The sequence below is a fragment of the Hyalangium versicolor genome (genome assembly GCF_020103695.1).
Classification (GTDB): domain Bacteria; phylum Myxococcota; class Myxococcia; order Myxococcales; family Myxococcaceae; genus Hyalangium; species Hyalangium versicolor.
The window spans coordinates 688387-746057 of sequence record NZ_JAHXBF010000002.1 but is presented as its reverse complement, the minus strand read 5'-3'; the positions used below and the strand labels follow the sequence as shown (position 1 = coordinate 746057).

Below are 57671 nucleotides of genomic sequence, written 5' to 3'. Positions count from 1 at the left end.
CCTGCCATTGGCCAGACCCACGTCCACCCGCGCCGTGAAGCCCTCGGCGATCACGTCACAGGCGGCCTCCAGGTCGGCGGGGATACCCAGGGAGCGTGCGAAGTCATTGCCCGTCCCCAGGGGCAGCACGCCCAGCGTCACGTCCCGGCCGAGCAGGTGGGACACGGCGTTGCTCACCGTGCCGTCTCCTCCGCCCACGAGGATGCGCCGCACGCCGTGCTCCACGGCCTCGATCAGCAGCCGGGGCATCCAGTCGGGGCTCGAGAGCGCATGGCTGCCCAGCAGCGGAACGCCGCGCGCGGCGAGCGCCTCCCGGGCCGCCTCGAAGGCCTCCCGGCCCGAGCGGGACTTCGTATTGACCACCAGCACCGCGGGCCCGTCCTCGAGGGAGCGGCGCTTCGGCGGCGCGATGAGTGCTGTTTCCAGTGGATCCTCCTTGCGAAATGCTTCAGCGAGACTCTTCGTCCTCGGGCGCCGCGGGCATCCCCGCCTCGCCCCAGGGCCAGTTGCGCGGAGACGCCTCGAAGCGAGCGAGCAGCTCCGCCGGATCCTTCATCAACACCCGGCAGCCCGCGGCGCGCAGGTCATCCTCCGGGAAGCCTCCACACAGCACGCCCACCGTGGGAATGCTCAGCTTGCCTGCGGCCAGCGCGTCATATGGCGTGTCTCCCACGACGACGGTGGTGGCCACGTCTGGATTGCCCAGCCGCTTCAGGGCGGCCTCGAAGATGTCCGGGTGGGGCTTGCTCTTGTCCACCTCGTCCTTGCTGGTGGCCTCCTCGAACAGGCCGTGGATGCGGCACAGCTTCACGTAGTGCTCGAGCTCCTCCTTCTTGGCGCTGGAGGCCAGGGCCACGTGCCGCCCCTCCTTCTTCAGGCGCTGGAAGAGCTCGCGCACCTTCGGGAAGGGGCGGATCTTCGGCAGGAAGTCCTTGAGGAAGAGCTGGGTGCGGTACTCCTCCAGCTCCTTGCCGAACTGCGCCAGCTCCTCGTCATTGAAGAAGACGGGGATGAGCTGATCAGCGCCCTTTCCAATCTGGCTCCGCACGTGCGCGAAGGGCACGTCCCGGCCGAACTCCAGGAAGGCTCGGCGCCAGGCCTCGGCATGCTCGTCCACCGAGTCGACCAGCGTGCCATCCACGTCGAAGATGACGTTCTGCACCATTCCCCGTACCTCCGCTCCGGAAGGTGGGAACGGTGCGGCCGGGGGGCAAGGCGCAGCGCTACTTCCCGGCGGCGTTCGTCAGTGTCTTCGTCTGCACGGTGTAACCCTCGGGAGCCACGAGGGTGAAGGTGTCATTGGGCAGCGTCGGGTTGAGCTCCACGGTGGAGAGTGTCGTCTCGCCAAACCTGGCGCCGTTGTTCCAGCGCGTGAGCTTCTGGGGGACGCAGAGCTCGATCGCCTTCTCGCAGTGCTCCTCCTCGACGCGAACCTCGACGATGGTGCCATCCCCCAGGCGCGTCTGCTTGCCCAGGAAGTCCAGCGAGGGCCAGCGCAGCGTGTACGCCAGCTCCACGCTCCCGGCGCCGGGCTCGTTCACCTTCGCGGTGAGCTCCACGGCCTCGGGGGCGCGCGCGTTCGAGCTCTTCTTCACGTGCAGGTCCGACGGCAGCAGGGGGGGACGGAAGCCTTCGGGGGTGAAGGGCGAGAACGTCTCCGTGAGGAAGCCCGCGCGCTGCTCCGGCGTCAGCTCGTTCTGGAAGGTGGTGAGGCGCTTCTCCGTGTCGCTGAGCTCGAAGAGGCGCTCGCCGTCCCACGAGAAGGTGCGGGAGATGGGAGCGCCCAGCGAGCCGCGCATCTTCTGCGGTGCGCGATAGGCGAAGGTGATGGCCACCGGCTCCGAGCCCTCCTCGCGAATGCTGCCCTCGAGCCGGTAGCTGGTCAGCCGCGCGTCGCGCTCGGACAGGCGCCGCTTCACCTCGGCCAGCAGCGCGGTCTCCTCGGACTGCTTGCTGCAGCCCACGAGGGTGAGGAGGGCGAGGGACAGGACACAGGCGCGCATGGGGAGGCCGGAGACAGCAGGGGTGGAAACGAAAGAAGGCCCCGCTGTTGCCAGGGGGCCTTCCAAGAGACAGCAACTTCGCGGGGCTTACTTGACGGCGACGCCGAACGCGGAGGAGCTGGTCACGCCGATGATGCCGCCGAACAGGGCGTAGATGCCGTGACGGGGGGTGGTGCCAGCGCCCTTCAGGTCCACCTTGGAGGCGCCCATGGCCTTGGCCTCGGCAACCAGGAGCTTGTTCACCACGGTGTCGAGGTCGCTCTGGACCAGGTCGACGATGTGGAAGATGGCGGTCAGGCCCAGGGCGTTGGCCTGGACCACGGCGACGGCCTCGCCACCGTTGGCGGAAATCTCGGCGCCAGAAACGACGGCGCTCTCGACGCTGGTGCAAGCCACGAGGCTCATCGCGGCAACGGCGGACAGAATGGCCTTCTTCATTTGTATTTCCCTCCCAGAGAGTTGGCTTGTGAGGAAGTGGAGAGAGGGATCAACCAATCGAGCCCCCCCTTGAGTCATCGCCCCTCAAGCGCGCGCGGTTCGTAGCAGGTTCAGGCTCAGAGTCAAGATCAGTTCAGGGCAGAATCCCCCTTTTCCCGGCTCCGGTCCTTGCGTTGCAAAGGAAGGGGGGCCTTGGTAGCCAGATCAACAGCACCTCATGGAGACTGTTACCGCCCGTCCCGCTTCGCGGCTCTGGTTGCACCTGCTGTTGTTCGCGCTGACGGTGCTCACCACCTATAGCGCGTACTCCTGGTCCTTCGGGGGCAGCGAGGATCTACAGCAGCTGCGGGTGGAGTCGCTCGCCTTCAGCCTCACATTGATGGCCATTCTCGGCTCGCACGAGATGGGGCACTACGTGCTCGCGCGCATCCATGGAGTGGATACGACATTGCCGTACTTCATCCCGTTGCCCTACGTGGGAGTGGGGACGCTGGGGGCGGTGATCCGGATCCGCGGGCGGATCCCGAACCGGAACGCGCTGGTGGATATTGGCGCGGCGGGGCCGTTGGCGGGGCTGGTGGTGGCGCTGCCCATCCTCTTCTGGGGGCTGAGCCATTCGCGGGTGGTGGACGCACCGGCGGTGCAGTCGGCTTTTCCGGGAGAGAACTCACTCTGGGTGCTGCTGCGCGAGTTGTTCACGTGGGTCATGGCGAAGCTGACCCACGCCACGCCCGCGCCGGAGCAGGGCTTCACCGGGCAGATGCAGCTCATCTTTGGAGACAGCCTGCTGATGCAGGGGCTCACGAGGCTGACGGTGGGGCCTCTGCCCGAGGGCAAGGACGTGCTGGTGCACCCGGTGGTGATCGCCGGGTGGTTCGGTCTGCTCGTCACGCTGCTGAACCTGCTGCCGGTGGGACAGCTGGACGGTGGGCACCTGGCCTTCGCGATGTTCGGGCCGCGCGCGCGGTGGGTGGGCAAGAGCGTGGCGTTGGTGCTGTTGATGCTGACGCTGTTCGCCACGGCCTCGTGGGGCGTGTGGCTGGTGGTGACGAGCAAGGTGGTGGGCTTCGGGCATCCCGAGGTGGTAGAGCCGGAGGTGCCGCTGAGCCGCGGGCGCAAGTGGATCTGCGCCCTGTGCCTGGTGGCGTTGATTGGCTGTGCCATGCCTGTTCCTCTCCGTCAGGTGCTCTCATGAGGTACCTCTGCGATGCATGCGAGCGGCTCGCGCCCCCGGCGGCGTTCCGGGTGGAGCTGGGCGTGCTGGTGATGACGTGCGCGCGCTGCGGCCAGGAGAGCCGCGCCCGGCCCGAGGAGGCGCTGGCGGCGGCCGTGGCGCAGACGAGCGCGGAGCAGGCCTCGCCTCCGGTGCCCGCGCCTCGCACCACCGCGGCGCCGGCGCTGAAGGTGGTGGCGCTGCGGCCCTCCGAGGGGCAGGTGAGGGAGGCGGCGGAGCTGGCGCGCTCGGGAGATCCCTTCGCGGTGCCCGCCGGTTTCTGTCCCAAGTGCATCGCGGCTCGGCGGGAGGACGCGGCGGCCTGCGCCTCGTGCGGCCTGGTGTACGCCAACTTCGATCCGGTCGAGCAGCAGGTGACAGAGCCCCTCCGGGCCGCGTGGCTCTCCGTGCTGGAGCGGTGGGACGATCGCGACGCGCACGATCGGCTGCTGTCGCTCGCGGTGGGGCGCGGCGAGCTGGCCATGGCGGGGCGCCTGTACCGCATCCGCTTGGCGCAGGCGCCGGAGGATCTCTATGCGCAGCGCGGGCGGGATGAGGTGGTGCGGTTGGCCTCGGCCTCGCCTGTGTCGCTCCGGCAGTCCGCGACGCCGGCCACCTCTTCCCGGGGGCAGCTGCTGGTCGCGCTGATTCTGTTGATCGTCCTGATGGTGATGGGGTTCCTCATCTTCCGCCAGTTCCGGATGTCCTTCGGAGGGTCGTGAGGTGCGGGACGCGCACGCCATCAACCTCTCGTGGCTGCTGAAGCTGCGCTGGGGCGCGGTGGTGGGGCAGGTGGTGCTGATCCTCCTGGCGGACCTGGGAGTGGGGATGCCGCTGCCGCTGGTGCCGCTGTTCGCCACGGTGGGCGTGGGCGCGGCCAGCAACGTGGCGCTGGGGCTGTGGGCCCGGCGGCCTCGCGAGATTCGCGAGTGGATGCTGTGGGCGGTGATGGCGCTGGACGTGGGGGTGCTCACGGTGCTGTTGGACCTGAGCGGTGGCCCCTTCAACCCGTTCAGCACGCTGTACCTGGTGCACATCGCGTTGGCGGCGGTGGTGCTGCACGCGCGGTGGACATGGGCGTTGGTGACGCTGGCGCTCGGGTGCTTCGGGGCCCTGTTCTTCCGGCACCTGTGGGTGCCGGGCGGCGCTACCGGAGGCGTTCATCATCACCACATCAATGATGTGCCGCTGCACCTGGAGGGCATGTGGTTGGCCTTCGGTGTGGCCTCGGGCTTCATCGTCTACTTCGTGCAGCGCGTGACTCGGGCTCTGGCTGAGCGCGAGGCGGAGCTGGTGGCGGCCCGAGCGGTGACGGCGCGCAACGAGAAGCTGGCGGCCCTTGCCACGCTGGCTGCTGGCGCAGCGCACGAGTTGTCCACGCCCTTGTCCACCATCGCCGTGGTGGCGCGAGAGCTGGAGCGGCGGGCGGAGTTGTCCCCTGCGGGGCGGGAGGATGCGCAGCTGATCCGCCAGCAGGTGGCGCGTTGCCACGACATCCTCGCCCAGATGGCCGCGGATGCGGGCGCAAGCCGGGGTGAGGCCTTTGTCGCGGTGACGCCGGTGGTTTTGCTGGAGAGCGCGCTGGATGGTTTGCGAGGCCGTGAGCGCGTGCAGGTGGAGACGGGCGGGCTGCAGGGGAAGGAAGAGGTGACGCTGCCGGCGCGGGCGCTGACGCATGCGATCCGAGGAGTGGTGAAGAACGCGCTCCAGGCCTCGCCTTCGGGGGGCCAGGTGCGGCTGGCGCTCGTGCGCGAGGAGCAGGGCTGGCGGCTGTCCGTGGAGGACGCGGGCGAGGGCATGCCGGCGGAGGTGCTGGCGCGCGCGGGTGAGCCCTTCTTCACCACCAAGCCTCCGGGCGAGGGCATGGGGCTGGGCCTCTTCCTGGCGCGTGCGGTGCTGGATCAGCTGGGCGGGAGATTGGAGCTGCGCTCGGTGCCGGGGAAGGGCACGCGCGTGGAGATGGCGTGGCCGGTGGAGCGCCTGCGACAATTTGCCCCGTTGTCCTCGGAGGCCGAGGGGGCGACTGTCCAGCCCTCGGGTGCGTGAGCCCGGAGACACCATGTTGCCTTCGAGAGCCTCCGACGCCCCCTTTCTGCTGCTCGTGGATGATGATGAGGTGTTCCGCGAGCGGCTGGCACGCGCCTTCCGCGAGCGCGGCTACGAGGTGGTGACCGCGGGCTCGGTGGATGAGGCGCTGGAGATTGCACGGCAGGAGTCTCCGGAGCTGGCGGTGGTGGATCTGCGGATGCCGGGGCGCAGCGGGCTGGAGCTGGTGCGCGAGCTGCACGCGATGGATGCCTCGACGCGCATCCTGGTCCTCACGGGCTACGGCAGCATCGCCACGGCGGTGGAGGCGGTGCGGTTGGGGGCGCTCAACTACGTCCCGAAGCCGGCGGATGTGGATGATCTGCTCGTGGCGCTGGCGCGGGGTCTCGGAGACCCCAGTCCCCAGGTGGCCGAGGACGTACAGGCTCCCTCGCTGGCTCGGGCGGAGTGGGAGCACATCCAGCGGGTCCTGGCTGATTGCGGTGGCAACATCTCCGAGGCGGCCCGGCGTCTGGGGCTGCACCGGCGCTCGCTCCAGCGCAAGCTGCAGAAGTACCCGCCCGCGCAGTAGGCTTCTCCTCCATGTCACGTCGGATGAGAACCTTGCTGCTGTTGGATGCTGTCTTCTCGTTGGCGGCGTGTGGGGGTGGTTCGAGCCCGGACACGGATCCGAACCCCGAACCCGAGTCGCTGAAGCCCACCTTCTTCGTGGCCTCGGAGGGCACCCTGGTCTCTTTCGACGTGGAGACGGGAACGCAGCGCGAGGGCGTGGTGCAGGATGTCTCGAGCCCCTCGGATCTCCAGGTGCTGGAGGACGGCACGGTGATGCTCCACCTCACCAGCCGTGACGAGGTGCTTGCCGTGGATGGGCATACGCTGAAGGAGCGTGCCCGCTTTTCTTCCTCGTCCATGGGCGGCGAGCGGCCGACGCACTCGTATGTGAGCCCGACGCGCGACGGGAAGCGCTACTGGCTCACGCTGAACGATGGACGTGGCGGCAAGGCGGATTCCTCCACCGCGCTGTTCGTGGATGTCACGCCAGGCAGCCCCACGTATCTCCAGCGAGTGGGCGAGGTGCGCCTGGGCGTCGGTCACCACATGGCCAGCTTCAGCAGCACGCGTGAGCGCGTCGTCATCAGCAACATCGCCGACTGCAATGACGTGGTGAGCGTGTTCGACTACTCGGACGTGAAGAACATCCAGAAGGTGCGGACCTTCTCCGCGGGGGAGTTGGGCTTTGCCTGTGACCTGAGCACTCCGGTCCTGCCGCATGGCTGTGCCACGTCGAAGCTCTCGGGCCGGGCGTACTGCAACCTCACGGGGCCTGGTGTCATCCTCTCGATCAATGTGGATGCGCCGTCTCCTTCCTTCAATCTGCTCTACACGGGCGGCAAGGGAGGAGGCCACACCGTGGCGCAGCGCGATGGCAGCTTCATCTATTCCCTGCAGGAGACTCCGCGCGAAGGCAGCTCCAACCCCGCTGGCGCCTCCTGCCAGATCGGGCAGCTCGCGCTGGTGGATGCCGCTGCGGACAGCCTTGTCGGCCAGTTGCCGCTGTTCTACAGCGGGCCTGCGTGCGACTCGAAGCTCGAGGGCACGGACGAGGCGAGGGCCCAGGGCTCGCACCTCGTGCTCAGCCGTGATGGGAAGACGCTGTTCATCACTCCCTCGGCTGCCACCGACGATGTCAGCTCGCACGTGCGCAAGGAGCTGGTCGTGGATGTCTCGCGCCCGTACGTGCTGGTCCAGCGCGAGTCCATTCCGGTGGGGCTGAGCACTGGCATCCACGGGGATGCGCTCTCGCCGGATGGGCGCTCTCTCTTCGTGGCGAACAACGTGGACAGCACGGTCAGCGAGATCGACACGGCCTCGCTCACGGTGAAGCGCACGCTGACCTTCCCGGTGAACGCGCGGACGATGAGCCTCTTCGGCACCGACACCGGGCCGAGTGAGCAGGTGGGCCCCATCCCCTGATGCGTCAGCGACCTGGTTGGGTGGGAGAGGGGGGCGCCTCGGGTGCTATGGCTGGAGCTTCCGGGTTTGGGGGTTGAGTAGGAGCTGTTGAAGGAACCGGGGTTGGAAGGCGGAAGGTGGGATTGGGGCGTGTGCGTATCTCGCGCGAGATGATGCGCATCGTCCGGATGTCGATGGCGTATGTGATGATGTCGAGGAGTTGGTCGTCCGGCTGGCAGACACCCGTGTTCACGTCAAAGCGCACCAGCATGACCCCATCGGGGATGGGCGCAGTGGTCACATCGTAGGACTCACGGTGGGTCAAGCACGGAGACACCTGGATGGGAGACTGCGTAGGCTCTGCTTCCCAGGAGAGAAAATCCTCCATGGCGAGTTGGATTGAGGCGGCGGCGTTCCCGTTGATGCGCACACTCCCTTCCTCGGGAATGTCCATCGCGGGAAATTCCACTCGGGCCGCTTCCTCGGGGGAGGCATGGGGGACGAGCCGTCGCGGAGCCGTACAGGCGGAGGCTGCAACGCAAAGGAGGCTAAGAACGAGGTGTCTCATGTCGGCCGCCGTTCTCCGTCTCATTGTAGTGAGCGCACGGCCAGGATGCGCCATTGAGCTTTATCGATGGCATATGTCGCGCCAATGTCGAGCAACGGGCCTGGTCCTCGGGTGCATGCGCCGGAGCTCAGCGAGATGTCGACCCAGATGATGTCCGCAGAACCTGGTGCGGCCTTCACGTCATAGGATTGACGCTGCTGAAGGCAGACGTCTTGTGGCGAAGTGTCGCGCTCGGGTTTCGTGTCACGCGGCAGGAAGTCATCCATCGCGAGTTGAATCGCGACGGCCATGGCACCGGGCACGGTCTGATTTCCGGTATCCGGAAGCTCGTACGGGAACTTGAACCACGCCGCCTCCTCGGGTGGGACATATAAGGATGAGTTCGTGTGCGTACAAGCCGTGAGGACGAGCCCTATGAACATTGGCAGAGTGCTACGCATGGTTCCTCCAACTCGGGTTGCGTGACGTCACGGGCCGGTGATGGGGGTCATATGGCCAGAGAGCTTGTCCTCGGGGTTGACGAGGCCAATGAGGACCCAGGTCTTGCCACGGCGTTCGTAGACTTCACCCGGACGCGAGCTGCCCGGATTGGGAATGAATTTCTGGATGGTGCATCGGCCGTCGAACTGGATGCGGATCGGCCATATTTGACGGAGCCCTTCCCGGTCTTTGTCCGACATGCGTGATGTCCGCCAAGGGTGGCCGTGATAATCGAGTTGAGTGATCGCATGCCCTCGTTGATCCATGACGTACCGGGGGGTAATGCACGTCTTGTCTGAAGCGGGCTCCTTCCGGTCCTTCTTGCGCAGGGGTGAGGGCTTGCTGGCGTAATAAGTCCCTTCTCCGAGGGTGTAGATGGCCCCACAGTACTCTCGGCCGTAGTCCCCGAATGTGGCGAGAGGGAGCTCCATGACTGCGGGACAAAGCTGGTCGATGACTTCGTCCATGTCGCGAGAAGGCTGGATGGCGGTCCATGGCCCACGAACCCAGACGAATCCGTTTTGATTGAAGCCGTAGTCCTGTTCATTGCCAGGAGCGGAGGCGCCTCTGGGGAGCTGGGGGGCGCTGGCGCAGCCTGCAAGGCCCCACCCCACCAGCAAGAAGATCACGCCATGCCGCATAAGGACTGCCCGGAGCTCCTGGGTGCGTTCGGGCGTCGATTTTTACAGGCCCGCAAGGGCCTTGCGCCAACCGAATCGTTCTCGGGTCTGAGCAAGGGAGGTTCGTACCCACACGAGCAGGGCGCCTGCACACCGACCTCGGCGCAGAGTCTCCCCCTTGGGAGAACCTCGGCGCGAGCAGCCGAGCAAGGAGCTCCAAAAGTACCGATCTTTCCGGCTCGTCTGGCTGTTATCTTGTCCGACTGCCTCGTTGGACCGAGGCTCTCCTCCGATGGCCCTTACGCTCGTTCGCTCGTTCAACGTCGATACCCTGCTGGGCCCGGGTGGTGCGCTCCAATCCGCGTTGCCCGCGTACGAGCACCGCCCGGAGCAGCTCCAGATGGCGCGCTCCGTGGAACGCGCCTTCACCGAGCGCAGCTATCTGCTGGCCGAAGCCGGCACGGGCACGGGCAAGACGCTCGCCTACCTGGTTCCCGCCCTGCTGTCCGGGCGCCGGGTGGTCGTCTCCACAGCCACGAAGACGCTGCAGGACCAGATCTTCTACAAGGACCTGCCGCTGCTGAAGGACCGGATGGGCCTGGAGTTCGAGGCCGCCTATCTCAAGGGGCGCGGCAACTACCTGTGCCTGCAGCGCTTCAACGCCTTCACGAAGGATCCGACCTTCGGCTCGCGCGAAGAGGTGCGCTACTGGCCCATGATCCAGACGTGGGCGGGTCGCACGGAGACCGGCGACCGTGCCGAGCTGGAGATTCCAGAGAACTTCAGCGCCTGGCCCCGGCTGTCGGCCACGGCGGACACGTGCGTGGGCACGAAGTGCCCGCTGTACGAACAGTGCTTTGTGACGCGGATGCGGCGCGAGGCGGAGTCTGCCGACCTGCTGGTGGTGAACCACCACCTCTTCTTCGCGGATCTGGCGCTCAAGGGCGCGGGCCGGCGCAGCGAAGGCGTGCTGCCCCTGTACGAGGCCGTCATCTTCGACGAGGCGCACGCGCTCGAGGACGCGGCGAGCGGACAGTTCGGCACGAGCATCTCCAACCATCGGCTGGAGGAGCTGGCGCGGGATGCGGTGGCGGCGCTGCCGGAGACGGACTCGCGCTTCACCACGCTGCGAGCCCTGTCAGCGCGGGTGCGCACGCACGCGGAGGTGCTCTTCACCCAGGCGCCGCGAGTGCTCGGTCTGGCCGGGGCCGAGGGCGGTGTGCCGCTGAAGCCGGACCGGATGGCGACGCTGGCCGGGCCGCTGGAACTCGTGCGCCAGGCGCTGGCGGCACTGTCCTCGTTCACCTCGAGCGAGCGCGAGCCGGAGATGCTGGCCCTGGCACGCCGGGGCTCGGAGATGGCGGAGGAGCTGACCTTCTTGGAGAAGGCGGACTCCACGGACCACGTGTACTGGGCGGAGTCCCGGGGGCGAGGCGTGTTCCTGCGCGCCAGTCCCATTGACGTAGCCAAGGAGATGCGCGGGCGGCTCTACGGCGGCGTGGACACGGTGGTGTTCACCTCGGCGACGCTGGCGGCCGAGGGGCGGTTCGACTTTTTCGCGCGGCGCATGGGGCTGTACGACGACGAAGGCGTCCCGGTGGCGGAGGTGCGGACGATCGCCGTGCCGAGCCCGTTCGACTTCACGCAGCAAGCAGCGCTCTACTTGCCCACGCACCTGCCGGATCCTGCGGCACCCGGCTTCATCGAGGCGGTGGCCGAGGAGATCCTCCAACTGTGCGAGGTCTCCGGAGGGCGGGCCTTCGTGCTCTTCACCAGCCTGCGCAACCTGGAGCGGGCCTACGAGCTGACGAAGTCGCGGCTGCCTTACCAGGTGCTGAAGCAGGGTGAGCGTCCCAAGCAGCAGCTCCTGGAGGCGTTCCGGGAGATGCCCAGCGTGCTCTTCGCCGCGCACAGCTTCTGGGAGGGCGTGGACGTGCCCGGCGATGCGCTGAGCCTGCTCATCATCGATCGGCTGCCGTTCGCCTCGCCCGGGGATCCGCTGGTCGCGGCGCGCATCAAGCAGATCGAAGCGCGCGGCGAGGAGGCCTTCGAGCAGTACCAGCTCCCTCAGGCGACGCTGGCACTGCGCCAGGGCTTCGGGCGGCTCATCCGCACGCAGAAGGACCGGGGCGCGGTGGCGATGCTCGATCGCCGCATCGTCACGAAGCCCTACGGGCGGGCCTTCCTGGAGAGCCTCCCGCGGGCCCAGCGCGTGGAAGGTCTCGACGACCTCCGGCGCTGGTTCCACGCGGACTCGAACTGAGCGCGCCCCGGCCTACGTGCTCTTGCTGGGCGCTAGATGCGGACGTCCTCGGGCAGCTCGAAGTCCGGCTTGAGCCGCTGGAGGGTCCGGGCAAACGCCTCGCGATCCACGGCCTTCTCCAGTGCGTCCGTGGGCGTAATGGCACCTGCCGCCACCAGCCGCTCCAGGTGCTGATCCATCGTCTGCATGCCCAGCGCCTCCGCTGCCTCCAGCTGACTCGTGAGCTGGGACACCTGATCCTCACGGATCAGCGCCGCGACGGTTCCCCCACCGAGGAGCACCTCCAGCGCCAGCACGCGCCCCTTGCCGTCCATCGAGCGCAGGAGTTGCTGCGAGAGGATGCCCGCCAGGTTGTCCGCCAGAAGTTCGCGGATCTCCGCCTGCTCCGGTTCCGGAAACGTGTGGAGGATGCGCTCGAGGGTGGCCTGTGCGCCCAGCGCATAGAGAGAACCCAGCACCAGCACGCCAGAGCTCGCCAGCCGCAGGGCCTGCCGCAGCTCCTCGGGAGTGCTCAGCTCGCCAACGAGGACCACGTTCGCGTCCTCACGCTCCGCCGACTTCAGGGCCGCCGCGAAGCTGGGCGCGTGCGGCCCCACCTCCCGGTGCGTCACCTGGGCCCGCAGCGATTCGTGCACGAACTCCACGGGATCCTCGATCGTGAGGATGTTCACGGGCCGCGTCTGGTTGATGTGGTGGACCATCGCCGCCAACGTCGTTGTCTTGCCGCTGCCCGCGGGGCCCGTGACGAGCACCAGCCCACGGCGTCGCTCGGCCAGCCGCCGCATCACCTCCGGCGCGTTCAGCTCCTCCAGCGACTGCACCTTGCTGGGAATGGCTCGGAATACCGCCGCCAGCCCCGTCACCTTATAGAAGTAGTTGGCGCGGAACCGGGCCTTCGCTCCGTAGGTGTAGGAGAAGTCCAGGTCCAACTCCTCGGTGATCTGCAGCTTCTGCTCGGGCGCGATCAGCTCGAAGAGCATCCCCTCCACCTCGGCATCGGTGAGCGGCCCCTCTCTCAGCGGAGTGAGCTTGCCGCGGATCCGAGCCAGCGGCGGGTACCCGATGCTCAGGTGCAGGTCGCTCCCCTTTTCGGCCAGGAGCGCGTCGAAGAGTGCGGAGATGCGCGTGGCGGTCATCGTCGGGCCCTCATGCGCTCTTGCGGCCCATCAGCGAGCCGACCGGGTTGCCCCGCTTCCTTCCGTTCGAGCCCGGCTCGGGCGGCAACTCGGGGGCGGTTCCGTCCACCAGCGCCTCCAGCCCCTCCGGGTTCTCGGCCAGGCCCTTGGCGATCTCCAGCATCGTCTTCCCGGAGCGCACCAGATCCGCTAGGGACTCGTCGAGCCGGATGGCACCCAGCCCTCGGCCCCGCTGCTGGAGCGCGGGGAGCTGCGGCAGCTCGTTCTCTCGCAGCAACTGGCCCAGCTTCGCCGAGCCCGGCAGTACCTCCGTCGCCGCCACCATCCCCATGCCATTCGTCGTCGGCAGCAGCCGCTGGCTCACGATCAGCCGAAGGTGCGCGGCCAGCGTCAACCGCACCCGCGTCTGCTCCACGGTTGGGAACATCGCGATGAGCCGCTCCAGCGTCTTCACCGCGTTCGGCGTGTTCATCGTCGCGAGCACCAGACACCCCGTCTCGCTCGCGTTCAGCGCCAGGCGCACCGTGTCCGTGTCGCGCAGCTCGCCCACGACGATGACGTCCGCGTCCTCACGCAGTGCACCCTCGAGGGCGCTCGCATAGGAGCGGGTGTTCGTCCCCACCTCGCGCTGGCTCATCAGGGCCCGCTTGCGTGGGTGCAGGTGCTCCACCGGGTCCTCCACCGTGAGGATGTGACGCTTCGTCTCGCGGTTGAGGATGTCCACCAGCGCCGCCAGCGTGCTCGACTTCCCGTGGCCAGCCGGGCCCGTGATGAAGATCAGCCCGTGTGAGTGGCGCGTCGCCAGGGCCAGATCCAGCGGCAGCCCGAGTGCCTCCAGCGAGGGCAGGTCCTTGGACAGCAGGCGGAACGAGGCCTTGAGCCCCGTGCGCTGGCGGCAGACGTTGACGCGGAAGCGCCCGTACGCCTCGCTCTGGAGCGCGAAGTCGCAGCTGCCTTCCTGATCCAGCGCCGAACGCAGCCGGGCCGGCACCTGGGACAGCACCATCTGCTCCACGCGCTTCGGAGGCAGGGGCTCGCCGTCCGGTTTCAGTTCCCCCGCGACACGGAACATCGCGGGCCGCCCCGAGACGATGTGCAGATCGCTCGCGCCAACGCGCCGCGCCTCTTCCATCAGCGCGGGCAGATCCCTCCAGAAGTCCGGACGCGTGCGGGGTGGCAGGGCGGGGCGGTACGCCACCGGAGGCGTGTGATCCGGGCTCGGTTTCTCCTCTTCCTCCTCTTCCTCCTCTTCCTCCTGGATCGTGATGTCGATCGAGGAGATCTCCGAGCGGGGAGGGGGCACCGTGTCGTCGAAGGAGACCTCGGAGAGGGCCTCGACGGGCGGAGTCGGAATCGGCGGCGGAGGCGGAACCAGCCCCTTGGGGATGGCGGGAGGCGTGATCGCGGGTGGCGGCGGTGGCGGAGCGAAGATCTGCGCGTCGACCGGCGGCGGAGTAGCGAAGAGTTCCGAGGCGATCGGCGGCGGCGGCGCGAAGATCTGCTCGTTGACCGGCGGCGGCGTGGGGATTGGAGGATCCGGACGGACCAGATCCTGGATGCCGAGGGGCGGCCCGAAGACAGCCGGGGTGACCTCGAGCGCCGGGGGATCGGGCGGCGGTGGAGGCGGCGGGATCAGCGAAGCGGCGATCGGCGGCTGGATGCTACCGGCGGGCGTGAAGACCAGCGGCTCGAGTGTCTGCGGTGGCCGTGCAGCCGGCACCGCGGGCACGGCCGGGGGCGGCGCCGGAGGCTGAGGCGAGCCCGCCTTGATCACCCGGAGCCCCGTCACGGACGGACGGCGCACGGGAGGAATCAGCGGCGCAACGGGCGGCGGAACCACCTCGTCCGGATTGACGGGGGCGGAGACGTCGAGAATCTCGGCGGGGCTCTGCTCCACGGGCTCGCTGGCGGCCTCGGCCGGTGCCGGAGTCTCCGCGGGCTTCGGAGCGCCATCGCCCGTGCGCATCACGCGCATGCTCAGGCCATCGCCCCGCCGCACCGCCACCACCGCCAGCGTGGCCACGCCCTCGGCGCGCACCGACCACTTCATCGGCTTCTCGGACACCGCGGCCGCGCGCGCCGGCCCCACCATGGTCAGCAGCGTCCGGTTCAGCTCCTCGTCCGTCAGCACGGCGCTGTCCACCGGCTCGTAGCCGTTGACGCTCTTGATCATCGGGCAGCGCCCCGTCGTCAGAGCGATCTCGGTGATCGCCGGGTGCGAGAGGTAGCGCAGCAACTCCGCGATGGGCTTCATACGGGGATCAGCATCCGCTCGGAGGTCAGGAAAAACGAATAATTCGTAGGATATCGCAGAGCCCTGCGAAACATCTCACGCTTGAGGACCTGCCTGGCGGCGGGCGAGGGTGCGCGCTTCTGCTACCTGCGCGGCGAGCGCACGCGGCAGGTAGTGGCGGCTGGCCTCGATGCGGGTGGCCACGTAGGTAGCGCGAGGACCATCTCCGCGAGCGATCAGCAGCGTGAGCAGCCGCTCCTGGTTGAGCCAGTTCGAGGGGAAGGGGCGGTGGAGTTGCCGGCCCTGCGCGAGCGCCTGGGCCCAGAAGGTGTCGAAGGCCTGCGCATCTCGCGCGGCATGGGCCTGCTCCAGCAGGAGCGTGCCCGCCCAGTCCACGTGCAGGCTGTCCTGCCACAGCGCCGGAGTGCGCCAGTCGAGCGCAAGCGCCGCCTCGAGCAGCGGACGGGCCTCGGCGGTGCGGCCAGCCTGGTGCAGGGCGATGCCCGCATCGGCGCGGTGGATGGGAGCACGCTCGGGATCATCCTGGCGGGCGGCCAGCAGGAAGAGCTCGGCGGCCCGGGCGGGATGCGTGGCACGCAGGCGGCTGGCGGCCTCGAGCACCTCCTCCAGAGGGGCCCCCTCCGCACGCTCGGGCGTCATGCGCTCGGCGGCCAACTCGCGCACCGTCTCCTCGGCCAGCACGCGCTCCACCTCTTCGCGCAGCGGAGCCACGGCCTCCACGGGCACCCCCGCTTCGGAGGCCCTCTCCAGCAGGGCCAGCGCCTCCTGACAGGCAGGCACCAACTCCGTCACCATCACCTCGAGCGCATCCTGGAAGCGCACGAAGGCCAGCAGCACCAGCAGCCGGGGGGAGGGTTCGGGAGGGAGGGTATCGCGCAGCAGGGCCAGCGCGGTGCCGTAGTCTTCCTGCTCCAGGGCGCGCGCCAGCTCCGCATCGAGGTTCCCGGGCAGGCCCCAGGGGCCGGCCAGCAGGTGCTCGGCAGAGGTGGTCATGGAAGGGACTCGCTGGCGGCCCCGAGAAGGGCCGCCTCGGGCGGCGAGACAGGAGGAGACGCTGGGGGCGCCCTCCCGTCCGCACGCGGATTACAGCTCGCGGGACATCAGCAGGCGGAGCTTGCCAGACTTCTTGGACACCACCGTCGCCACGGTGGTGAAGCCCGCCTTGCGGTAGAAGCTCACCGCGGGCCCGTTGGCCGGGTCCACGCGCAGCGCGATCGTCTTGCGGTACATGTCTCGCGCCACCTGGATCGCGTGGTTGAGCAGCACCATGCCCAGGCCGCGCTTGCGCAGATCCGGCCTCACCACGATGTTGCGCATGTACGCGGCGCCCGGGACCGGGCCGTCGCGCTCCACGGTGATGTAGCCCACCACCTGGTTCTGCAGCTTCGCCACATGCAGGAAGGGCCGAAGCTGGGTGAGCGCCTGGAGGCTCTCCTCCTGCGTCTCGCCCCGGCCTTTCCAGGGATCGGAGCTGGCGCGCAGGGCCGCTACCGTACCCATGTCCTCGTCGGTGGGGTTGGACACCTTCACCGCCGAGTTCAGATCATTGGGCAGGCTGCTCGGATCCAGCACCGGGACTGCTCCGACCTCCGCGCCTGGGTCCACCTGCTTCATCGTCATCGCCTTGCTCCTCCGTCCGCTGCGATCCTAACCGTTCGACCGGTGGCCATGCACGCAGTGTTTCCCGCGCACATTTCCCCTCAACTGTGTGAGGTGCCGGACCCTGGCAAACTGCTCACCTGCCCGCCCCATTCCAATCACGCCCCATCCGCCACTTGCTACCCCACCAGGCGGCTTTTCATTGGGTGACACCCTCACTATAAGAAACGAGCGTTTCAGGCGAGAGGCGTGACGGATCTTCTCTCAGCCTGCTCGACCTCCACCCTTGCAACTCAACCACGCCCAGCGCGAGCTCACGCTCAAGATCGTCTACTACGGCCCCGGCCTCAGTGGGAAGACGACCAACCTGCGCCACCTGTACGCCCGCACGCGTGCCGAGGTGAGAGGCCGCCTGCTGTCCGTGGAGACCCGTGACGACCGGACGCTCTTCTTCGACGTCCTGCCAGTCTTCTTCTCCTCGGAGAAGGGGTACAACGTGAAGGTGAAGATCCTCACGGTGCCGGGGCAGGTGATCCACGTCGCGACACGGCGCATCGTCCTGCGCTCGGCGGATGCGGTGGCCTTCATCGCCGACAGCCGCCGCACCGCCACTCCCGAGAACAACCGCTACTGGCACAGCCTGCGCGAGGACATGCGGGAGAACGGGCTGGATCCGGATCGGATCCCCGTGGTGATCCAGTTCAACAAGAGGGATCTGCCGGACACGCGCACCGAGGAGGAGTTGGACCTGGTGCGCCGCCGGGGCCGGGAGCCCGTGGTGGGTGCGGTCGCCCTCCGGGGCGAGGGCGTGTGTGAGACATTCCATGCGCTGATGCAGGCGGCCTGGCAGCGCCTGGACGCGGATGCGAACCTGACACGCAACATTGGCATGACCGAGGAGGAGTTCCTTGGTCGGATCTTCCGCCACTTGGACCTGGGCGGGACTACGCTCCAGGGGCGGTACGAGGACGCCGGTGTCTCGGGAGGAGGTGCGCCATGAAGGAAGAGCAGCAGTACACGTCCTGGGGCGAGCCCGTCACCCCGCGTGCGGACTCCCTGCTCTTGCGCGAGCCGCCGCTGGCCGAGATCCTGGACCGTGCCTCCTTCGAAGAGGTGGTGAGAGGCTTCGTCGAGCTGCACGGCGTGGGGGCCCAGGTGCTGGATGGGCGCGGGGCTCGCCTCTCCGGTTTCGAGGGGCGTGGCAGGCCCCCCTTCTGTGCCCATGTCACCTCGGGCGAGGGTGGCGAGCAGTGCGCGGCCCGGGTGTCGCTCGGGGCGGGAGCGACGCTGGCCGTGCTCGCCTGCCCCGAGGGGCCCCAGTACCTCACCATGCCGGTGCGCTGGGAAGGGGCCGAGCTCGGGCGGGTGCTCTTCGGTCCTCTCGTCGAGGCGGAGCTGGCCACCCTTCCTCGGGATCGGGTGGATGTGGAGAAGGCGCGCAGCCTGGAGTCTCCGCTGGCGCGCGCCGCGGCGTTCTTCTCCCGGGTGTTGGAGGGGCTGATGGTGGCCGGGCACCGCTGCTGGCTGGCCAGCCGTATCCAGCAGGAGGCCGCCGGAGAGATCGGCCGGGAACTCCAGGTTCGGGACGAGCGCATGGCGGCGCTGGACAAGCGCCTGCGCGAGGTGGATCGGCTCCAGTCCAGTTTCCTGGGCACGGTGAGCCACGAGCTGCGCACGCCGCTGGCGTCGATCATCGCCTACTCGGAGCTGCTGTCCGAGGGCCTCACCGGGCCGCTCAACCCCGAGCAGATCCAATGCGTGCAGTCCATCACCGAGATGGGCCGCACGCTGTTGGATCTGATCACCTCCATCCTGGATATCAGCCAGTTGGAGGCGGGCAAGCTGCGGCTGGCCTTCGCGCCCGTGGACGCGGCGGAGGTGGTGGTGGGCGCGGTGTCCAGCGTCACGCCCCAGGCCAAGCGCAAGGGTTTGACGCTGGATGTGCGGTTCCCCGAGTTCCGGCAGCCTCGCGTGCTGGCCGACAAGGGTCGTCTGCAGCAGGTGCTGGTGAACCTGCTGGCCAACGCGGTGAAGTTCACCTCCCAGGGCGGGGTGCGGATTCGCCTCTCCGAGGTGGGGCCCCAGCCCGAGCTGGGAGACGCGACGGGCTACCGCATCGCCGTCGAGGACACCGGCGTAGGCATCCGCGAGGACCAGTTCGAGCGCATCTTCCAGAGCTTCTACCAGGTGGATGGCAGCTCTACCCGCGAGTTCGGAGGCGTGGGCCTGGGGCTGGCCATCGTCAAGCGCTTCACCGAGGGCCACGGCGGCAAGGTGACGGTGCAGAGCGTGCCCGGAGAGGGCTCCATCTTCACGGTGGTGCTGCCCGCGCGTCCGCCCCAGACGGGGGAGGCCGTGCTCGTGGTGCCCCCGTTGCCCGAGCCGGATCGCTTCTGAGCGCCGAGCCCCGAGCCAACCGTGCGCGGAGAGTTCTCCCTCATTGATCAGTTCCTGGGGGCCTTCCCCCGTGCGCGCGTGCCCGTGGGCCCGGGAGACGATTGCGCGGTGCTCGCGCCCTCTCGCGGCTCGCTCTGCGTCACCACGGACGCGGTGGTCGAGGATGTGCACTTCACCCGCGCCCACTTTTCTCCCGAGGACATCGGCCACAAGGCGCTCGCGGTGAACCTGTCGGATCTGGCCGCCATGGGCGCCACGCCGCGTTGGTTCCTCTGCGCCCTCGCCCTCCCCAAGGACTTCTCCGAGCGCGAGCTGCTGCGGGTGGCTCGCGGCATGAGCGCGCTGGCCCGCGAGCACCGGATCGCCCTCGTGGGCGGCAACTTCACCTCCGCGCGCGAGCTGTCCATCACCATCACCGCCGCCGGGGAACTCCAACGGCCGGCCCTGACCCGTGGAGGTGGCCGGCCTGGAGACCTCCTTTATGTGTCCGGAACGCTGGGCGACGCGCGGCTGGGGCTGATCCAACTCCAGGCCGGCCAGCGCCGAGGGCCCGCTATCCTCCGCCAGCGCCGTCCGGTGCCTCGGGTGGCCCTCGGGCGCCTGGCCTCTCGCTTCGCCTCCGCAGGCATGGATGTGTCGGATGGGCTCGCCCAGGACCTCGGCCACCTGTGTGAGGCCTCGCGTGTAGGAGCAGAGGTGGAGCTTACCCACCTGCCCATGTCACGCGCTGTGCGTGTGGCGCTGGGAGCCGAGGGCGCGCTGGCCGGGGGCGAGGACTATGAGCTGTTGCTCGCTGTACCTTCGGGTAGCACCCTGGCCTTCGAGCGGGCATGCGCTCGAGCAGGGGAGAGCGTCACCTGTATTGGAAAACTGACCCGTGAGCGGCACCGGGTGCTGAAGGACGCGACCGGACGGCTGATCGCTCCTCCTCCAGGCTTCGATCACTTCCGCACGTCTGGCCGGTAGATTGACCCTGTCTGACGGCAAGGCTAAACCCGTAGCCAGCTCCCGCCGTCTTTCTGGATCGCCCCGCCCGTGCGCCGCCCTCTACGCGACGAACTCTCTCCAGGTCTCTCTCCCCGCCGCGAGCCCCTGCAGCGGCTCCTCCGCTCCGTGGAGGTGGCCGACGGGAGCGAGCGGATCGTCTCCCTGCACCGGAAGATCCTCACTGGCTACGTGCTGCTCGGCGCGGCGCTCGTGTTCGCCATGGCGGTGCTCCAGCGCTTCGAGCTGGGCCTGCGCTGGCAGGTGCCCATCGGCTTCTTCCTTACGGTGGTTGCCGCGCTCACCCTGCCTCGGCTGCTGGCACGCGTGAACCGCGTGCGCGTGCTGTCGCGCTCCGCCTTCGAAATCTCCCAGGGCGACCTCTCCAAGCCCGTGGAGGCAGACCCCTCCAATCCTCGCGATGAAATCGATGAGCTGACCAGCGCCATCGACAAGATGCAGGAGAACCTGCGCGAGCTGGTGGGCAAGATCCAGGACACCGCCAAGAGCGTGGCGGACACGGCCATCGAGGTGCAGCGCTCGGCCGAGAACGTGAACGGCTCCACCGAGGAGGTGGGCTCGTCCATGGAGAAGATCGCCGCGGGCGCCGAGGCCCAGACGATGCTGGTGAGCAAGGCCTCCACCGTCATCACCTCCATGGCCGGCTCCATCCAGCGCACCGCCACCAGCGCCGATGACGCGGCCCGCACCGCCCTCCAGACGACCCAGGCCGCCGAGGATGGCTCCAAGGCCGCGCGCCTGGCCGGCGACAAGGTCAAGAAGGTGTTCAGCCGCATCGAGGCCGCCAGCCAGCAGGTGTTCGCCTTCGGTGAGAAGACGCAGGAGATCTCCAAGATCGTCGACGCCATCACCCAGGTGGCGCAGCAGACGAACCTCCTGGCCCTCAACGCCACCATCGAGGCGGCCCGCGCCGGTGAGTACGGCCGCGGCTTCGCGGTGGTCGCCGACGAGGTGCGCAAGCTGGCCGAGAGCGCCGGCCGCTCCGCCGAGCAGATCTCCAAGCTGGCCCGGGACATCTCCGGCCAGTCCACCTCCGTGGTGTCCGCCATGAAGGAGGGCATCGAGGAGCTGACCGAGGGCCGCGAGGACCTGACCAACATCGTCCGCTCCATGGGCGCCATCACCGACACCGTGCGCAAGAGCGCCGAGCGGGTGCACCTCATCTCCGAGAGCGCCCGCGAGCAGCTCGAGGGCAGCAAGGAGATGGTGAAGGCCATCGAGGAGATCTCCCTGGTGGCGCGCAACAACTCCTCCTCCACGGACGCCATCCAGAAGATCATCCAGGAGCAGACCAGCGCCGTCTCACGCATGACGTCGCTGGCCAATGAGCTGACCAACACCTCCGTCGAGCTGCAGAGCGTGGTCCGCAGCTTCCGGCTCGACCGGTGAGCCACTCCCTCCGAGGTTCCCTTGTTGCGGCACGTCATCTTCCGCGTGGAGAAGGAGCGCTACGGGCTGCCCCTCTCGGCGGTCCGCGAGGTGGTGGTGCCCCCCGGCCGCTTCACCTGGGTGCCGCGGGCCCCCACCGCCGTCTCCGGGGTGATGAACCTGCGCGGCCGCGTCGTCACCGTGGTGGAGATGCGACAGCTGCTCGGCCTGCCGGAGGGGCCATCTCCCGGTTCTCGCGTTCTCTTGCTGGACCGGGGGCGCAGGGATTTGGGATTCTTGGTCACGGATGTGGATGGGATCGAGGCCCTGGACCGCGTGAGCACTGCGGCGCCGGGGAAGGCCGCACTGGCGGTCAAGGGCGTGGCCCGGCTGAAAGGCCTGGGAGTGACGGTGTTGGATCCCGAAGGATTGGATTCTGCGGTGGTGGGCCTGTTCACCCCGCAGAAGTGAGTAGCCCTTCAAAATGCGCGGGTGCTAGGCTCCGCGCTCCTCTCGAGGCCTTACGCGGAGGCGACGCTTCACATGGCTGCTAAGCGGGTCCTGGTCGTTGACGACGCCATCTTCATGCGCAACATGATCAAGGACATCTTCGCGTCCGGCGGGTTCGAGGTGGTTGGCGAGGCTGCCAACGGCCTGGAGGCCGTAGAGAAATACAAGGAGCTCAAGCCGGACCTCACGACGATGGACATCGTCATGCCCTTCAAGAGCGGCATCGAGGCCACGCGGGAGATCCTCAAGCACGACAGCAACGCGGTGGTCATCATGTGCTCGGCACTGGGCCAGGAGAGCCTGGTGATGGAGGCCATCGAGGCAGGTGCCTCGGACTTCATCGTCAAGCCGTTCCGCGCCGAGGACGTGCTGGCCGTGGTGAAGAAAGTCCTCGGCGACAGCTAGCGCACACCCCGCGCTGCGCTGTCCCGCTTGCGGAGGAGGGGTCCGGCATGGCGATGGACATGTCCCGGTACCTCGGGCTCTTCGTCACCGAGGCCAGCGAGCACCTCGAGGCGCTCGGGAGGGATCTCGTCCAGCTCGAGAAGGAGGGCGGCCCCAGCGCCGTGGACTCCATGTTCCGCCATGCCCACTCCGTCAAGGGCATGGCCTCCTCCATGGGCTTCGAGTCCATTGCCACGCTCGCCCACCGCGTGGAGGACCTGGTGGATGCCGTCCGCCAGGACGCGACGCGGCTCAACCGCGAAGTGGTGGATCTGCTGCTGTCGGCCACGGACACGCTGCTGTCCCAGGTGCGCACGGTGGCCGAGAACAAGCCCCCGGAGGAGGCCGCCGCGCTGCTGGCCCAGCTCTCTGCCAGGGTTTCCGCCATCACCGGCCAGGCCCCCGCTCCCACGCGGGTGATGAAGGCCACGGCTCTGCGTACTACGCCCGCTCCGGTGGCCGTGCCCGCCGTGCCTGCGCCTCGGCCCGAAGGTGGCACTCCGCCTCCGGTTGCTGGAATGGCGCCCCCCGGGCCTCGCGCCGAGCCCGCACCTCCGGGGAGCGGTGCTCCTCCTGCCCCCGCTCCGGCGGCACCGGGCACGGCTCCGGCTCCGAAGGAGGTCAAGCTGGAGGCGGGCCCCCAGGCGCGCTGGGCCGTGAAGGTGCGTGTCGTGCCGACGTGCCAGGTGCCGGGAGTGCGGGCGTTCCTGGTGCACAAGCGCCTGTCCGGGCTGGGCGCCGTCACCGAGCTGCGCCCGGCGCTGGAGGACCTGAAGGCCGGCCGCATCCCGGACGGCCTCATCCAGTGCGAGGTGGAGACCTCGTCGGGCGAGCAGGGCATTCAGGGCGCGCTGCGGAACGTGTCCGAGGTGGAGCTCGTCTCCATCAAGCCCGTCATCACCACGCCGCCGCCCATCGCATTGCCGGTGCCGCCCCCCGAGGGCTCTCGCGCCGTCGCCGGTGAGGCCGCTCCGCGCACGGTGCGTGTGCGCACGGAGCTGCTGGACTACTTCCTGGACACGGTGGGGGAGCTGATGCTCGCCACCGCCCGGCTGCGCGAGGTGGGCAAGGAGCTGCCGGAGAACGTGCGCCCCGGGCTGGAGGAGGGCGTCTACCGGCTGCACGCCCTGGTGAAGGATCTGCACGACAAGGTCATGTCCGCGCGCATGACGCCGCTGTCGCTGATCACGGACCGGTTGCCCCGGGCGGCGCGAGACATTGCTCGCAAGCGCGGGCGCGAGGTGGACCTGGTCATCACCGGCGCGGAGATCGAGCTCGATCGGGCCATCCTGGATGAGCTCAACGATCCGATGATGCACATCCTGCGCAACTGCATCGACCACGGCCTGGAGTCGCCCGAGGAGCGCGCCGTCGCGGGCAAGAGCCCCAAGGGCAAGGTCCAGGTGTCCGTGCGCCGCGCCAGGGACCGCGTCGTCATTGAGCTCGAGGACGACGGCCGGGGAATGAACGCGGAGAAGCTCAAGGCGGCGGCCCTCGCCCGAGGAGCCATCACCGCCGAGGCCGCGGCGCGCATGTCCGACCGCGACGCCTTCATGCTCGCCTGCCTGCCCGGTGTGTCGACGGCCAAGGATGTGTCGGAGATCTCCGGTCGCGGCGTGGGCATGGACGCCGTGAAGCGTGTGGTGGAGAACGTCGGCGGCACCCTGGAGATCGACAGCGAGAAGGGCAAGGGCACCCGCTTCACACTGCGGCTGCCGCTCACGGTGGCGGTGGTGCACCTGCTGCTGGTCGAGGTGGGAGACGAGGTGTTCGGCCTGCCCATCGCCAAGGTGCTGGGCGCTCAGGAAGCCGATGCCGAGACGCTCAGCCGCAGCCGCGAGACGGCGCTACTGCCCCATGGGAATACGCTGCTGCCGGTGCATGATCTGGATGTCCTGGTGGGCCTGCCGCCGCGATCCAGACAGGGAGTGCGGCCCTTCGTGGTGATGGAGGGAGATTCCGGGAAGGTGGCTTTGGCGGTGGATCGCCTGCTGGGGCAGGAAGAAGTAGTCCTCAAACCACTATCTCGGCCCTTGGACTTGCTACCGGGCCTTTCTGGGGTGACCATTCTGGGCAGTGGCCGCCCGGTCTTCATCCTGGACGTGCCGAGGTTACTGTCCGCGTGAACGCCCCAGTCCCCAGCGAAGCGCAGCTCGACGTGCTGCGAGAGGTGGCCAACATCGGCTGCGGGCACGCCGTCAACGCGCTGGCGCGTCTGGTCGGCGGCAAGCGGGTGGATCTCTCCGTGCCGCAGGTCATCGTCACCACCGCGGCCGAGGCGGCCGAGCAGATCGGTGGGGAAGAGGTGGTCACCAGCGTCAAGCTGGGCATCGTCGGCGAGCTGCGAGGGCTGATGCTCTTCGTGATGCCCTCCCGGGACGGTGCGGCGCTGGGCAAGGTGCTGCTCGGGCACGTCACGGGCGGGGTGGAGCTGGAGAGCGCCATCTCCGAGGCGGCCAACATCGTCGCCAGCGCGTGCCTGTCCGCCATTGGAAAGCTGACGCGCTGGAGGCTGCTGCCCACGGTGCCGGAATTGCGTGGGGGCTCGGCCCGCGAGGTGGTGGGCGCCGCGCTGCGCGACACCGAGGGCCAGCAGACCAGCAGGGTGGTGGTGCTGGAGGCGCGCTTCTCGGCGGCCAGCGCTCCGCCGGTGTCCGGACGCATGCTGCTGGTGTTGGAGCGGGACAGCTCCGACGCGCTGCTCCACCGCCTGGGCGTGTAGCCGTCCGCACCCGCTCGTTCTCTGTGTGCCCGGTTTGAGGTAGAGGGCGCGCATGGACGAGAAGGCGCTGTCGCAACTCCTGAAGCAGGTGAAGGGTGGCAAGGTCTCCGTGGACGATGCGGTCCACCGGCTGAAGGATCTCCCGTTCGCGGAGCTGGGCTATGCCACGCTGGATACGCACCGCTCGCTGAGGTTCGGCTTTCCCGAGGTGGTGCTCGGCGAACCGAAGACGGTGGAGCAGCTGCTGGGCATCGTCGGCGCGCTGGTGGATCGCAAGCAGACGGTGTTGGTGACGCGGCTGCAGCCGGACAAGGCCGAGGCGCTGCTGTCCCGCTTCCCCAAGGGCGAGTACCACGCGGTGTCGCGCATCTTCCATCTCAAGCAGGGCAAGCGGAAGGCGGGCCGCGTGGCCGTCGTCACCGCCGGCACCAGCGACATCCCCGTGGCCGAGGAGGCCGCCATCACCGCCGAGGCCATGGGCGCCACGGTGCGGCGCGTCTACGACGTGGGCGTGGCGGGCATCCACCGGCTGCTGCGGCGGCGCGAGGAGATCCAGGAGTGCCACGCGGCGGTGGTGGTGGCGGGCATGGAGGGCGCGCTCGCGAGCGCCCTGGGCGGACTGGTGGGCATCCCCGTGGTGGCGGTCCCCACGTCCGTGGGCTACGGCGCCAACTTCAAGGGCGTCTCCGCGCTGCTGGCGATGGTGAACTCCTGCGCCTCCAACGTCGCCGTGGTCAACATCGACAACGGCTTCGGCGGCGGCTTCTACGCGACGCTGATCTCCCGGACTCGCGGCCAACGGTAGAAACCGGCTCTCCACGCGTGCTTGGAATGACAAGCATTGCGGGCAAAAGCCCGTTTGGTGTGTTTGGCAGGGCTGTAGTATTATTGGGAAATTGAAATTTGGTGGCTGGATGTGTTAATTCCGTGACTCTGGCTGAGACGCGCCCCCACCTACCGAGCTTCGAGCAGTCCGATCCCAGCGAGCGCGTCTCGGCCAGCCACGTCACTCCGCTTGTCGGGACCCTCAGATGACACCCTCCGTTTCGCCGCCTCGCCCCCGAGGCGTTCTTGGATTGAGCACGCGAGTGCTCGGAGCCGTATGGATTCTTGCGACGCTGGCCTGTGAAGGTTCGGGCAGCGCGCCCGCGGCGTCTCCCCAGCAGCCGCGGCCCGAGGGCTTCCGGGCCGGACTCGCGACCCACAAGGTGCAGCTGAGCGCGGAACAGCAGAAGCAGCTCGAGGCGCAGGGCGCCCGCTTCGAGATCATCGGAGACTACGGTTCCTTCAAGATCGCGGCGGTGGATGAGGCGGCGTTGGATGCGCTGCCCGCGGCTGCCGAGGCCCGTGACGACTTCAACGACATCCTGTTGAACGCGGGCGTCATCGACACCGCGTCCTCGCAGGGCCAGTCGCTGCGCGGGCTGAACCTGCCGGCCTCGGGCAAGAGCCTGAAGATCGTCCAGTTCGCTGGTCCCATCCAGGAATCGTGGGTGAAGGAGCTCGAGGCCACCGGCGTCAAGGTGATCACCTACATCCCCAACAACGCGTACATCGTCTACGGCGACGCGGCCTCGCTGGCGAAGCTGCAGCGGCATGTCACCGCCACTCCGTCCATCCAGTGGAATGGCGACTACCTGAACGACTACAAGCTGGATCCGTCCATCCAGACGAGCCAGGTGCCGACCTACGCCATCCAGCTCATCAAGGACGAGGAGGCCAACGGCCCCACGCTGGAGCTCATCCGTGCGAAGCAGTCTCGCGCCGGGACGATCCGCGAGTCGCTGGGCTACGTGAACGTGGTGGCGTACCTGACGGCGAAGGATCTCTATGACATCGCCGCGCGTCCGGACGTGCTCTCCATCCAGCCGCGCTCCGAGCCGCGCAAGTTCGACGAGCGGCAGAACATCATCCTCACCGGTCAGCTGACGGGGAACGGCCCCACGGCGCCGGGCTACCTGGCGTGGTTGGCCACCAAGGGCTTCACCCAGGCGCAGTTCACCGCCTCCGGGTTCGGCGTGGACGTGTCCGACAGCGGCCTGGACAACGGCACCACGACGCCCAACCACTTCGGCTACTACGAGGGCGGCAATATCAACGGCGCCAGCCGCATCGTCTACAACCGCATCGAGGGCAGCGGCTCCACGACCCAGGGCTGCGATGGCCACGGCACCCTGAACGCGCACATCATCGGCGGCTACACCAACCTGACGGGGGCTCCGTTCCAGGATGCAGCGGGCTACTCCTATGGCCTGGGCGTGGCGCCCTTCGTGAAGCTGGGCGGCTCCGTCATCTTCGGGCCGGACTACACCGACCCCGTCTACGAGGACCTGCAGTCTCGCGCGTACCGCGACGGCATGCGCATCAGCAGCAACAGCTGGGGCTACACCAGCGGCAACACCTACAACATCGACTGCCAGCAGTACGACTCGCTGGTGCGTGACGCGCAGCAGGCCGGCCACGCCGAGCCCAACGTCGCAGGCAACCAGGAGATGATCATCGTCTTCGCCGCGGGCAACAACGGCTCCGCGGCCAACACCGTGGCGCCTCCGGGCACCGCGAAGAACGTCATCACCGTGGGCGCCGCGGAGAACGTCCAGGCCTTCGGCGGTGCGGATGCGTGCGGCACCACGGATGCGGAGGCCAACAGCGCCAACGACATCGTGGGCTTCTCCGGCCGTGGCCCGTCCTCGGACGGCCGCAAGAAGCCGGACATCATGGCTCCCGGCACGCACGTGTCCGGTGGCGTGGCGCAGGACGCCAGCCAGCGCGCCAACCCGCCGGCCAACCCGCTGGGCAAGGCGCTCTCGTGCTTCGACGCGTCGGGCGTGTGCGGCGGCTCCGGCAGCGACTTCTTCCCATCCACCCAGCAATGGTACTCGGCCTCCTCCGGCACCAGCCACTCGACTCCGGCGGTGGCTGGCGGTACGGCGCTGGTGCGCCAGTACTTCATCAACCAGGGCATGACGCCGCCGAGCGCGGCCATGACCAAGGCGTATCTGATGAACTCCGCCCGCTACATGACGGGCACGGCCGCCAACGACAACCTCTGGTCCAACAACCAGGGCATGGGAATGATGGACCTGGGCCGGGCCTTCGATGGCACCCCGCGCAAGCTGGATGACCAGACTTCGGCCAACCTCTTCACCGCCACGGGGCAGACTCGCACCTTCACGGGCGTGGTGGCGGATTCCACGAAGCCCTTCCGCGTCACCCTGGCGTGGACGGACGCGCCGGGCTCCACCACCGGCGGCGCGTGGAAGAACAACCTGGACCTGAGCGTCACGCTCGGCGCCAACACCTACAAGGGCAACGTCTTCACCGGCGCCAACTCCATCACGGGCGGCACGGCGGACAGCGCGAACAACGTGGAGAGCGTCTTCCTGCCCGCGGGCGCGGAGGGCAGCTTCACCATCACCGTCACGGCGACGAACATCACCTCGGACGGCGTGCCGGGCAATGCCTCCGCGCTGGACCAGGACTTCGCCCTGGTGGCCTACAACATCTGTGACACCGTGGCCCAGACGCCCACCGGTGTGGCAGCCGTGGTCAATGGCTCCAACCGCGTGGATGTGAGCTGGATCGAGAACGGCGCTGCCTCGTACAACGTCTACCGTTCCACCACCGCGGGCGGCCCGTACACCCTGGTGGGCAGCGCGACGACCTCTCCGTTCTCGGACACCACCGTGTCGGGCGGCATCACCTATTACTACGTGGTCCGCGCGGTGCAGTGCTCGGAGTCCCCCAAGTCCACCGAGGTCTCCGTCACCGCCTCCGGCGCGTGCACGCTGAAGCCCACCTTCGCGGGCCTCACCTCCGCGGCCAACGGCATGGCGTCCACTTGCTCCAACACGCTGACCTGGGCCGCGGGTACGCCGATCTGCGGCGGCACGCTGAGCTACTCGGTCTACCGCGGCACGGCTTCGGGCTTCACGCCGTCGGCGGCGAACAAGATCGCCACGGGCATCACCGGCACCACGTTCAATGACGACCTGAACCTGACGCAGAGCACCACGTACTACTACGTGGTCCGCGCCACCGAGACGAGCTCGGCCGCCGTCGAAGAGACGAACACCGTGCAGAAGTCGGCCGCGCCCACCGGCGCGGTGAGCCCGGGCCTTCGTTACTTCGATGACCTGGACAACAACCGCCCGACGAACGCGGCCTCGTATTGGATCGCGACGACCCAGACGGGCACCTCGGGCACGATCAACATCACCACGGGCTGCCACTACCAGTCGGCCACGAAGGCCTACCGCTTCGGTGCGGCCAACACCACCTGCGGCGGCACCTATCCGCTGAGCACCCAGGCCACCCTGTCGCTGGGCGGCAATGGTTCCACCACGGGCATCAACGGCTTCGCCATCCCGGCGAGCGCCTCCAGCCCGGTGATGTCGTTCAACCTCTGGTACACCACCGAGGATCAATACGACGGCGCATGGCTGGTCTACAGCACCACCAGCGCGGCGGGCCCGTGGACCAACGTGAGCGATGCGGTGACCACCACTGCGCCGTACGTCTCCGCTGGCGGCTACGACAACGTGCTCAAGTCCAGTACGACCACTCGCATCTGGACCAAGACGAACGCCGGTGCCAACGGCTCGCTGAAGGCCGTCACCGTCAACCTGGGAGCGCTGGCGGGCCAGACGGTGTGGTTCGGCTTCAAGTTCTACAGCGACGTCTCGACCACCGCCGAGGGCGTCTACGTCGACGATGTCCGCATCACCGCGGACACCTTCGGTAGCTGCAGCACGCAGGTGCCTCCTCCGGGCCCGGCCGTCGCATACAAGCTGACGGGGCTTCCGACCACCTTCCCGGCTGGCACGTCGTCCACCGTCACCCTCACCGCGGTGGATGCGGTGGGCACGACGGCGATCGACTACGCCGGCACGGCGGCCTTCACCAGCTCGGATCCGCAGGCGGTGCTGCCCACGGATGTGACGTTCACGGCGGGCGTGGCGACCGGCTCGGTCTCCTTGCGCAAGCTGGGGACGCAGACCCTCACCGCCACGGACACGACGAACCCGGCGCTGACTGCCACCGGTAGCACCACTGTCACCGCGGGGGCCGCGACCGCCCTGGTCATCACCGTGCAGCCCATCACCACCAAGGCCGGCGCCTCCATCGCTCCGGCCGTGAAGGTGGGGCTGGTGGATCAGTTCGGCAACGCGGTGACGACGGGGACCAACACCGTCAGTGTCGCGCTGGGTACCAACCCGGGCAGCAGCACGCTGTCCGGAACGGCCTCTGTGGCGATGGTCGCGGGCGTGGCCACCTTCAGCAACCTGTCCCTCGACAAGGTGGGTACGGGCTACACGCTGGTGGCCTCCTCCACGGGCCTCACCGACGCCACGAGCGTGGCGTTCAACATCACCTCGGCCGATCCCGCGAAGGTGGCCTTCCAGGCCCAGCCGTCCACCACCCAGGCGGGCGAGTCCATGGCCCCGGCGGTGAAGGTCGCCATCCTGGATCGGTTCGACAACGTCACGGACTCCACCGCGACCGTCTACGTCGTCCTGACCACCAACCCGAATGACACCCGGATGGGGGGCACCACTGCCGTCGCGGCCGTCAACGGCGTGGCCACCTTCAGCGACCTGAGCCTCGACAAGACGGGGACGTATACGCTGGATTCCTTCACGGACACGCTGGCCGCCGTGACGAGCACCGGGTTCGACATCACCCCGGCCGTTCCGTCTCGCGTGCGCATCACCCGGCAGCCGAGCGATACCGTCGCGGCCGCCGCCATCACTCCGTCCATCGAGGCCACTCTCTATGATCGGTTCGGGAACGTGGCGACGCAGGCGACCAACGCCATCTCCGTGTCGCTGGGGAACAACCCCACCGGCGGCGCGCTGAGCGGCACCACCGTCGTCAACGCGGCGGGGGGCACGGTGAGCTTCGGTGACCTGTCGGTGGACAAGGCGGGCCTCAACTACACCCTGGTGGTGGGCGGCAGCGGGCTCTACGCGGACACCAGCGTGGGCTTCGATGTGGCCGTGGGCGCCGCGACGCAGTTGGCCTTCACGGCGTCGCCCGTGGGCAGCGTAGCCTCGGGCTCGCCCTTCACGGTGAAGGTTGCGGTTCGGGATGCGGGCGGCAACGTGGTCACCAGTGCCTCGGCTCCGGTGACGCTGACGTTCACCAGCGCCTCGGGCGCCACCCTGAGCGGCACGACGGTGGCGACTCCCGTCAACGGCGTGGCCACCTTCACGGGCCTCTCCGTGGACAAGGTCGGTACGGGCTACACGATCCAGGCGAGCGCCTCGGGCATTGCCTCCGCGACTTCGCCGGCCTTCGGCGTCGATCCGGGTGCGGCGGCGGGGCTGAAGTTCGCCACCCAGCCGAGCAACAGCACCGCAGGCGCGGCCATCACCCCGTCCATCCTGGTGGCGCTGGAGGATGCCCAGGGCAACACGTTGAACACGTCCGGTGCGAGCATCACGCTGGTGCTGGGCACCAACCCCTCGTCCGGGACGCTGAGCGGCGTGAAGACGGCGACGACCCTCAACGGCGTGGCCAGCTTCTCGGGCCTCTCCGTGGACAAGGTCGGCACGGGCTACACGCTGACGGCGAGCGCGGGTGCGCTGAGCGCCACCAGCGCGGCGTTCGACATCGCGCACGGTCCCACGGCGGCGGCTGTGTTCACGGTGCAGCCGGGCTCCGCCCCGGTGGGCGCGGTGATCACCCCTGCGGTCCGTGTCACGCTGCAGGATGCCTACGGCAACGTGGCCACCAGCGCCACGGACGCTGTCACGGTGGCCATCGGCAACAACCCGCGCAACGGGACGCTCTCCGGTACGAAGACGGCCAACGCCATCAACGGCGTGGCCACCTTCTCGGACCTGTCCATCAACCGCAACGGCAAGGGCTACACGCTGACGGCGAGCACGGGCTCGCTGTCGGCCACGAGCACGGCGTTCGACATCACCCCGGGTAAGAGCCAGAAGCTGGTGTTCCGTACCACGCCGAGCCAGGTGGCGGCGGGCAGCACGCTGGCCACCATCGAGGTGGAGCTGCGCGATGAGCTGGACAACCTGCTCACCGATGCTCCTACCAGCGTGACGCTGGGGCTCGGCGAGAATCCCACGGCAGCCCAGTTGCTGGGCGTGTCCACGGTCCAGACGGTCGACGGCGTGGCGAAGTTCGATGGGCTGTCCCTGCGCAAGGCTGGCAACGGCTACACGCTGGTGGCCAGCGCCCAGGGCTTCACCGGCGCAACGAGCGCGGCGTTGAACGTCAAGCCGGGTGCGGCGGCCAGCTACACGCTGTCGGTCGTGGCCAGCGTGACGGCGGGCCAGGAGGCCTCCCTCTCGGCCTCCGCCTATGACGCCTACGGCAACCCGGCCGCGGAGTACGGCGGCTCGGTGAAGGTGACCAGCTCCGACCCGACGGCGGCCTTCGCCAGCACGGCGCAGTTCGTCGAGGGTGTGCTCCCGAGCTTCAAGGTGACGTTCAAGTCTCCGGGCCTGCGCACGCTCACCGTGACGGACTCGGAGAACGCGAGCCTCACCGGGACCGCCCAGCTCAACGTCACGCCGTTCGCCCAGCCGACGGCGTCGGTGACGGATCCGGCCGGTGGGACCACCGTCTCCGGCAAGGTCAACATCACCGTCACGGGCGCCGTGGCTCCGGGCACCACGCTGGCTCAGCTCTCCATCCTCGTGGATGGGGTGGTGGTCGCCAGCGGCACGGATGCGACGCTGTCCGGTAGCTGGGACAGCGCCACCGCCACGGAGGGTACGGCCCACACCATCACCGCCCTCATCACCGACGGTGCTGGCAATGTGGCCTCCTCCGCTCCTGTGATCGTCACTGTCCAGAGCGGTAGCTGCGGTTGTGGCGCCACCTCCGGCACTGACGCTGGCATCTACCTGGGCCTGCTCGTCCTGGCCCGGTACCTGCTCGGGCGCCGTCGCGAGAAGGCGGCGGCCTAGCGGGTGACGCGAGGCCTCGGGCGCCTGAAGCGGGCGTCCCGGGGCCGAGCGGGCGGAGAGGTGTGTTCCGCCTGCTCACTCCAAATCTGAACGGCTGAGACGAACGCGCCGGCGGGAATCCACCCGTCGGCGCGTTTGCTTTTGAGGGTGCTTCGAGGTGCTCGCTACTGGCCGAGCCCGTGCAACTCGCCGGAGGGCACCACGCGCACACCGGACGACGCATCCCTCGCCAGGGCCAGCATCGCTCTCGCGACGGTGCGGGCCTCGATGGGACGCCCGCTGAAGGGGCGGAGCAGCGGCCCGAGCGCCTTGGTGAGGACGATGGCGGCGCGTTCACCGGTGCGGCTCTCGGTGCGCTCCCCCAGCAGCAGCGAGGGGCGGAGGTGGATGAGGGACTCGAAGCCCACGGTCTCCAGGTCCTTCTCCGCCTCTCCCTTCACACGGTTGTAGAAGATGCGCGAACTCGAGTCCGCGCCGAGCGCCGAGACCAGCAGGAAGCGCCGCGCCCCCGCCTTGCGCGCAGCCCTGGCGAAGGAGAGCACCGCATCATGGTCCACCGCGCGGAAGGCCTCCTGACTGCCAGCCTTCTTGATGGTGGTGCCCAGGCAGCAGAAGGCATCTTCCGCTACGGGGAGTGGCTCGGCGTCGAGGCGCGCGAAGTCCACGGTGAGCTGACGGAGCTTCGGGTGCTGTTGGGGCAGGGCGCGCCGACCGAGCGAAGACACCTCTCGGTACAGAGGGCTCTCCAGCAGCGCCTCGAGAAGAAATCCGCCGACGAGTCCGCTCGCTCCAGCCACGAGTGCGCTGCGTGTCTCCATGGCTCGATACTCGCACGAAGGCGGAGCGAGGGGCAGGTTCCTGGCGCCTGCCATGCGAGGCAGGGCAGGTGGCTCTGGAATCGGAGGTGCCCGTGCTGGCGGCGGCGATGAACCGAACCTGTCCAACAGGCAGACAAGTTGGTTCGGACTCGCTCCGGAGGGGGCTCCTGCACAGTCTCTGATCTCTACGACTGAGCGCTCCCCGCAGGCAGACGAGATTCTCCCCGAGGGCTGCGGAGGTCGGGCACTATGCGAGCACTGCGGAGGGAGCTGCGATGCGAGTCATGGTGACGGGCGGTGCAGGCTATATCGGGAGCGTGGTGACGGAGGAGCTGCTGCGGGGTGGTGACGACGTCGTCGTCTACGACAGCCTCTACAAGGGACACCGCGAGGCGGTGGTGGAGGGCGCTGCCTTCGTGAAGGGGGATCTGCTCGACACCGCGCTGTTGCGAGAGACGTTCGCCCAGCACCGTGTGGAAGCGGTGGTGCACATGGCGGCGGACTCGCTGGTGGGCGAGTCGGTGAAGGAGCCCGCGAAGTATTACCGAAACAACGTCCTCGGAGGCCTCAGCCTGCTGGACGCGATGCGCGGCTCGGGGGTGTCCTCGCTGGTCTTCTCCTCCACGGCTGCCGTCTATGGCGAGCCGGCCAAGCAGCCCATCGAGGAGACGGATCCGACCCAGCCCACGAACCCGTATGGAGAGACGAAGCTGGCCTTCGAGCGGGCACTGCGCTGGTACGAGGGCGCCTATGGGCTGAAGTTCGTGAGTCTGCGCTACTTCAACGCTGCGGGAGCTACCGAGCGCAGCGGCGAGCGCCATGATCCCGAGACGCACCTCATCCCGCTCGTGCTGCAGGCTGCGGCGGGCCAGCGCCCGGAGATCACCGTCTTCGGAGACGACTACCCCACGCCGGATGGCACCTGCGTGCGCGACTATGTCCACGTCGTGGATCTGGCGCAGGCGCACGTGCTCGCGCTGCACGCGTTGGCCAAGGGGCACCCGAGCTCCATCTACAACCTGGGCTGTGGAGGAGAGGGCTACAGCGTCAAGCAGGTCATCGACTGTGCCCGCCGCGTCACGGGAAGGGAGATTCCCGTGCGCCTTGGGGCACGCCGGCCGGGGGATCCGGCGGTGCTCATCGCCAGCTCCGCGCGCATCATGCGCGAACTGAACTGGCGTCCCCAGCAGCAGAAGCTTGAGGCCATCGTGGAGTCAGCCTGGAGTTGGATGCAGCGGAGGCGCTCGAATCCGTAGGCGAACGAGGCCTGATCAGCAGCTTCCCCACTTGGCGCCGTAGTAGTTCCAGTGGTGCTGATGGCAGTAGTATTCCCCGTAGTTGGCGCAGTTGTTGTACACGACGCTGCGGAACGGACCTCGCCAGATGTTGCCGGCGTTGTCGTAGCACTTCACGTAACAACACGCTGACTCGGCCGAGACGTTCCCGTCCTCGGGCGGCTGCTGGGGCGAGCTGGAGTCGACGGGCTGCGAGTCATCCAGGGACTCGGGTTCGACGCCTCCACACCCTACGGCGAGGGTGGCACCCACCATGAGGAGGCACAGGCTGCGGAAGGCCTTCGACGCTTTCAAGGGGCTGCTCGGATTGCGGACCATGACGGGGTTCTCCACGCGGAGGTCTTCCGCTGAGTGCGTCCCGCTCTCATAGCGGGCGGCACACTCACTCAAAGCAATCCGAGTGCCACGCCCGACTCCCAAGGATCGAGCCGAGATCCGAAGCTCCTCCGAGCACGCCATGCCAGCAGCCCTCCAAGCACGCGGCACGGACGCAGCTTTCCACCACACCCGTGCAACATCCCGGAGCCGAAGGAATCCGGCCACCTGGCTGTCATTGAAGGATGAAGCGTGGCTTTTTGAGTCGGGAGAGCCCGAGGCCGAATCGGTAGACTGCCCGTCCTTCTTGGCATCCAGCCGAGGAGGATTCCCAAAAGGTCCCCCCATGTCCCGAAAGTCCATGTCGATGCTGGCTGGTGTCGTTGGCCTCTCCTTGATGCTCGTCGCATGCGGAGGCGTTGAAGCCGTGGACGAAACTCCCGCGACGGGCACCCTCGACAGCGTCGAGCAGAACCTGGAGCCCGTTCCCGCCTGTGTCATCGGGGACTCGCTGGTCTACTGGAGCGAGGTTGCCACTACGTGCGGCACGTGTACCGTGTCGCGGAAGCCCGGGCAGTACGTGAATGGCTACGCGGCCTGTGCCAGCAACATCGCCGGGACGAGGTCGCTCATCTCCCGCACCTGCACGCAATGTGAGCTGCTCTGAGCGCATCTTCGCTCGCCGATGAGGTCCGTGCATGCTCTCCGCCCCCTCCACAGAGGGCGGAGTTGCAGCCACCCGGCCCTGGGATAGAACCGGATCGTGCGGAAGATCCTCTACCTTGAACCCGTGGGCGGCATCGCGGGAGACATGTTCCTCGCGGCCGGAGTCGATCTGGGCGTATCCCCCGAGGCCATCGCCCAGGCCCTCAGCGGACTGAAGGTGCCCGGCTGGAAGCTGGCGGTGAGCCGGGCGGTGCGCCACGCCATCAGCGGCACGCATCTGGACGTGCTGCTGGACGAGCGCGAGCCCCACCCGCACCGCGCCTACTCCGACATCCAGCGGCTCATCGAGGCAGCGGACACGCTTTCGGCGAAGGCGAAGGCCCGCGCCCTGGCGGTATTCCGCGCCGTCGGCGAGGCCGAGGCGAAGGTGCACGGAGTGTCCATCGAGGAGATCCACTTCCACGAAGTGGGAGCCGTGGACTCCATCGTGGACATCTGCGGCGCGGCGGTGGTGCTGGAGTTGCTCGGAGACCCGGAGGTACACGCGGCGCCGCCGCCGCTGGGCAGCGGTACGATCCGAGTGGCGCACGGGAGCATGCCCATCCCCGTGCCGGCGACGCTGGAGCTGCTCCGGGACGTGCCGGTGCGCTTCGAGGGAGTCGGGGAGCTGACGACGCCCACGGGCGCGGCGCTCCTGAAGGTGCTCACGCGCATCGGCCATCCGCCGGACTTCATCGTGGAGCGGGTGGGCTACGGCGTGGGGACGAAGGACTTCAAGGATCGCCCGAACGTGCTGCGCGCATCGCTCGGGCGCGCGGAGGCGCAGGCCCAGGGACTCTGGGTGCTGGAGGCGAACCTGGACGACAGCACGCCGCAACTGCTGGGCTACCTGGTGGAGCGGTTGCTGGCGGTGGGCGCGTTGGATGCGTGGGTGACGCCCGCGGTGATGAAGAAGGGGCGGCCCGGGCATCTGCTCAGTGTGATGGTGGAGGGCGGCAAGCGCGAAGAGGTGATGGAGGTGGTGCTGCGCGAGTCCACCACGCTCGGGGTGCGCTTCCACCGGGTGGAGCGCCAGGCGCTGGAGCGGGACTGGGTGGAGGTGGAGACGCCCTGGGGCCGGGTGCGAGTGAAGCGCGGCCTGCGTGGCGGCGAGGTGCTCAACGTGCACCCGGAGTTCGAGGATTGCCGCCGGGTGGCCGAGGCAGCGCAGGTCCCGGTCAAACAGGTGATGGCAGCGGCGATGGCCGCACTGTCGCGAGGGTGATCCGGCGTCCCTGCCTCTCCGCTGGTATGTGCGCGGCGGACCTGCTCAGGAACGCGCGGCGGTAGGACTGAGGGCTCGTGCCCACGATGCGGCGGAACTGCTCCCGAAAGGCGGCAGCCGAGCCGAAGCCGACATCGGATGCGACGCGCTCCACCGCCTGGTTTGTCGTCTCGAGGAGGAACTGGGCTCGGCGCACGCGGGCCCTCAGCAGCCACTGGAGCGGCGTGGTCCCCGTCTGCTCCCGGAAGCGGCGGCTGAGCGTCCTGACACTCATGGCGGCCTGCCGCGCGATGGCATGCAGCGTGAGTTCCTCGTGGAGGTTCTCTTCGATCCAGTGGAGGACGGACTCCAGCGATACGCCCTCCGGAGTGGGTGGTGCATGCGCGATGAACTGCGACTGGCCGCCATCCCGCTCGAGCGGCATCACGGAGAGACGGGCCGCTTCGGCAGCGACCGCCGAGCCGTAGTCCCGGCGCACGAGGTGCAGGCACAGATCGAGCCCCGCGGCAGCTCCCGCCGAGGTGAGCACCTGTCCCTCGTCCACGTAGAGCACCTCGGGCTTCACGGTGATCTTCGGGTAGCGGCGAGCCAGCTCGGAGGTGCCGAGCCAGTGAGTTGTCGCGCAGCGTCCATCGAGCAGGCCGGTCGCGGCGAGCAGGAACGCTCCGCTGCAGATCGACGCCACACGGGCCCCTGAGGCAGCCGCCTTGCGAACGGCTCGTATCAGGGGCTCGGGCACGGGGACGCTCACGTCCTCGACACCGGGGATGATGATGGTGTCCGCCCGCGCGAGCTCTCCGAGCCCGTGCTGAACGCGCAGGTGGAAGAGCCCCGTGTCCACCTCCTTCGAGACGCCGCAGACGCGAACCTGGTAGCCGGGGCTGCCTCCCGGAAGCCGCACCCGCCGGAACACGTCGCAGGGGATCGAGAAGTCGAGAGGTACCACGCCATCTGTCGCGACGATTGCCACGCGGTGCATGGCCGGAGTCTGCGGCAGGGGCGTGGCCAGAATCCAGCGAAGGTTGTCATTCTGGCCACTCGTCCAGAATGCGGGCGGCTGCCATACAGAGGGCCTCTCAAGGAGACACCTCATGACGAACCTTCCTTCCCCTCTGCAGATCGGCATGCTCATCTACCCCGGTGTCACGCTGCTCGACTTCGTCGGGCCGCTGACCGCCCTGGGCACGACTGAGAAGGTGCACCTCGTCTCGAAGACCCTCGCTCCGGTTCTCTCCGATTCAGCAGTGTCCATCGTCCCCACCGCGACCTTCGAGACGTGTCCGGCCGACCTGGACGTGCTCTTCGTTCCAGGAGGGCTCGGCACGGCCGAGGTGATGGAGGACGCGGAAACGCTCCGCTTCCTCGCGGACCGGGGGAGCCGGGCGAAGTACGTGACGTCAGTCTGCTCGGGCTCGCTCATCCTCGCGATCGCGGGCCTGCTGGACGGCTACCGGGCGACGACACATTGGTCTTCGTATGAAGTGCTCGCGGCCCTCGGCGTGGAGGTGTCTGATGAGCGGGTGGTGGTGGACCGCAACCGCCTCACGGGCGGCGGTGTGACGGCAGGCATCGACTTCGGGCTGGTGCTGCTCGCGCAGCTCCGAGGCGAGCCCCTCGCGAAGATGTCGCAGCTGGCGATGGAGTACGATCCCGCGCCGCCCTTCGATGCGGGGAGGCCGGAGAAGGCCGGCCCCGAAGCCACCGCGATGGCTCGGAGCATCGTCGCGGAGGTGCATGCGCGCACCCTCACCATCGCGGGGCGGCGAGCGTCCGCGCAGGCGCCAAGGGCACGAGGGTAGCGGTCGGCGAATCCACAGGCGTGCGGAACCGTGCGAAGGTGGAAGCCCATGGCACCTGCCTCCACCACCCCAGATCCGCGCGTCCTCGGCTCTCGAGAGGTTTCCACAGCCGCTTCCTCTGGCTCCACACTGCCGCCCTTGAGCGGCACGAAGGAGGAAGCGCGGCTGCCGCTGGTGCTCCTGGCGGTCCTGGCGCCCATCCTGCTGTTCACCCTGATCACGAGCCCGGAGGGCTACCTCAACTGGCTGCTGGAGACGGGCCCGGGGCTCATCGGCATCGCGGTGCTGGCGGGCGTCTTCCGCCGCTTCCCGATGTCCCGGTGGATCTACGTCTGCGTCTTCCTGCACGTGCTGGTGCTGACGTACGGCGCCTATTACACCTATGCGCTCACGCCGCTGGGCAACTGGGCGCGCGACACCTTCCACCTGTCGCGCAACCCGTATGACCGGTTGGGCCACTTCGTGCAGGGGTTCTTCCCCGCCTTCATCATTCGCGAGGTGCTGCTGCGGCGCACCCCGCTGCGCCGGGGCGGCTGGTTGAACTTCCTCACGGGCTCGGTGGCCCTGGCCATCAGCGCCTGCTACGAGTTTATCGAGTGGTGGGCCGCGCTCATCCTGGATCCGGAGGGCGGAGACAAATTCCTCGGCTCGCAGGGAGACATCTGGGACGCGCAGTGGGACATGTTCATGTGTCTCATCGGTGCGACCCTGGCCATGGTGTTCTTCTCGCGCGCCCACGATCGCAGCATCGAGCGGCTGGTCTCCCGCACCGCGACGCCCGGAACACCTCCTGCCTCGGCCTGAAGCAGGAGGGCCCCGAATCCTATTCAGCTACCCGGAGGTCGCGGGCTCACTGGGGACGGGCAGCGGCCAGCGGGAGAAGGCCTTCACCCAGGCCCGGCGCAGGTAGTCCAGCGCTTCGAACTTCTCCGCCTCGCTGAGCCCCTGCGCATCTGCGGGCGTCTGGGACCACCACGCGAAGTTGAAGAGCACCAGCGCCCGGTGCTCCTTCACCGCGCCCGGCTCCAGCGAGCGCAGCGTCCGAAGTTGCCCGGCCAGGGGAGCCCCGAGTGTCGTCTCGGGACCGCGATACCGCGGGCCGTAGTGAGCCTCCGTGAACCGGATGGGCCCCGAGATGCGGCGGTTGAACTCCGCGAGTTGCTCCGCCGGCACCCAGAGCTCCTTGTGCAGGCCACCGCCCACGGTGTGGACCTCGAAGCCCTCGAGGTACGCCGTGCTCACGTCGAACTCGGTGATGAAACCCGCATACCCAGAGCCCGGATCCGGCGTGTTCCAGCCCCGGGCGATCTGCCGCGCATACTCGTCGTTCATCACCGGGTAGAAGATGGGCTGATCCGGCAGCCGTGGCGGGAAGCCGGTGCACTCGCTGCCGAGCACCAGCTCCGCCTCCTTCAAGCCCACCGGGCGATACAGGGTGCGAGTGGCCATCAGAAGTCCGTGCCGTCCGCGCGCTTCCCAGGCGAGGTACTGAGCCCCGCGGGCAGCAAGTCGTGGCGAACCCATGCGCCCGTGTTCGAGCCATCCGGGCTGCGGTTGTATGAGAAGCCCTGGTACGTGTCCTGGTAGTGGTAGCTGTCCTGCACGGTGTTGTCGGGCTTCACCAGATACACCGTGTCACCGGTGCTCCCCACGTTGACGCCGCGGTTGAACCGCAGCCCGTCACCCCCGTTGGCGTAGTCCACGTTGGTCCCACCCGTGGGCACAGCCGAAACGCCCGAGTAGACGACGTACACCTTGCCTGGAGCCAGCGTCGTCCCCGCGGGGAAGACATGCCGCGCGGGCTTGGCGCCGGAGTACGACTCCGCGTCGTGCAGCTTCCAGCCGCTCAGGTTGACGGTCGAGTTCGTCGTGTTGAGGACCTCCACGAACATCTGATCGAAGTCCACTTGTCCCGTGCTGGGGTTGTTGTTGGGTTGGGGCAGGAACTCGTTGATGAACACCGCAGGCGCCACGGGCGGCTGCGACACCACCTGCGAGAAGTCGAACTGGCTCACGATGGGGTAGTGATCGGACGTCGTGCTGCCGTAGCTGGCGATGTTCGGGTGCACCACGGTGGCGGAGTTGCTCACGTAGCTGACGGCCAGCTCGTTGGTGACCAATTGGTGATCGATCACGTTGGTGAAGCCCACCGAGCTGCCCATGTTGGCCTGCGAGAGCGGCAGGGTGAGGTACGTGTACTCCGAGGGAGCGTCCAGGAAGTTCTGGTAGGGCGAGGGCAGGTAGTTGCCGGTGGTGGTGTCCTTGGCGATGGACACGTCCACGTCGTCGTTCCAGTCGCCCAGGACGATGGCGCGCGAAGTGGGCAGGTACGTGTCCAGGTACTGCTTGAGCGCCACGCCCGCGCGCTGGCGCTGATCATAGTCTGCCCGAGCGGTGTCAGCCTTCATGTGCAGCACGATGACCGTCAGGTCCACGCTCTTCGCCGAACGGGTGATCCGCAGATCCACCCGTAGCGGAGGACGGCCCGCGAAGTCGCTCGAGTTCGAGCCGAGGATCACCTCCTTGTTCACCACGCTCACCACATTCGACTTGTAGAGCACGCCCACCTTCTGCTCGTTGATGGTGTAGTAGGTGCTGCCGTTCGTGACGCTCGAGTCATTGGCGAGGAAGCCGTCGTAGCCTGTCAGCCCCGTCTTCAGGCTGTTGAACTGGTTGACGTCGACGATCTCCGCCACTCCCAAGACGTCCGGATTGATGTCGCTGATGACCGTGCGCGCGTTGGTGAGCTGGAGTGGATCGTTGGTAGGCCCCTCGGTGGTGCTCCCGAACCACTCGATGTTCCAGTTGGCCACCTCGAGTGGGAACGGCGTGCCCGCATCCCCGGTGCCGCCATCCGGCGTCCCGCCATCCGGGTTGTTGCTCCCCACCTTCACCGTGAACGACCACGTGGCCAGCGCCCCGTTGTTGTCCTGCACGCGCACGGTGACCGGATAGCCTCCCAGGCCTTGGGGAACTCCCGAGAGCGTTCCCTCCTCCGACAAGGACAACCCCGGGGGCAGCGAGCCATTCACCAGCGACCACCGCAGCGGAGGCATGCCGCCCGTCGCGCTCAGCGTGAAGTCGTACGCCTTCCCCGAGGAAGCCTCGAGCAGTACCAAGGGGGCGATCACGGGAGCCGCGTAGACCTTCAGCGCGTAGTCCCTCGAGTCCGTCAGGCCCGTGGCATCCGTGACCTTGATGGCGAGCGTGAACTCGCCCTCGGCGTTTGCCGGCCCCTTGAGCTGCCCCGTGCCCGTGTAGAACGAGAATCCATCCGGCACCGCCCCGATCGTGTAGCGCAAGGGGGCAACGCCTCCGCTCGCGGCGAGGCTCTTCTCGTAGGCCAGCCCGACTGTCGTGGGCGGCAATTCGATGTCAGGCAGTTGCGGCCCTTCGGGCTCATCTCGTCCACTGCAAGCACACAGCACGGTGAGGACGACGAGAACCCTCGCCACTCGGGCGAAATGCATAGGCAGACACTCCGGAAACAGGGCCCTTGGCTCCAGGGGCCCAACCATGAACAACACTCTACAGCCGCCCGGCTCCCGGACGTGAAATGCACTTGCCGTGAAGAACCCTCGCTGCAATCGCGGCGGCGCTCCTGCGTTCCTCCTTCAGCAGGAAAGCTTTGCGCTCGCGCCGGGCGTGAAGTCAGATGCGCCGGATTTTCGCATCCCCTGAGTGGAGGCACCCGACATGGCCGAGCAGAAGTGGGAAAAGCAGATCATGGACTTCATCAAGCGCACCGGCGAGGAGCTCAAGCGCACGGGCGAGGAGATCAAGGTCGAGGCCCAGCGGCTCCTGGATGAAGTGAAGGACCCCGCTCGCCAGGCCAAGGTCAAGGAGACCCTCAAGGATCTGCGCGACAAGGCCTCTGTCATCACCAAGGAGGCCGCCGAGAAGCTGGAGACCGCCGTGCGCAAGGTGGAGGGCGCCGTCGGCTCCGCCCTGGACAGCTCCAAGCCCCAGGACACCGCCAAGGCCCAACCAGCCGCCGCTCCCGCTGCCGCCGAGCCCGCGGCCACTCCCAAGCCTGCCCGCAAGTCAGGCAAGACGATTGGCAAGAAGGCCGGTGCGAAGAAGGCCGCCTCGGGCGCCAAGGCCCCTGCCACGAAGAAGGCCCCGAAGTCGATTGGCCGCAAGAAGCCCTCCGCCTGATCCGCGTTCTGCCCCGGCCGCACATCTTCAATGCCAGCCCATGGGTTGGATGCTCGGCCGGGGTTCTTCCAGGCAGTTCGCGGGGTTGGAACGGTTCTGGACCCGTGACATAGTGCGAGCGTGGCCGGCACCAATGAGAAGGGAAACTTCAGCGCGAACATCGCGCAGGAAGTGATCGACGCGGCGCTCAAGAGCGTCGAGCGTCGCAATGCGCCTTCAGATTCCGAAGAGGGCCTGACGCTCGAGGTGGACTCCGCGGAGACTGCCAGCGAGGGCGAGGTGGCTCCCGAGCCCCAGCCCGAGCCCGCTTCCTCTGAAGAGTTTACCGCGCTGACCGCCGAGCTCGAGGCGGCACGCAAGGAAGTAGAGAGCCTTCGCGCCCAGCTCGAGTTCAGCCAGGGCGAGAGCCGCAAGCTGATGGAGCGCCTCAAGGACGACCACGAGCGCACCGTGCGCGCCGCGGCCGACCTGGAGAACTACAAGAAGCGCGCCCAGAAGGAGAAGGAGGAGGTCCAGAAGTTCGGCTCCGAGAAGCTGCTCAAGGATCTCCTGCCGGTGATGGACAACCTGGACCGCGCCATGGATGCCGCGACGAAGTCTCCCGACTTCGCCAGCTTCCACAAGGGCGTGGCGATGACGCGCAAGTCTTTCGAGGACACGCTGGCGCGCCACGGCGTGAAGTCTTTCAGCGCCAAGGGTCAGGCCTTTGATCCGCGCCTCCACGAGGCCATGCAGCAGGTGGAGACCGCCGAGGTTGCTCCCGGCAACGTCGCCTTCGAAGTCCTGCGCGGCTACTACCTCAACGAACGCCTGGTGCGGCCGGCCCTCGTGGCTGTCGCCCGCGCCCCGTCGCCGCCGCCCGAGCCGCCTGCGCCCGCTCCCGAGCCGGTGGCCGCGGCTGCAGAGACGAAGCCTTCCGAAACCCCCGGTGTCGGCACGGCACCGGAGGCGGGCACTTCGCCCGCCGTATCCACTGAGAACGAGCAACCCTCTGGGGGGAGTCAGTAAGACGCCATGGGCAAGGTTATTGGAATCGACCTGGGAACGACGAACTCCTGCGTCGCCGTGATGGAAGGCGGCGAGCCGGTAGTCATTCCGAACAGCGAGGGCAGCCGGACCACGCCCTCCATGGTGGGCTTCACGGACTCCGGTGAGCGGCTGGTGGGGCAGATCGCCAAGCGCCAGGCCATCACCAATCCGGAGAACACCGTCTACGCTGTCAAGCGCCTCATCGGCCGCAAGTTCGACTCGCCCGAGGCCAAGAAGGCCATCGGTGTGAGCTCCTTCAAGGTGGTCACCAGCCCCAACGGGGACGCCTGGGTGGAGATCCGCGGCAAGGGCTACAGCCCGCCGGAGATCAGCGCCATCGTGCTGATGAAGATGAAGCAGACGGCGGAGGACTACCTTGGTGAGCCTGTCACCGAGGCCGTCATCACCGTTCCGGCCTACTTCAACGACGGTCAGCGTCAGGCCACCAAGGATGCCGGCCGCATCGCGGGCCTCAACGTCCTGCGCATCATCAACGAGCCCACGGCCGCCGCGCTCGCCTACGGCCTGGACAAGGTCAAGGACAGCAAGACCGAGCGCATCGCCGTGTACGACCTGGGCGGCGGTACGTTCGATATCTCGATCCTGGAGCTGAACGCCGGCGTGTTCGAGGTGAAGAGCACCAACGGCGATACGTTCCTGGGCGGCGAGGACTTCGACCAGCGGCTGGTGGACTTCCTGGCCAAGAAGTTCGCCGAGCAGAACAACGGCATCGACTTGCGCAAGGACCGCATGGCGCTGCAGCGGCTCAAGGAGGCCTCCGAGCGCGCCAAGCACGAGCTCTCCAGCGCCTCGGAGACGGAGGTCAACCTTCCGTTCATCACCGCGGACGCCACGGGCCCCAAGCACCTCACCGAGACGGTGGAGCGCACCACCTTCGAGGAGCTGGTCGCCGACCTCATCGATCACTCCATCGAGCCGTGCCGCATCGCCCTCAAGGACGCGGGCGTCACCGCGCCGCAGATCAACCAGGTGCTGCTCGTCGGCGGCATGACGCGCATGCCGCGCGTGCAGCAGAAGGTGAAGGAGTTCTTCGGCAAGGAGCCTCACAAGGGCATCAACCCGGATGAAGTGGTCGCCGTGGGCGCCGCCATCCAGGGTGGCGTGCTCAAGGGCGAGGTGAAGGACGTCCTCCTCCTGGACGTCACCCCACTGAGCCTCGGCGTGGAGACGGCGGGCGGCGTCTTCACGAAGATCATCGACAAGAACACGACGATCCCCTGCAAGAAGAGCCAGGTGTTCTCCACCGCGGTGGACAACCAGCCGCTGGTGAGCGTGCACGTGCTCCAGGGCGAGCGCGAGATGGCGGCGGACAACAAGACGCTGGCCCGCTTCGAGCTGGTGGGCATTCCTCCGGCCCCGCGCGGTGTGCCGCAGATCGAGGTGTCCTTCGACATCGACGCCAACGGCATCGTCCACGTGAGCGCCAAGGACCTGGGCACCGGCAAGGTCCAGCAGGTGCGCGTGGTGAGCAACTCCGGCCTCTCCGAGGCGGAGATCCAGGGGATGATCGCCGACGCCCAGGCGCATGCCGTGGACGACAAGAAGAAGAAGGAGCTCGCCGATCTGCGCAACAACGCCGACGGGCTCATCTACACCACGGAGAAGAGCCTCGAGGAGTACGCCACCCTGCTCTCGGAGAAGGACCGCGACGAGATCAAGGCGGACCTCGATCGGCTCAAGGAAGTGCTCAACTCCGGCGATCCCGCCACGCTGAAGGAAGCGTTCCAGCGCCTGGAGGGCAGCGCCTACCGCATCGCCGACGCCATCTACTCCGGCGAGGCGAAGTCCGGCTCCTGAGCGAGCCATCCGCGGTGGATCCGGCCCACGTCCGATGAGGCGTGGGCCATTCCGCCCACATGTGCGCCCTTCGAGAATGCGCGTCCTGTTGACGCGTCGCGCGGTCGTGGCCTCGGACGTACTCCGAGGGGCCACCCTCCTACCGCGGGGCTGTCGAGAGACTGTGCGGTGGTAAGCAGGTACCTTCCAGGGAGATTTCGAGGTCGGGAGTGATCGCCATGGCTGCGGTCACCGCTCGCTGGGAGCACATTCATGTTGGATATCCCGGGCTACCGAGTACTGGGGACGATCCGAGCCACGGGCTCCAACGCGTTGTTCCACGCGATGAGGGAGGCCGATGGGCTGCCGGTCATCATCAAGACGCCGATGATGCCGTCCCCTGGCCCTCGTGAGCGCGAGCGGTATCTCCGCGAGTTCGGCATCCTGCAGCGGCTGAGGGACGTGAAGGGGGTAGCTCGGCCGTATGCGTGCGAGCGCATCCACGAGAGGCCGGTGCTGTTGCTGGAGCGGGTGCAGGGCGAGGCGTTGTCAGAGGTGGTGGGCCGCCCCCTGGATGTCCCGCGCTTCTTGAGCGTGGCGCTGTCGCTGGCCAGCACGTTGGCGGAGATCCACAACCGCAATGTGATCCACAAGGACATCAAGCCCTCGAACATCATCCTGGAGCCGAGCGGCGAGGCCCGGCTGATCGATTTCGGGGTAGCGACGGTCCAGAAGGTGGAGCACCTGTCAGCGGCCCCTGTGCATCTGATCGAGGGAACGCTGGCGTACATGTCTCCGGAGCAGACGGGGCGGATGAACCGGGCGGTGGACTACCGCACGGACTTCTATTCGCTGGGCATCACATTGTACGAGCTGTTGACGGGCCGGAGGCCATTCCAGGGGAAGGATGCACTGGAGTGGTTCCACGCGCACATGGCGCAGACGCCGCGTGCGCCACACGAGCTGAACGAACAGGTGCCAGCCGCGCTGTCAGCGATCGTGATGAAGCTGCTGGCGAAGACGGCCGAGGATCGCTACCAGAGCGCCGAAGGGCTGAAGGCGGACCTGCAGCTGTGCCGAGAGGCGCTGGGGCAGAGTTCGTCGAGCGCATTCGTTCCAGGCGAGCAGGATGTGGCCCAGCGGTTTCAGTTGCCGCAGCGGCTGTATGGGCGTGAGGAGCAGGTCTCCTCGCTGCTGAAGGGCTTCGAGCGGGTGGTGGAGACGGCGCGGCCCGAGTTGTTCGTGGTGAGCGGTTACTCGGGCATCGGCAAGTCATCGGTGGTGAATGAGTTGCACAAGCCGGTGGTGCAGCGGCGCAGCTTCTTCCTGACGGGCAAGTTCGATCAGTTCCAGCGGGACGTGCCCTACGCCACCATCGCGCAAGCCATTCGAGGGCTGGTGCAGCAGTTGCTGGCGGGGAGCGAGGAGGAGCTGACGCAGTGGCGCAGCCGTATCAACCAGGAGTGGGAGGGGCACGGGCAGGTGCTGGTGGAGTTGGTGCCGCAGTTGGAAGTGCTGGTGGGTCCACAGTCGCCGGTGCCGGAGGTTTCCGTCGCCGAGGCCCAGCACCGCTTCCGGCGGGTGGTGCGGCAGTTCCTGGGAGTCTTCGCGCGCCCCGAGCACCCGCTGGTGGTGTTCCTGGATGATTTGCAATGGGCGGACCTGGCCAGCCTGAAGCTCATCGAGCAGTTGCTGTCCCAGAAAGAGACGCCGCCGGTGCTGTGGATCGGTGCGTACCGAGACAACGAGGTGAGCTCGTCGCACCCGTTGGTGTCGGTGTTGGAGGAGGTGCGCAAGGCGGGCGCGCGCATCACCGACATCCGACTGGAGCCGCTGAGCCTGGAGCAGGTGGAGGAGCTGGTGGCGGACACGCTGCCGGGGGCCGGAGAGCAGCTGGTGATGCCGCTGTCGAAGCTGGTGCACGAGAAGACAGGAGGCAATCCCTTCTTCCTGCTGCAGTTCATGGAGACGCTCAACCAGGACGGTCTGCTGGTGCGCACCCCCGGTGGTGGAGGTGGATGGCGCTGGAGTCCCGAGGAGGTGCAGGCGCGGGGGTACTCGGACAACGTGGTGGATTTCATGGTGGGCAAGCTGCGCCAGTTGCCTGCCGCCACCCAGCAACTGCTGCGGCTGGCCGCGTGCGTGGGCAATGTCTTCCCGCTGTCGGTGTTGGGCACCCTGGCCGGTGTGAAGGGGGCCGTGGAGGTGGAGCAGGGGCTGGAGCCATCGCTCCAGGAAGGGCTGCTGATGCGCGCGGGCCCGGAGCAATATCGCTTCCTGCATGACCGGATCCAGCAGGCGGCCCATGCGCTCATCTCGGAGAATGAGCGCCAGGTGCTGCATTTGAGGATCGGCCGGCTGATGCTGGAGAGCCTGTCGCCAGAGCAGCTGCGCGAGAACCTCTTCGACGTGGTGAGCCAGTTCAACGCGGGAGTGGATCTCATCGAGGAGCCCTCGGAGCGTCATCGCCTGGCTCGGTTGAATGCCGAGGCGGGAATGAAAGCTCGGGCGGCGGTGGCGCTCCGTCCCGCCAACACCTACTTCACGCAGGCCTTCGCGCTCATTCCGGGAGAGCCGTGGGCCACGGACTACGCGCTGGCCTTCCAGGCGCGAATGGGCCGAGCCCAGTGCGAGATGGTGAGCGGCAATCTCCAAGGAGCGCGCGAGCTGGCGGAGGAACTCCGCGCCAGGGCTCTCAATCATGCGGACATGACGGCCGCCTGCTGCCTGCTGGCGGATTGCTTCATGTCGACGGGGGATATCCCTTCCTCCACCGCTACCATGCTGGAGTGCGTGGAGACGCTGGGCATGCAGCTGCCCACGCGCCCGACGTGGGAGCAGGCGTCGGAGGCCCACGACGAGGTGCGGAAGCTGCTGGGAGCGCGCCCCATCGAGAGCCTCCTCGACATGCCTCGGATGACCGACCCCGAGATTCAGGTGAGGATGCGCGCGCTGGCCGTGCTCTTCCCGAAGGCCTACGTCACCGACAACGCGTTGCTCACCATCGTCCTGAGCCGCATGGTCGCGCTTACCTTGCAGCACGGCTTCGTGGACGATGCGGTGGTGGGCTTTGCCTGGTTCGGCGAGCTGACGGTCGCCTTGTTCAAGCAATACCAGGAGGGCCATGCTTGGGTGGTGCTCGCGCGCTCTCTCGTGGAGCGCTACAAGCTGGAGTCCTACCGGAGCCGTGTCGTCCTGGCCCTGCAGGGAATCAGCTATTGGACGGCGCCGCTCTCCACCGTTCAGGAGATCACCCTCTCGGGTTTCCAGCACTCGCTCCAGTCAGGTGAATTCTACTGGGCCAGTTACTTCGCCAGCGCGCTCGTGTCGAACCGGATTGCGATGGGGCACGACCTGGAGGACGTCCTCCAGGAATCCGTCGCGCACATGGACTTCGCGCGCAAGGTGGGCGTCTTGGACGCTGTGGATGGACTTCGACTCTCGCAGGCCTTCATCCGGCAATTGAGGGGAGAGTCGAGCGCGTTCGGTACGTTGACATCCGACGGCTTCGACGAGAAGGAATACGAAGCGAGACTGACGTCCACGCGCATGAGCACCACGCAAGGGGGCTACTGGGTCCAAAAGCTCCGGGCGCGCTTCGTGGCGGGTGCCTACCAGGAGGCGTTGGAGGCCGCGGAGAAGGTGGGCGAGTTCCTCTGGGCCATGCACACCACCCTCGGGGTGAGGGATTACCACCTCTACCGTGCTCTCACGCTGGCGGTAGGTTTCGAGGAGTCCTCACCGGAGCAGAAGGAGCTGCTCCTCCGCGAGATCCACCGCCATCGCGAGCAATTGGAGGAGTGGGCGGAGCAATGCCCTGAGGGCAGCCGCGCGGTAGAGCGGGTGGTGTCTGGAGAGCTCGCCCGTCTGGAGAGGCGGGGGGATGAGGCCACGCGCGCCTACGAGGAGGCCATCCGGGTGGCTCGGTCGAGTGGGGCTCCCCAATACGTGGGATTGGCCAGCGAGCTGGCGGCGAACTTCTGGCGTTCGAGGCAGGCGCCCATCGTCGCGCACACCTTCGCGCGTGAGGCCCGGGCGGCGTATCTGCAGTGGGGTGCGCTGGCGAAGGTCCAGCAACTGGACTCCTTGTGGCCGAACCTCGGGCCCGCGTCGTCACCCGCGTTGGAGACGCAGACGAGCAGCACGGACACCACGCGGATCGATGCGCTGACGGTGGTGAAGGCGCAGCAAGCCATCTCCGGGGAGATCGTCCTGGAGCGGTTGGTGACGACGCTGGTGAGAGCAGCCATCGAGAACGCGGGCGCGCAGCGGGGAGCCCTGCTGTTGCCAAGCGGAGACACGTTGTCCGTGATGGCTACCGCCACCAGCGCTTCTTCAGCCAACGTGGCGGGGCCGTCCACCGATGCGAGCTCTCATCGAGAGCTGCCGTGGACGATCCTGTCCTATGTGAGGAGGACCCAGGAGCCCGTGCTGATCGGGGATGCCACGAGGCCGCATCCATTCTCGGGGGATGAGTATCTGGCGCGCAGCAAGGCCCGGTCGGTGCTGTGCCTGCCGCTGATGAGGCGGGAGCAGTTCACCGGAGTGCTGTACCTGGAGAACAACCTTGCGACCAACGCGTTCAGCCCCGCGCGGCTGGCGCTGTTGGGTCACATCGCCTCGCAGGCGGCCATCTCGATAGAGAACGCGAGATTGTACGAGGATGTGCAGAAGGCAAAGCAGGAGCTGAGGCAGGCCAATGACGAGTTGGAGCAGCGTGTGGAGGAGCGCACGCGGGAGTTGAGGCAGGCACAGGCGAGGCTGGTGGATACAGCGAGAGAAGTGGGAATGGCGGAGGTGGCCTCGAACGTGCTGCACAACGTGGGCAACGTGCTGACCAGCGCGGTGATCAACCTGGAGATGATGCAGCGGGCGGTGGGTGGCTCACGGGTGGGGAAGCTGAAGCAGGCGACGAACCTGCTGTTCGAACACCGTGAGGAGCTGTCGAGCTTCCTGGCACCGGGAGCAAGGGGAGGGCACCTGCCGGAGTATCTGTCGAGGCTGGCGGATGAGCTGATGAGTCAGCAGACGCAGTTGTTGGAGGACGTGGACGCGATGGGGAGGCACGTCGAGCACATCCGAGCCATCGTGCAGGTGCAGCAGACGTACGCGAAGAGCTCGCTGATGACGGAGGAGTGCGACCTGGTGCAGCTGGTCGAGGATGCGCTGAGAATCCAGATGGCGGCGCTGCAGCGGCACGGGGTGAAGGTGCTCAAGGAACTGGAGCCCGTGGGCCGGCTGAAGGTGGACAAGCACAAGGTGCTGCAGATCCTCATCAACCTGATCAGCAACGCGAAGTACGCGCTGGATGCGAAGCCGGAAGAAGAGAGGCAGCTCCGGGTGAGACTGATGGCGGAAGGCGCGCTGGTGCGCCTCCAGGTGGCGGACAACGGGATGGGGATCTCCGAGGAGGCGCGGGAGAGACTGTTCTCGCACGGGTTCACCACGCGTAAGGACGGGCACGGCTTCGGACTGCACTCGAGCGCGCTGGCGGCGCAGATGCTGGGAGGGCGCCTCATGCTGGAGAGCGAGGGGCCGGGCAAGGGCGCCGTGGCCACCCTGGAACTTCCATGCTCCTAGTCGTACCTGTGCGTCACTCCGTGTCGGATCTGCTGGTGCCCGGGCCTGAGCGGAAGTGATCTTGTGCTTCTCGGGTTGCAGTGGTGGGGATGGGTTGTCCGCGCGGATGTATTCTTTCGGATGTATCATTCCCGCGTGTGACTGAGTGGCGGTCGCATCGATCGTCCCAGTGCGAGAATCACCCTGCGAGGACCTTTTTCATGCTGGATATCCCGGGCTACCGAGTACTGGGGACGATCCGAGCCACGGGCTCCAACGCGCTGTTCCACGCGATGAGGGAGGCCGATGGGCTGCCGGTCATCATCAAGACGCCGATGGCGCCATCCCCCGGGGCTCGCGAGCACGAGCGCTACCGGCGGGAGTTCACCATCCTGCAGCGGTTGAGGGACGTGCGGGGCGTGGCTCGGCCGTATGCGTGCGAGCGCATCCATGAGCGGCCGGTGCTGCTGCTGGAGCGGGTGCAGGGCGAGGCGTTGTCAGAGGTGGTGGGCCACCCCCTGGATGTCCCGCACTTCCTGAGCGTGGCGCTGTCGCTGGCCGGTACGTTGGCGGAGATCCACAACCGCAATGTGATCCACAGGGACATCAAGCCCTCGAACATCATCCTGGAGCCGAGCGGCGAGGCCCGGCTGATCGACTTCGGAGTGGCGACGCTGCAGAAGGTGGAGCACCTGTCGGCGGCCCCCGTGCATCTGATCGAGGGGACGCTGGCGTACATGTCTCCGGAGCAGACGGGGCGGATGAACCGGGCGGTGGACTACCGCACGGACTTCTATTCGCTGGGCATCACACTGTACGAGCTGTTGACGGGCCGGAGGCCATTCCAGGGGAGGGATGCACTGGAGTGGTTCCACGCGCACATGGCGCAGACGCCGCGTGCGCCACACGAGCTGAACGAGCAGGTGCCGGTGGCGCTGTCGGCCATCGTGATGAAGCTGCTGGCGAAGACGGCCGAGGATCGCTACCAGAGTGCCGAGGGGCTGAAGGCGGACCTGCTTCGGTGCCGGGAAGAGCTGGGGCAGAGCCCGTCGAGCGCATTCGTTCCGGGTGAGCACGATGCACCGCATCAGTTCCAGTTGCCGCAGCGGCTGTATGGCCGTGAGGTGCAGGTGTCGACGCTGCTGAAGGGCTTCGAGCGGGTGGTGGAGACGGCGCGGCCCGAGTTGTTCGTGGTGAGCGGGTACTCGGGTATCGGCAAGTCATCGGTGGTGAACGAGCTGCACAAGCCGGTGGTGCAGCGACGCAGCTTCTTCCTGACGGGCAAGTTCGATCAGTTCCAGCGGGACGTGCCCTACGCCACCCTGGCGCAAGCCATTCGAGGGTTGGTGCAGCAGTTGCTGGCGGGGAGCGAGGAGGATCTGGGGCAGTGGCGCAGCCGTATCAACCAGGCATGGGAGGGGCACGGGCGGGTGCTGGTGGAGTTGGTGCCGCAGTTGGAAGTGCTGGTGGGTCCACAGCCACCGGTGCCGGAGGTCACCGTCGCCGAGGCCCAGCTCCGCTTCCGGCAGGTGGTGCGGCAGTTCCTGGGAGTCTTCGCGCGCCCCGAGCACCCACTGGTGGTGTTCCTGGATGATTTGCAGTGGGCGGACCTGGCCAGCCTGAAGCTCATCGAGCAGTTGCTGTCCCAGAAAGAGACGCCGCCGGTGCTGTGGATCGGTGCGTACCGAGACAACGAGGTGAGCTCGTCGCACCCGTTGGTGTCGGTGTTGGAGGAGGTGCGCAAGGCGGGCGCGCGCATCACCGACATCCGATTGGAGCCGCTGAGCCTGGAGCAGGTGGAGGAACTGGTGGCGGACACGCTGCCGGGGGCCGGAGAGCAGCTGGTGATGCCGCTGTCGAAACTGGTGCACGAGAAGACGGGAGGCAATCCCTTCTTCCTGCTGCAGTTCATGGAGACGCTCAACCAGGATGGCTTGTTGGTGCGCACTCCCGGGGGAGGGTGGCGCTGGAGTCCCGAGGAGGTGAAGACGCGGGGGTACTCGGACAACGTGGTGGACTTCATGGTGGGCAAGTTGCGCCAACTGCCCGCCCCCACCCAGCAATTGCTGCGGCTGGCCGCGTGCGTGGGCAACAGCTTCGCGCTTCCCATGCTGGGCTCGCTTTCGGCGCAGGGGGAAGCGGTAGAGGTAGAGCAGGGGCTGGAGCCCGCGCTCCAGGAAGGGCTGCTGATGCGCGCGGGCCCGGAGCAGTATTGCTTCCTGCATGACCGGATCCAGCAGGCAGCACATGCGCTCATCTCGGAGAATGAGCGCCAGGTGCTGCATTTGAGGATTGGCCGGCTGATGCTGGAGAGCCTGTCGCCGGAGCAGTTGCGCGAGAATCTCTTCGACGTGGTGAGCCAGCTCAACGCGGGAGTGGATCTCATCGAGGAGTCCTCGGAGCGCCATCGCCTGGCTCGGTTGAATGCCGAGGCGGGAATGAAGGCACAGGCGGCGGTGGTGTTCCGCCCCGCCAACACCTACTTCACGCAGGCCTTCGCGCTCATTCCGGGAGAGCCGTGGGTCATGGACTACGCGCTGGCCTTCCAGGTGCGAATGGGCCGGGCTCAGTGCGAGCTCGTGAGCGGTAATCTCCAGGGGGCGCGCGAGCTGGCGGAGGACCTCCGCGCCCGGTCTCGCAATCATGCGGACATGACGGCCGCCTACTGCCTGCTGGCGGATTGCTTCATGTCGGCGGGGGCCATCCCTTCCTCCACCGCTACCATGCTGGAGTGTCTGGATCGGCTGGGCATGCCGTTGCCCGCGCGTCCGACGTGGGAGCAGGCGTCGGAGGCCCACGAGGAGGTGAGGCAACTCCTGGGCAATCGCCCCATCCCGAGCCTTGCCGACCTGCCGCGGATGACCGATCCGGACATGCAGGAGAGGATGCGTGCCCTGGCCGTGCTCTTCCCGAAGGCCTACGTCACCGACAACGCGTTGCTCACCATTGTCCTGAGCCGCATGGTCGCGCTCACCTTGCAGCACGGCTTCGTGGACGCGTCGGTGGTGGGCTTCGCCTGGTTTGGCGAGTTGAGCGCCTCCCTGTTCAAGAAATACCGGGAGGGGCAGGCCTGGGTGGTGCTCGCGCGCTCTCTCGTGGAGCGCTACGAGCTGTCCATCTACCGGGGCAGGGTCATCATGGCCCTGCAGGGAATCAGCTGCTGGACGGCGCCGATCTCCACCATGCACGAGATCGCGCTCTCGGGCTTCCAGCAAGCGCTCCAGTCGGGCGACCTCTACTTCGCCACCTACTTCGGGATCATGATCATCTCGAACCGGTTGGCGCTCGGGCACAACCTGGAGGACATCCTCGCGGATTCCATGGGACGCATGGACCTGGCGCGCAAGGTGGGAGTCCGGGACTCGATGGATTTGTGCCGCGTCGCGCAGGCCTTCATCCGGAACCTGCGAGGAGAATCGAGCGCGTTCGGCTCGCTGAACTCCGAGGGCTTCGATGAGCAGGAGTACGAGGCGACGCTCACGTCCGCGCGCATGGGCACCACGAAGGGAAGCTACTGGAACCACAAGCTCCAGACGCGCTTCATGGCGGGGGCCTACCGGGAGGCCCTGGCTGCCGCTCTGAAGGTGGACGAGTTCGTCTGGGCCATGCACACCTCCGTGGGGTTGAGGGAGTACCACCTCTACCGGGCCCTCACGCTGGCCGCATGCTTCGAGGAGTCCTCACCGGAGCAGAAGGAGCAGTTCCTGCGCGACATCCACCGCCACGGCGAGCAGTTGGAGGAGTGGGCGGAGTTCGCTCCCGAGACCTTCCGTTCGGCCGAGCGGATGGTGGGGGGAGAGCTGGCGCGTCTGGCAGGGCGGACAGATGAAGCGACGCGCGCCTACGAGCAAGCCATCCGGGTGGCGAGGGAGACCGGGAGCACCCAGTACGTGGGTTTGGCCAGCGAGCTGGCGGCGAACTTCTGGCGCTCGAGGCAATCGCCCATCGTCGCGCAGGCCTTCGCGCGCGAGGCCCGGGCGGCGTACCTGCAGTGGGGTGCGTTGGCCAAGGTGCATCAACTGGACACCGCGTGGCCCAACCTCCCGCCCGCTCCGCCCCCTGTGTTGGAGACGCAGACGAGCAGCACGGATACGTCGCGGATCGACGCGCTGACGGTGGTGAAGGCGCAGCAGGCCATCTCCGGAGAGATCGTCCTGGAGCGGTTGGTGACGACGCTGGTGAGAGCGGCCATCGAGAACGCGGGCGCGCAGCGGGGAGCGCTGCTGCTGCCGAATGGGGATACCTTGTTCGTGGCGGCCACCGCTAGAGCAGTGCCCGGCGGCATGGAGGTCCCGCCCGGTGAGAGTACTCAGCGAGACCTGCCGTGGCCGATCCTGTCGTACGTGAGGAGGACTCGGGAGACCGTGCTCATCGGAGATGCGTCCAAGCCGCATGCGTTCACGGGCGATGAATACCTGTTACGCAGCAAGGCGCGCTCGGTGTTGTGCCTGCCGCTGATGAGGCAGGAGCAGTTCGCCGGAGCGCTGTACCTGGAGAACAACCTTGCGACCAACGCGTTCAGCCCCGCGAGGCTGGCGTTGTTGGGGCACATCGCCTCGCAGGCGGCTATCTCGATAGAGAACGCGAGATTGTACGAGGATGTGCAGAAGGCGAAGCAGGAGCTGAGGCAGGCCAATGACGAGTTGGAGCAGCGTGTGGAGGAGCGCACGCGGGAGTTGAGGCAGGCGCAGGCGCGGCTGGTGGACACCGCGCGGATGGTGGGGATGGCGGAGGTGGCCTCGAACGTGCTGCACAACGTGGGCAACGTGTTGACCAGCGCGGTGATCAGCCTGGAGATGATGCAGCGATCGGTGGGCGGCTCCCGTGTGGGGAAGTTGAAGCAGGCGACGAACATGCTGCAGGAGCATCGTGAGGAGCTGTCGAGCTTCCTGGCACCGGGAGCGAGGGGAGGTCACCTGCCGGAGTACCTGTCGAAGCTGGCGGACGAGCTGATGAGTCAGCAGACGCAGCTGTTGGAGGATGTGGACGCGATGGGAAGGCACATCGAGCACATCCGAGCCATCGTGCAGGTGCAGCAGACGTACGCGAAGAGCTCGCTGATGACGGAGGAGTGCGACCTGGTGCAGCTGGTCGAAGATGCGCTGAGGATCCAGATGGCGGCGCTGCAGCGGCACGGGGTGAAGGTGCTCAGGGAGCTGGAGCCCGTGGGCCGGCTGAAGGTGGACAAGCACAAGGTGCTGCAGATCCTCATCAACCTGATCAGCAACGCGAAGCACGCGCTGGATGCGAAGCCGGAAGAAGAGAGGCAGCTTCGGGTGAGGTTGGCGGAGGAGGGCGCGCTGGTGCGCCTCCAGGTGGCGGACAACGGGATGGGTATCTCCGAGGAGGCGCGGGAGAGACTGTTCTCGCACGGGTTCACTACGCGTAAGGACGGGCACGGCTTCGGACTGCACTCGAGCGCGCTGGCGGCACAGATGCTGGGAGGACGCCTCACGTTGGAGAGCGAGGGGCCGGGGAAGGGGGCCGTGGCCACCTTGGAGCTTCCTCTCGCGGGTTGAAGGCTCGCGGGGGCTTCCCGCGATGGGGGCTCCCGGTGTTCAATGGGTGCCGTGGAGTTCCCATCTCTCGAGGCCGAGGTTGCATTCCTACGAGGCCTGACATCCGTCCAGCGGATGGCGGACGACATCCTCGAGGACTGTTTCGAGCGGGGGTTGGATCTCAACACCGGGCTGGACGTGTTCCTCACGCAGTGCGCGCGGATGGTGCACGCGGTGGCGGGCTTCGTGTCCCTGAAGGGCACGCAGGGGCCCGTGCTGACGCGGGTCCTGGGCGAACTGGGCGTGGATGTCTTCGAGGCCGCGAAGTGGACGGGTCCCCACCGGGTCGAGGGCGGGCGGATGCTCTTCTGCACCCGGCTCACGCTCGGGAAGCTGGACCTGGGCACGCTGGGGCTCGCGGTGGAGGGGCGCTTCGAGGATGGCGGGAAGCTGGTGATGAAGCTCGTGGAGGCCATCGGCGAGCAGCTCGACTCGGCGGTGCTGGGCTTCCTGGCGC

The 57671-nt window shown here is 67.6% G+C and carries 43 protein-coding genes (2 of these 43 only partly in view); 27 read left to right on the top strand and 16 right to left on the bottom strand.

Annotated elements, in window-relative coordinates:
• The 4 genes from KY501_RS06480 to KY501_RS06465 form a co-directional block, all read right to left on the bottom strand.
• On the bottom strand, positions 1–369 hold the start of the coding sequence (locus KY501_RS06480; protein WP_224361683.1) for a lipid kinase. 561 nt of this gene lie to the left of the window's left edge; the window shows 369 of its 930 coding nt (coding positions 1–369); it begins with the start codon at positions 367–369; its stop codon lies beyond the left edge, outside the window.
• A gap of 79 nt (positions 370–448) precedes the next feature.
• Positions 449–1165, bottom strand: a complete 717-nt coding sequence (locus KY501_RS06475) for an HAD family hydrolase (protein ID WP_224361681.1) — start codon at positions 1163–1165, stop codon at positions 449–451.
• A 58-nt stretch (positions 1166–1223) separates the two neighbouring features.
• Positions 1224–2003 (bottom strand): hypothetical protein, encoded by a 780-nt coding sequence (locus KY501_RS06470; RefSeq protein WP_224361679.1) that lies wholly within the window; start codon positions 2001–2003, stop codon positions 1224–1226.
• An 87-nt stretch (positions 2004–2090) separates the two neighbouring features.
• Positions 2091–2441, bottom strand: a complete 351-nt coding sequence (locus tag KY501_RS06465) for a hypothetical protein (protein WP_224361677.1) — start codon at positions 2439–2441, stop codon at positions 2091–2093.
• 217 nt (positions 2442–2658) lie between these two features.
• On the opposite strand from KY501_RS06465, the gene KY501_RS06460 reads away from it, so the two are divergent.
• The 5 genes from KY501_RS06460 to KY501_RS06440 are packed head-to-tail and all read left to right on the top strand — an operon-like array spanning position 2659 to position 7674.
• Complete coding sequence (locus tag KY501_RS06460; RefSeq protein WP_224361675.1) at positions 2659–3636, top strand: site-2 protease family protein; 978 nt, start codon at positions 2659–2661, stop codon at positions 3634–3636.
• Positions 3633–4376, top strand: a complete 744-nt coding sequence (locus tag KY501_RS06455) for a hypothetical protein (RefSeq protein WP_224361673.1) — start codon at positions 3633–3635, stop codon at positions 4374–4376. Before KY501_RS06460 ends, KY501_RS06455 begins: the two co-directional genes overlap by 4 nt.
• Before the next feature lies 1 nt (position 4377).
• Positions 4378–5700 (top strand): ATP-binding protein, encoded by a 1323-nt coding sequence (locus tag KY501_RS06450; RefSeq protein ID WP_224361671.1) that lies wholly within the window; start codon positions 4378–4380, stop codon positions 5698–5700.
• 13 nt (positions 5701–5713) lie between these two features.
• Complete coding sequence (locus KY501_RS06445; RefSeq protein WP_224361669.1) at positions 5714–6271, top strand: response regulator transcription factor; 558 nt, start codon at positions 5714–5716, stop codon at positions 6269–6271.
• Between the two features lie 23 nt (positions 6272–6294).
• Positions 6295–7674: a YncE family protein gene (locus KY501_RS06440; RefSeq protein WP_224361667.1), complete on the top strand. Its 1380-nt coding sequence runs from the start codon at positions 6295–6297 to the stop codon at positions 7672–7674.
• A 4-nt stretch (positions 7675–7678) separates the two neighbouring features.
• Here KY501_RS06440 and KY501_RS06435 read toward each other — a convergent pair whose 3' ends face one another.
• The 3 genes from KY501_RS06435 to KY501_RS06425 form a co-directional block, all read right to left on the bottom strand.
• Positions 7679–8122: a hypothetical protein gene (locus KY501_RS06435; RefSeq protein WP_224361665.1), complete on the bottom strand. Its 444-nt coding sequence runs from the start codon at positions 8120–8122 to the stop codon at positions 7679–7681.
• 119 nt (positions 8123–8241) lie between these two features.
• Entirely contained in the window at positions 8242–8661 is a 420-nt protein-coding gene (locus KY501_RS06430; RefSeq protein WP_224361664.1) for a hypothetical protein, read from the bottom strand.
• 27 nt (positions 8662–8688) lie between these two features.
• Positions 8689–9330, bottom strand: coding sequence for a hypothetical protein (locus tag KY501_RS06425; RefSeq protein ID WP_224361662.1), 642 nt, complete (start codon positions 9328–9330; stop codon positions 8689–8691).
• A gap of 283 nt (positions 9331–9613) precedes the next feature.
• On the opposite strand from KY501_RS06425, the gene yoaA reads away from it, so the two are divergent.
• Positions 9614–11584 (top strand): DNA repair helicase YoaA, encoded by a 1971-nt coding sequence (yoaA, locus tag KY501_RS06420; RefSeq protein WP_224361661.1) that lies wholly within the window; start codon positions 9614–9616, stop codon positions 11582–11584.
• A 32-nt stretch (positions 11585–11616) separates the two neighbouring features.
• On the opposite strand, the gene KY501_RS06415 is transcribed toward yoaA, so the two are convergent.
• The 4 genes from KY501_RS06415 to KY501_RS06400 all read right to left on the bottom strand — a co-directional run bounded on the left by KY501_RS06415 (position 11617) and on the right by KY501_RS06400 (position 16594).
• Positions 11617–12720, bottom strand: a complete 1104-nt coding sequence (locus KY501_RS06415) for a type IV pilus twitching motility protein PilT (RefSeq protein ID WP_224361659.1) — start codon at positions 12718–12720, stop codon at positions 11617–11619.
• Between the two features lie 10 nt (positions 12721–12730).
• Positions 12731–14974: a type IV pilus twitching motility protein PilT gene (locus KY501_RS06410; protein WP_224361657.1), complete on the bottom strand. Its 2244-nt coding sequence runs from the start codon at positions 14972–14974 to the stop codon at positions 12731–12733.
• 75 nt (positions 14975–15049) lie between these two features.
• Positions 15050–15967: a hypothetical protein gene (locus KY501_RS06405; RefSeq protein WP_224361655.1), complete on the bottom strand. Its 918-nt coding sequence runs from the start codon at positions 15965–15967 to the stop codon at positions 15050–15052.
• Between the two features lie 90 nt (positions 15968–16057).
• Positions 16058–16594 carry a GNAT family N-acetyltransferase gene (locus KY501_RS06400; protein WP_224361654.1) on the bottom strand — a complete coding sequence of 179 codons (537 nt, stop codon included), beginning with the start codon at positions 16592–16594 and terminating at the stop codon, positions 16058–16060.
• 265 nt (positions 16595–16859) lie between these two features.
• Here KY501_RS06400 and KY501_RS06395 point away from each other — a divergent pair, with 265 nt between their 5' ends.
• From KY501_RS06395 to KY501_RS06350, 10 genes are all read left to right on the top strand, one after another.
• Positions 16860–17573 carry a GTP-binding protein gene (locus KY501_RS06395; RefSeq protein ID WP_224361652.1) on the top strand — a complete coding sequence of 238 codons (714 nt, stop codon included), beginning with the start codon at positions 16860–16862 and terminating at the stop codon, positions 17571–17573.
• Entirely contained in the window at positions 17570–18970 is a 1401-nt protein-coding gene (locus KY501_RS06390) for a sensor histidine kinase (RefSeq protein ID WP_224361650.1), read from the top strand. Before KY501_RS06395 ends, KY501_RS06390 begins: the two co-directional genes overlap by 4 nt.
• 21 nt (positions 18971–18991) lie before the next feature.
• Complete coding sequence (thiL, locus tag KY501_RS06385; RefSeq protein WP_224361648.1) at positions 18992–19936, top strand: thiamine-phosphate kinase; 945 nt, start codon at positions 18992–18994, stop codon at positions 19934–19936.
• A 69-nt stretch (positions 19937–20005) separates the two neighbouring features.
• Positions 20006–21364 carry a methyl-accepting chemotaxis protein gene (locus tag KY501_RS06380; RefSeq protein WP_224361646.1) on the top strand — a complete coding sequence of 453 codons (1359 nt, stop codon included), beginning with the start codon at positions 20006–20008 and terminating at the stop codon, positions 21362–21364.
• A gap of 24 nt (positions 21365–21388) precedes the next feature.
• Positions 21389–21814: a chemotaxis protein CheW gene (locus KY501_RS06375; protein ID WP_224361717.1), complete on the top strand. Its 426-nt coding sequence runs from the start codon at positions 21389–21391 to the stop codon at positions 21812–21814.
• Between the two features lie 72 nt (positions 21815–21886).
• Positions 21887–22258 (top strand): response regulator, encoded by a 372-nt coding sequence (locus KY501_RS06370; RefSeq protein WP_224361644.1) that lies wholly within the window; start codon positions 21887–21889, stop codon positions 22256–22258.
• A gap of 47 nt (positions 22259–22305) precedes the next feature.
• On the top strand, positions 22306–24423 hold the full coding sequence (locus KY501_RS06365) for a chemotaxis protein CheA (protein ID WP_224361642.1): 2118 nt from the start codon (positions 22306–22308) through the stop codon (positions 24421–24423).
• Positions 24420–25019, top strand: coding sequence for a chemotaxis protein CheC (locus tag KY501_RS06360; RefSeq protein WP_224361640.1), 600 nt, complete (start codon positions 24420–24422; stop codon positions 25017–25019). Before KY501_RS06365 ends, KY501_RS06360 begins: the two co-directional genes overlap by 4 nt.
• Positions 25020–25071: 52 nt before the next feature.
• The gene (larB, locus tag KY501_RS06355) at positions 25072–25824 is read left to right on the top strand and encodes a nickel pincer cofactor biosynthesis protein LarB (protein WP_224361638.1); all 753 of its coding nucleotides are present in this window, start codon (positions 25072–25074) and stop codon (positions 25822–25824) included.
• A 271-nt stretch (positions 25825–26095) separates the two neighbouring features.
• Positions 26096–32956: a S8 family serine peptidase gene (locus KY501_RS06350; RefSeq protein ID WP_224361636.1), complete on the top strand. Its 6861-nt coding sequence runs from the start codon at positions 26096–26098 to the stop codon at positions 32954–32956.
• Between the two features lie 164 nt (positions 32957–33120).
• On the opposite strand, the gene KY501_RS06345 is transcribed toward KY501_RS06350, so the two are convergent.
• Positions 33121–33774: an oxidoreductase gene (locus KY501_RS06345; RefSeq protein ID WP_224361635.1), complete on the bottom strand. Its 654-nt coding sequence runs from the start codon at positions 33772–33774 to the stop codon at positions 33121–33123.
• 275 nt (positions 33775–34049) lie between these two features.
• On the opposite strand from KY501_RS06345, the gene galE reads away from it, so the two are divergent.
• Positions 34050–35030, top strand: a complete 981-nt coding sequence (galE, locus tag KY501_RS06340; RefSeq protein ID WP_224361633.1) for a UDP-glucose 4-epimerase GalE — start codon at positions 34050–34052, stop codon at positions 35028–35030.
• A 15-nt stretch (positions 35031–35045) separates the two neighbouring features.
• Here the strand turns inward: galE and KY501_RS06335 are convergent, their stop codons facing one another.
• Positions 35046–35387, bottom strand: a complete 342-nt coding sequence (locus KY501_RS06335; RefSeq protein ID WP_224361632.1) for a hypothetical protein — start codon at positions 35385–35387, stop codon at positions 35046–35048.
• A 343-nt stretch (positions 35388–35730) separates the two neighbouring features.
• On the opposite strand from KY501_RS06335, the gene KY501_RS06330 reads away from it, so the two are divergent.
• Both KY501_RS06330 and larC read left to right on the top strand, forming a co-directional pair.
• On the top strand, positions 35731–36051 hold the full coding sequence (locus KY501_RS06330) for a hypothetical protein (protein ID WP_224361631.1): 321 nt from the start codon (positions 35731–35733) through the stop codon (positions 36049–36051).
• 96 nt (positions 36052–36147) lie between these two features.
• A complete protein-coding gene (gene larC, locus KY501_RS06325; protein WP_224361630.1) occupies positions 36148–37314 on the top strand; it encodes a nickel pincer cofactor biosynthesis protein LarC in 1167 nt (388 codons plus the stop codon).
• Here larC and KY501_RS06320 read toward each other — a convergent pair.
• On the bottom strand, positions 37268–38293 hold the full coding sequence (locus tag KY501_RS06320) for a GlxA family transcriptional regulator (protein WP_224361629.1): 1026 nt from the start codon (positions 38291–38293) through the stop codon (positions 37268–37270). The genes larC and KY501_RS06320 overlap by 47 nt on opposite strands.
• Positions 38294–38405: 112 nt before the next feature.
• Here KY501_RS06320 and KY501_RS06315 point away from each other — a divergent pair, with 112 nt between their 5' ends.
• Together KY501_RS06315 and KY501_RS06310 are read left to right on the top strand one after the other, a co-directional pair.
• A complete protein-coding gene (locus KY501_RS06315; protein ID WP_224361628.1) occupies positions 38406–39113 on the top strand; it encodes a DJ-1/PfpI family protein in 708 nt (235 codons plus the stop codon).
• 48 nt (positions 39114–39161) lie between these two features.
• Complete coding sequence (locus KY501_RS06310; RefSeq protein WP_224361627.1) at positions 39162–39917, top strand: DUF2238 domain-containing protein; 756 nt, start codon at positions 39162–39164, stop codon at positions 39915–39917.
• 27 nt (positions 39918–39944) lie between these two features.
• Here KY501_RS06310 and KY501_RS06305 read toward each other — a convergent pair whose 3' ends face one another.
• Together KY501_RS06305 and KY501_RS06300 are read right to left on the bottom strand one after the other, a co-directional pair.
• Complete coding sequence (locus KY501_RS06305) at positions 39945–40562, bottom strand: hypothetical protein (RefSeq protein ID WP_224361626.1); 618 nt, start codon at positions 40560–40562, stop codon at positions 39945–39947.
• Positions 40562–42583, bottom strand: coding sequence for a lamin tail domain-containing protein (locus tag KY501_RS06300; RefSeq protein ID WP_224361625.1), 2022 nt, complete (start codon positions 42581–42583; stop codon positions 40562–40564). Before KY501_RS06300 ends, KY501_RS06305 begins: the two co-directional genes overlap by 1 nt.
• Before the next feature lie 226 nt (positions 42584–42809).
• Here KY501_RS06300 and KY501_RS06295 point away from each other — a divergent pair, with 226 nt between their 5' ends.
• From KY501_RS06295 to KY501_RS06270, 6 genes are all read left to right on the top strand, one after another.
• Positions 42810–43271, top strand: coding sequence for an ATPase (locus KY501_RS06295; protein ID WP_224361623.1), 462 nt, complete (start codon positions 42810–42812; stop codon positions 43269–43271).
• Between the two features lie 120 nt (positions 43272–43391).
• Positions 43392–44279 carry a nucleotide exchange factor GrpE gene (gene grpE / locus KY501_RS06290; protein WP_224361621.1) on the top strand — a complete coding sequence of 296 codons (888 nt, stop codon included), beginning with the start codon at positions 43392–43394 and terminating at the stop codon, positions 44277–44279.
• A gap of 6 nt (positions 44280–44285) precedes the next feature.
• Positions 44286–46118, top strand: coding sequence for a molecular chaperone DnaK (gene dnaK / locus KY501_RS06285; RefSeq protein WP_224361619.1), 1833 nt, complete (start codon positions 44286–44288; stop codon positions 46116–46118).
• Positions 46119–46370: 252 nt separating this feature from the next.
• The gene (locus KY501_RS06280) at positions 46371–51677 is read left to right on the top strand and encodes a trifunctional serine/threonine-protein kinase/ATP-binding protein/sensor histidine kinase (protein WP_224361618.1); all 5307 of its coding nucleotides are present in this window, start codon (positions 46371–46373) and stop codon (positions 51675–51677) included.
• Between the two features lie 200 nt (positions 51678–51877).
• Positions 51878–57175 (top strand): trifunctional serine/threonine-protein kinase/ATP-binding protein/sensor histidine kinase, encoded by a 5298-nt coding sequence (locus KY501_RS06275; RefSeq protein WP_224361616.1) that lies wholly within the window; start codon positions 51878–51880, stop codon positions 57173–57175.
• A gap of 42 nt (positions 57176–57217) precedes the next feature.
• Positions 57218–57671: the 5' end (the start) of a serine/threonine-protein kinase gene (locus KY501_RS06270; protein ID WP_224361614.1), read on the top strand. 1046 nt of this gene lie beyond the right edge of the window; only the first 454 of its 1500 coding nucleotides appear in the window; the start codon lies at positions 57218–57220; its stop codon lies off the right edge, out of view.

Coding starts and splice junctions, on each gene's coding strand:
- KY501_RS06475 (WP_224361681.1), bottom strand. CDS start 1,165: ATGGTGCAGAACGTCATCTTCGACGTGGATGGCACGCTGGTCGACTCG.
- KY501_RS06470 (WP_224361679.1), bottom strand. CDS start 2,003: ATGCGCGCCTGTGTCCTGTCCCTCGCCCTCCTCACCCTCGTGGGCTGC.
- KY501_RS06465 (WP_224361677.1), bottom strand. CDS start 2,441: ATGAAGAAGGCCATTCTGTCCGCCGTTGCCGCGATGAGCCTCGTGGCT.
- KY501_RS06460 (WP_224361675.1), top strand. CDS start 2,659: ATGGAGACTGTTACCGCCCGTCCCGCTTCGCGGCTCTGGTTGCACCTG.
- KY501_RS06455 (WP_224361673.1), top strand. CDS start 3,633: ATGAGGTACCTCTGCGATGCATGCGAGCGGCTCGCGCCCCCGGCGGCG.
- KY501_RS06445 (WP_224361669.1), top strand. CDS start 5,714: ATGTTGCCTTCGAGAGCCTCCGACGCCCCCTTTCTGCTGCTCGTGGAT.
- KY501_RS06440 (WP_224361667.1), top strand. CDS start 6,295: ATGAGAACCTTGCTGCTGTTGGATGCTGTCTTCTCGTTGGCGGCGTGT.
- KY501_RS06430 (WP_224361664.1), bottom strand. CDS start 8,661: ATGCGTAGCACTCTGCCAATGTTCATAGGGCTCGTCCTCACGGCTTGT.
- yoaA (WP_224361661.1), top strand. CDS start 9,614: ATGGCCCTTACGCTCGTTCGCTCGTTCAACGTCGATACCCTGCTGGGC.
- KY501_RS06415 (WP_224361659.1), bottom strand. CDS start 12,720: ATGACCGCCACGCGCATCTCCGCACTCTTCGACGCGCTCCTGGCCGAA.
- KY501_RS06410 (WP_224361657.1), bottom strand. CDS start 14,974: ATGAAGCCCATCGCGGAGTTGCTGCGCTACCTCTCGCACCCGGCGATC.
- KY501_RS06405 (WP_224361655.1), bottom strand. CDS start 15,967: ATGACCACCTCTGCCGAGCACCTGCTGGCCGGCCCCTGGGGCCTGCCC.
- KY501_RS06400 (WP_224361654.1), bottom strand. CDS start 16,594: ATGACGATGAAGCAGGTGGACCCAGGCGCGGAGGTCGGAGCAGTCCCG.
- KY501_RS06390 (WP_224361650.1), top strand. CDS start 17,570: ATGAAGGAAGAGCAGCAGTACACGTCCTGGGGCGAGCCCGTCACCCCG.
- KY501_RS06370 (WP_224361644.1), top strand. CDS start 21,887: ATGGCTGCTAAGCGGGTCCTGGTCGTTGACGACGCCATCTTCATGCGC.
- KY501_RS06365 (WP_224361642.1), top strand. CDS start 22,306: ATGGCGATGGACATGTCCCGGTACCTCGGGCTCTTCGTCACCGAGGCC.
- larB (WP_224361638.1), top strand. CDS start 25,072: ATGGACGAGAAGGCGCTGTCGCAACTCCTGAAGCAGGTGAAGGGTGGC.
- KY501_RS06345 (WP_224361635.1), bottom strand. CDS start 33,774: ATGGAGACACGCAGCGCACTCGTGGCTGGAGCGAGCGGACTCGTCGGC.
- galE (WP_224361633.1), top strand. CDS start 34,050: ATGCGAGTCATGGTGACGGGCGGTGCAGGCTATATCGGGAGCGTGGTG.
- KY501_RS06335 (WP_224361632.1), bottom strand. CDS start 35,387: ATGGTCCGCAATCCGAGCAGCCCCTTGAAAGCGTCGAAGGCCTTCCGC.
- KY501_RS06330 (WP_224361631.1), top strand. CDS start 35,731: ATGTCCCGAAAGTCCATGTCGATGCTGGCTGGTGTCGTTGGCCTCTCC.
- KY501_RS06320 (WP_224361629.1), bottom strand. CDS start 38,293: ATGCACCGCGTGGCAATCGTCGCGACAGATGGCGTGGTACCTCTCGAC.
- KY501_RS06315 (WP_224361628.1), top strand. CDS start 38,406: ATGACGAACCTTCCTTCCCCTCTGCAGATCGGCATGCTCATCTACCCC.
- KY501_RS06310 (WP_224361627.1), top strand. CDS start 39,162: ATGGCACCTGCCTCCACCACCCCAGATCCGCGCGTCCTCGGCTCTCGA.
- KY501_RS06305 (WP_224361626.1), bottom strand. CDS start 40,562: ATGGCCACTCGCACCCTGTATCGCCCGGTGGGCTTGAAGGAGGCGGAG.
- KY501_RS06300 (WP_224361625.1), bottom strand. CDS start 42,583: ATGCATTTCGCCCGAGTGGCGAGGGTTCTCGTCGTCCTCACCGTGCTG.
- KY501_RS06295 (WP_224361623.1), top strand. CDS start 42,810: ATGGCCGAGCAGAAGTGGGAAAAGCAGATCATGGACTTCATCAAGCGC.
- dnaK (WP_224361619.1), top strand. CDS start 44,286: ATGGGCAAGGTTATTGGAATCGACCTGGGAACGACGAACTCCTGCGTC.
- KY501_RS06280 (WP_224361618.1), top strand. CDS start 46,371: ATGTTGGATATCCCGGGCTACCGAGTACTGGGGACGATCCGAGCCACG.
- KY501_RS06275 (WP_224361616.1), top strand. CDS start 51,878: ATGCTGGATATCCCGGGCTACCGAGTACTGGGGACGATCCGAGCCACG.